Genomic DNA, 57671 nt, shown 5'->3' with positions numbered 1-57671 from the left:
GATGAACCCTTCCCAGGTTTTATTCGGGGAAATCCGTTCAAACAGTTTTGTTCTTCCTAAAGCCCTTCCAGAAAGATAAGCGCCGGTATCATTAGACCAGAGTATGATCAGAAATCCCATAGGAATATAGGGATTGAAATCTCCCTTTAAGAAGCCCAGTCCTATGAAAAACAGAAATGGAACTGTGCCATACCAAATTCCCAATACGGTATAGGCTATATCATGAAAGGGTTTTTCTCTTTTTAGGTATAAAGATGAAATAAACAACAGGGAGAAGAGTGGCAAAGCCAACATAAGGTATTTCAGATCCAACATGCCCAAGAAATAGGCAGAAGACAGCGCAGCAAGCAATGTTGCCGTCAATATCCCTAAGCCCATTAAGGGTTTTGTTTCCTCTGTTTTACAGATGGTGAAAAACTCCCTTGCTGAAAGGATACCCACAATGCTGAAGAATGTGGCAAAAACATATTGGTTAAAAATCGTGGCGCACACCAATGCAACCACAAAGAAAAATCCTGTAATAGCTCTTGTTTTCATTTATTCCTCTTCGTCTCCAAATGAACCCATCAATTCCATTGCTTTGTCTGCATTTTCATGCTCCACATACAGTTCCAGCACACCAAATAGATAGGATGAGTCCTTTTTGTTTAATACCACAGCAGGAATATTGTTTTCAAGAAGCATATTTTTTACAATTTCAGCCTCAAAGGCTTGGTTGTAAACTTTTATTTTAGTCCAGTTTGAGTTCATTTGATTTAGTTTTTTGGTTCGAAATCTTATAAAAGTAGAAAGCGATGGCAACACTTATAATGATGCTGCTGATATAAAAAGGGATGGTAGACGGATCTGCATTTTGCAGGTCTTCATAGGTCTTTCCATTTCTCGTATATACAAATGCGATGATGGTCACCGAGGCATTGTTCAGGAAGTGGGCAAATATCGGTACCCAAATATTCCTGGACCACACAAAGGCATAGCCAAAGATCAAGCCCAATAACATTCTTGGGAAAAAACCATAGAACTGCACGTGAATGGCTGAAAAGATGATCGCAGTAACCCAGATAGCCACATGTACGTTCTTAAAGAGCCTACCTAAGATGTTCTGCAAAGCGCCCCTAAAATAATATTCTTCCACAATGGCCGGAATGACCGCCATGACCAGCAAGTTCATCATCAACATGCCGATGCCGTCCACCATGACCAATCGCTCGGTCAACTCCTTCATTTGATCCTCTTGCGAACGCATCCATAATTCCGTCTTCTCTAAGAAATCCGGCAATTTCATATCCATGTTCCAACGGCTCACCAGCTCCATGGCAGGGTTGCAGACCAACAGAAACAAGAAGATAAGGACTAGATAGTTCTTAAGCTGGAAAGGTTCAGATGGGAAATAACGGTATTGGTTTTTCTCGCTAATCTGTAGGAATACGGAGGGCAATAAAAAGGTAGAAATGCTACTTGCCGCCAATATCGTGTAGAGAACATAAGTGTTTTCTGAAAAGATAGAGTTACCTCCGCCTTCCAGCATGCTTTTAATATCTCCTGTACTGATTAATATGCCAACAATGACTATGACCTGAACGACAAAGGCACAAGCAAATGTTAATCCCAAAAGGATCATCATTGACATCCAAGCTGAATTCTTTTTAGGCTCAAACATTTGGCTGTTCATATCAGATTAATTATCGCATTTATCATCCGTACAGCTCGGTGCGGAATCATCACTTTTAAAGAAAATAATGGGTGGATTTTTTTCTTTCCATTCTGAAAAGCTTTTTTCTAGAACTTCTGTGAAAACATCTACCGGCTGAGCGCCAGATACCGCATATTTGCGGTCAATAAGAAAAAATGGAACGCCACGAATACCGATCTGTTGTGCCTCTGCAAGGTCTTGTTTGACTTCATAAGCATATTGATCGCTGTTCAGCGCCTCTTTGGCTTGTTCCTTATCCAATCCGATTTCTTCCGCCAGGGACACTAATACCTCGTCCTTTTCGATATTCAGACCGCCGGAGAAATGTGCTTGGAATAGGCGTTCTTTCATTTCAGCACCTTTACCTTGGGTAGCCGCAAAATGAATCAGTTCATGTGCTTTGAAAGTATTGGCAGGAATATTTGTTGCAAAATCAATGTTGATTCCTGCGTTTTTTGCCATCTGTTCCACATTCCCGGTCATCTCTTTGACCTGCTCCATTGGCATGCCTTTAGAGCGGCTCAGGTAGGAATACGTGCTATCGCCATCTTGATAATGATAATTTGGGTCTAATTGATAACTCTTATATTCTACCTTAATCTCATTTTTAAAAATAAATGAATCAAGCGCTTTTTCGAAGTGATGCTTTCCGATATAACAGAAAGGACACATAATGTCTGACCAGATTTCTATTAACATGTTCAAAAATACTCTTTTAAATCAGTAAAAAGAACGAAAGCCACGAGTTACCCCCTGGCTTTCCTTCATTTTTTAATTTACCCGGATTGGATCTGCAGGCTTTTTAAGCTCTTTATACGGATAGGTTTTCATCTCCTCTAAAAGGATCTGAACAGTTCTTTCCAATTGCGGGTCTTTACCCTGTAAAAGTTCTTTCGGCATCTGCTCTACGAAAACATCAGGAGCAACACCTTCGTTTTCAATGATATAATTACCGTTAAGATCGAAGATTCCGAAGTTTGGCGAAGTAACCATTCCGCCGTCCAACAGCTGCGGATAGCCAGAAATACCGACCAAAATACCCATGGTGGTCCTTCCTACAAGCTTACCTAGCCCTTTGAACCTAAACATATATGGCATCATATCACCACCTGAACCGGCAAATTCGTTGATGATCATAGCTTTTGGACCAAAGATCCCGTTTCCAGGTGTAGTGAAGCTCTTACCATCGCGGATTCCCCAGCCTGAAATCAATTCTCTAGACAATAGATCGATGACATAATCGGCCACTGATCCTCCGCCGTTATTTCTTTCGTCCAGCAACAGGGCTTTTTTGTCCATTTGAGAGAAGTAATAGCGGTTGAAGGACACATAGCCTTCTCTGCCTGTATTTGGCATGTAGACATAGGCAATCTGTCCATTGCTTAATGAATCGACCTTTTTGCGGTTGTTTTCTACCCAGTACTGACGTCTCAGAGCGACCTCGTTTCCAAATGAAATAGGCTTAACAGTAATGTCTTTGGCTCCTGCTAAGCTAGGCTTATCATTTACCTTCAAACCAATCTGTTTGTCTACGGTGAAGTCAAATAGGCTATAGATATCCATATCTGCCGTTAATTCCTTTCCATTTACCGCCAGAATGTACATGCCTTCTTTCACACCCAAACCTGGTTCGGCAAGAGGGGCTTTGAAGGATGGGTTCCAATCCATTCTATTGTAGATTTTCTTGATCTTATAACGATTGTTGTCTATTACAAAATCTGCTCCCAATACACCTGAGCTTACAGATGGGGCGCTAGGCTCGTCTCCTGGATAGATATAGCTGTGTCCTACAACCAACTCCCCTAACATCTCGTTCAACAGATAGCTCAGGTCGGAACGGTGATTGACATAAGGAAGGAATTTTTCATACTTCGTCTTCACGGCAGCCCAATCTGCACCATGCATATTTTCTACATAGAAGAAGTCCTTTTGCATGGCCCATACTTCATTAAAGATCTGGTTCCACTCTTGTGAAGGTTCAACACGTAATTTGATATCGTCCAATTTCAGCTTACCTGCATCTCCAGCGGGCTTCTTTCCTGCCTCGACGATGTAATACCCGTCCTTGTTGCTGTAGATCATCTGCTTACCATCACTGCTGATCGAATAACCGTTTGCATTTTCTACAATGGTTTTCTCTTCCATTTTTTTCAGGTCATAAGCATATATGTTGCTTCCGCGTTTATAGATCAGCATATTTTCAACCGATCCATCAAATGCATAAGATCCTTTTGGAATGGTAAGGGCAATGATGCGATTATTGATCTGTTCAAAATCAACCTTGATCGGTTTGATAGTTTCCTTGGATTCTTCTTCTTTGGAATCATCTTTTTTGGAGCTATCCTTTTTATCTTTTTTGCTTTCCTTTTTGTCTTCTTTGTCCTTTTCTTCTTTTGAACCTTCCGTTTTCACGGTTTCCTCATCGCTTTCATTCTTGAAGATGGAAGGGGAATCGCTGGATAGGATAAAAGCATAAGGTGAATATTCGGTATCACGGTCATAAGCAGTCATGTGCAGACCTGAATTGGTTAACCCCACATTGGTACTCGCCGAGAACACCAGGTATTTACCATCTCTGGTAAAGATTGGCTGGGTAACCTCACTCATTCCGTCGGTAACCTGTTGTGTTTTCTTGGAATCCAGATTGTACATGTAAACCGCATTCTGACCATTGTTAAGGGTCTTGATATAGGCTATCCATTTCGAATCTGGTGACCAGCTGGATTGGAAATAATTATAATTACGTCCGGTATGGGACCCTAGGTAATCATCATCTACTTTGGTAACTTTCTTAGAGTCAATATCCACATAATAGAGATTTAAGTGGGAGTCTGTATAGAACAATTTCTTGCTGTCTGGCGACCAGGTCGGTTGGAAATAGAAATTACTGCTTCCTAAACTGATATAATTGGGTTCATCCATGCCCTTTTGATCACGTAGGACCAGTTCGTATTTTCCGTTCTTATCTGAAATATAAGAAACCCATTTCCCGTTTGGAGACCATGCTGGATACTTTTCATGTGAGCCTGGCGAATTTGAAATATTACGGGCATCACCTTTTTCCTTAGGCACCGAGAAGATCTCTCCTCTTGATTCAAAAAGTGCCCTTTGTCCGGTTGAGGATATTTCAAAGTTTCGGATATCTTTTTTCATATCGACATAATGTCCTCGCTTGGATAAGGCATCGGCATTGATGTTGATGGAAATCGGGTTGCTTGATTTATTGGTAGTATTCAATAAGTGCAGCTTGCCGGCCTGTTCGAAGATCAATTCATTGCCCCTTCCCTGCAATGTGCGAACATCGTAATCAGTAAAATTGGTTAATTTTTCTACCTGTTTTGATTTGACATCATAACTGAAAACATTGACAATCTTATCTCGGTCCGACAGGAAGAAAACCTTGTCGCCCAGCCAGATTGGCTTAACGTCATTGCATTTCTCGCCCGGTACGACCTGTACATCATGGCTCTGGGTATCGAAGATCCAAATCGACGGCATGCCCCCACCACGATAACGCTTAAATGCCACGCGATCCCTCTCGGTAGGATCCCCGTTCTTGATATAGGCCCAATACCTACCATCAGCAGATGGAGATCCCTGATTTGCCTCTGGCATCAGCAAGGGATAATCTACAGAACCATTGATTTTACTGCGGTATAATCTTGCTCCAAGTGAATAATTCAGTTCGCGTTGCGTCGTGAAGTAAACCTCATCGTTGGATAACCAACCCCTTAGGACGTCTGCAGATGGATGGCTCGTGACGCGCTGTGGGTCACCGCCCTGTATCGAAATTACATATACGTAGGTGTTTCCATCATAGTTTCCCGTAAAAGCTATTTTAGAGCCGTCTGGAGAAAAAACTGGGTTCTGTTCTACAGCAGGGTTGACGGTAAGTCTGCGTGCATTCTGACCGCTCTTATCGGCAATCCAGATGTCGCCCCCATAAACAAAACTGATATGGTTCTGGCTAATGCTTGGATTTCTCAACAATAAGGTCTCATTGCTATTTTGAGCAAAGCTGATTTGACTGACAGCTAATGCAAGAATGGAAAAAACATTTTTCAGCATAGTGATAAATTGGTGTGTTGGATAAAAATAGGAATTAATAGGGATAATTTGGAGCCCATGGTCTCTGGCCAATAAAATATTTCGAAGAACGTGGGATAAATTGTTTGACAATAAAAAACGCCAGCACAATGTGCTGGCGTTCGCTATATAGTTTTTTAAGGACTATGCTTCTTCAGACGCAATTTCTTCGTCAACTAAAATCCTACCGCAGTGTTCACAGATAATGATTTTCTTTCTTTGGCGAATTTCCGATTGCAATTGAGGTGGAATCTTGTTATGACAACCTGAACAGCTATCACGCTCGATAGATACCACTGCCAACCCGTTACGGAAGGACTTACGTAATTTCTTGATCACTTTAAGAAGACGATCGTCGATGTTTTTCTCTGATTTCTCTACTTCTGTAACCAATTTGTCTTCGTCTTTTTGAGTCTCCGACGTAATTGTTTCCAATTCTTGTTTTTTAGCATCCAATTCACCTTTGCTGAAATCTACATTCTTCGCTGTTGCTTCATAAGCCTCAGTTTTGTTTTTGATTTCGAACTCAGCTTCACGAATACGTTTCTCACAAACTTGAATCTCTAACCCTTGGATTTCAATCTCTTTAGAAATTGCATCGTATTCACGGTTATTTTTTACTTCGTTTAGTTGTGTCTCGTATTTTTTGATTGCTGTCTGCGCATCTTTGATCATGTTTTTGCGCTTCACAATAGAATCTTCTAATTCGTCTAGCTCATTACGAATTTTTTCGATACGTGTATCTAGACCTGCGATTTCATCTTCAAGGTCAGCTACCTCGATAGGTAGTTCTCCACGTACTTGGCGAATTTTGTCAATCTGTGTTTCGATTGATTGCCACGCCCATAAAGCTTTTAGTTTTTGTTCTACGGTTTGTTCCATTAACTGTAGTATTTTATTGGATTTGTGTCTATTTCCGTCAATAGGACAGCAAAGTTAGCAAATTTTTTCTGAATTATATCTAACAATAATTCTTGGGTAAATTGCTCACTCTCAAAATGTCCGATATCTGCAATGATTATTTCGCCTTCTGCATCAAAAAACTCATGGTATTTATAATCTGCAGTGATGAAGATATCTGCCCCCGAGCGCTTGGCATCTCCTAACAAAAAGCCCCCAGCACCACCACAAACCGCTACTCGGCTTATTTTCTTGCCCAAGGTCTTCGTGTGCCTGATGACGTTCAGCTTCATTCGGTCCTTTAGGAAAGCCAAGAATTCTGACTCCTCCATGGGCTCATCTAAATTTCCAATTACTCCTGATCCTACATAGGAAAAAGAGTTCTCAATGTTAAAGATTTGATGGGCAACCTCCTCATAGGGATGTGCGGCAAGCATGGAAACCAAGATCTTCCGCTCCGCTTGAGCCGGATAGATGACCTCAATCTTTGTTTCTTCGACACGCTCCTGGTCACCTACCTTACCAATAGCAGGATTTGCTCCATCTAATGGACGAAAAGTACCATAACCTGCTGTATTATAACTACATTGATCATAATCACCGATTGCTCCAGCGCCAGCATCAAACAATGCCTGTCTCACTTCTTCAACATTTGCCCTAGGTACATATACGACCAGTTTCTTTAACAGCCCTCCCTTTGGACGAAGGACAGCCTGGTTTTCTAATCCAAGTTTATCGGCCATCTTGCTGCTCACACCCCCAACGACATTATCTAGGTTGGTGTGGATCGCATATAGAGCAATATTGTTCTTGATTGCTTTGATTACCACTCTTTCCACGTAATTCCTTCCGGTGAACTTCTTCAGTCCGGAAAACACGATTGGATGATGAGAAATAATAAGATTGCAGCCTTTGGCAATTGCATCATCAACGACCTCTTCGGTGCAATCCAATGATATCAGGGCTTTGCTGACCTCCTGATTGGGGTCTCCGACGATCAATCCCGAGTTATCGTAGCTTTCTTGATAATTTAATGGAGCTAATTCCTCCAGATGTTCTATTACCTCTTTAATTCTCATTTCTGTTGTTTTTCTCTGCTTCCGCTTCCAACCACTTGTTGTGTTCCATCAACAATACACGGTATTGATTGATCTTAAACCAATAGGTGATGAAATAAACGAAACTAACGATCATCCCCAGTATCCTCCAAAAAAGAGGGAAAGGGAAATTATATATCAAAAATGACCAAGCATAAGTCATACCAGCCCCTAAGGAAGGGTTGTCCTCTACGGCTATCTTGCGGTCAAAAAATTCATTGTTTAGGGAATAGGAAAGCCTTCTGGCTACTTCAAAGTTCCAATAGATATTAAAAAACGGAACGACCAAAAACCAGGCTTGGTTTGGCAGGATACATTGGTTTTCTTTGGAAATCAATTTCAAGGTATTCCTCACCGTATTGGCAAAAAGTGCCCAAATAATAAGGATAACGACTACAAAAAAGATACTGATTCTTTCGATTTCGGCTGTCAATTCGGGAGAAAGTACGTCGTTCATCTATTTTTCATTATTTAATATCGTGACCAAATCTTCTAACTTGTGTATTTGCGGGTTATGGTCCGCTTCCATTTCTATTACCTTCCAATTGTATTTTCTTGCCCTCGTAGAAAAGAAGTAGAAAGAATCCTTCTCTGCCCCTCCTTGCGACGATTCGAAGGTCAGGATATAGGTTGATGGAATCTGCAGTCTCTTGGGGTTCTTGAGCTGGATGATCTCCTTTAAAGAAGCCAAAGGATGCGGAACATCCCTAGGGAATTCGGTCGTGTCCTTTACCCAAGATGGATATACATAGGTACCATCCTTACTGTTCAACAATGAACCCGCCGGATTATCCTTGAAATATGCAGCCACACTTTCGCCGTCCTCAGGAACAAAAGCATCCAGATATACCACTTTCTTGATCTTTTCAGGAATGCTGTCTGCCACCCCCGTTATCACCATTCCTCCATAACTATGGCCCATCAAAATCACCGAATCCAATCTTTCAAATAAAATAGTATTGATTACATCTTTGATGTGTGTGCTCAGATCCACTTTTGGGTTTGCAAGATGGTATCTTTCCCCTAATCCAGTCAGGTTCACCCGATAGACATTAGCTCCTAATTTTTCCAACCTCTCAGCCGTATTCTTGAACTGCCAGGATCCACCCCAAGCCCCATGCACCAAGACATAGGTCGCCTCTTGAGCCCTCAAATGGATAAAAGGGAAGCATAGAAATAGAAAGGAAATCAGGATAAGTTTTTTCATGAACTATAAAAATACAATTTTATGGAGCAAATAATAAAAATATACAAGGCTTCTTGTGTAAATCTACTGTCGTATTTTTCCAATCGGCAATACTTTGTGTGCGGATGTATTCATCCTTGCCCGTTACGTTGCAGGCTACACAGAGAAGGGTTTGTGGTTTAAGTGATTTCAGTAATTCCGAAAGCATCTGATTGTTTCTGAATGGAGTTTCGATAAAGATCTGGGTACTCCTTTCCTTATGGCTCACAAACTCCAGATCCTTGATTGCCTTTGATCTATCCCCTTTATCAATGGGGAGATAGCCTTTAAAGCTAAAATTCTGTCCGTTAAATCCCGACGCCATCAAACCCAAAAGGATCGAGCTCGGTCCTACCAAAGGAATGACCTTAATCCCTCTTTTATGGGCTTCAAAAACAACATCTGCCCCTGGATCGGCAACCCCCGGACAGCCCGCTTCTGACATAAGACCGATATCAGCTCCTTGTTCCACCGCCTTGAAAACAAGATTATAGTTAATCTTCTCTCGGCTATGTTTTCCATAATCATGGATGATCAATTCACTCTGAGGGATTTTCAAACCCGCTTCCTTTAAGAACTTTCTTGCCGTTTTTTCGTTCTCCACCACATATTCTTTGATATGATTGATGATGTCCAGATGCAACAGCGTATAGGATGCGCGGTCGGCGTGTTCAGCTAAGGGAACAGGTAGAAGATATAAATTGCCTTTTGCCATGCTACAAACCTAATCATTTGCTGATTAATTTATACAGATTTACAGACTCCATCGTTATTTATGTAATTACAATGGTGAAATTTTTTCTTACATTTTTTCAAAAAGCTATTTTGTTTGTTACTTTAATTCAAACACTTATGATTATTTTTTGTCTATTAATTGTAATTTAGGTAATGCATAATTAGGTTATTTTTGTGTAAATGATCAGAATATATATATTTGGTTGACTATGACAACACAAACAACTTCAGGAGTTAAGATTTCGGTTGAGTCGACGTATCAATCAGAATACTCAAATCCGGAAAACGAGCACTTCATGTTCGCCTACCGGATTACCATTGAGAATCTGAGTGAATACACCGTTCAATTGGTGCGTCGTCATTGGAATATTTATGATTCTATTGGCCTGAACAAGCAGGTTGATGGTGATGGAGTCGTTGGGGAACAGCCCATACTCGCACCGGGGGAAATGCACCAATATGTTTCAGGATGTAATTTAAAAAGTGACATGGGCTTTATGGAAGGATATTATGAGATGATCCGTGAAATGGACAATTCCATCTTCCATGTACATATCCCAAGATTCAATCTAATCGCTAACTACCGTCTCAACTAGACCGATATCTAGGTCAACTAACTGTATACTTTTCATATTAAAAGTTAAGTAGTAACAAATATTTAATAATTTTGTGCTTGGATAATTACGTCAAGATATCAGGTGAGTATTTTAAGCACAGAACAAGTTAGCCATTCTTATAATGATAAATGGCTTTTTACCGATCTTCATTTTGCCTTACAGAAGGGAGATCGAGTAGCATTGGTGGGAATCAACGGAACAGGAAAATCAACCTTATTGAAAATATTGGCAGAGCTTGTCATTCCTAATAAAGGTAAGGTTGTGAAAGAAAAGGGTTTGAGGGTAGGCTATCTCCCCCAAGATCCTGATTTCTCTGACCTCAAGACCATCAATGACTTTATATTCAGCGCCGACAACGAACAACAACAGTTAATCAAGGAATATGAGGAATTAATTGATAATGAGGATGTTACCTCTAAAAAATTCCTTGATGTCACTGAAAAACTGACTGCGCTCAATGCTTGGGAATATGAAAACAACATCAAGACCATCCTGAGCAGATTCCAGATAACAGATTTCGAACAACGAATAGACTCCTTGAGCGGTGGTCAGAAGAAACGTTTGGCCCTTGCCAAACTCCTGATCGATGAACCCGATATCTATATTCTGGATGAGCCGACCAACCACTTGGATATTGAAACCATTGAGTGGTTAGAAAAGTTGTTGACCACCGGTAGCAAGACCGTCCTCCTTGTTTCCCACGACCGTTACTTTTTAGATAATATCTGTACCGAGATCCGTGAGCTTGACAAAGGACAGGTCTATATCTATAAAGGAAACTATGCATACTTCTTAGAGAAGAAAGCCGAGCGGGAATCGAATGAGATCCTAGCAGCTGACAAGGCCCGAAACCTATGGCGAAAGGAATTGGACTGGATGCGAAGACAGCCCCAAGCCCGCGGTACAAAAGCAAAGGCCAGGATAGAATCTTTCTACGATCTTGAGGAAAAATCCAAGGGTCCTCGCAAGAAAGACCAGGTAGAACTGAGCATGCAGATTTCAAGACAGGGAAACAAGATCCTGGAAATTGAAGGTGCCGGTTTCTCCGTTCCGAACAAGAAGATCCTCTCCCCTTTCTCCTATACTTTCAAGAAGGCAGACCGAATTGGTTTGGCCGGAAAGAACGGTAGCGGCAAGACTACTTTCCTCAATTTGATTACCGGCAGTATCCAACCGACCGAAGGAAAACTTTCTGTCGGGGAAACGACCAAATATGGATATTACAAACAGGAAGGTCTATCCTTTAAATCGGACGAAAGAGTCCTGGACATTGTAAAGAATGTTGCGGACTATATAGAAATGAAAAACGGAGAAGTCATTACGGCTTCCCAACTATTGACAAAATTTCTCTTCCCTCCCGAGAAGCAATTTGGATTTGTCAGCAAATTGAGTGGTGGTGAAAAGAAGAGATTGCAGTTGATGCGTGTCCTGATGGCGAACCCAAACTTCTTGATTCTGGATGAGCCTTCCAATGACCTGGACATCGACACCCTGAATGTCCTGGAGGAATTCCTGGAAAATTACCCGGGTGTTTTGGTGTTGGTTTCACACGACCGTTACTTGATCGACAAGTTGACCGAACAGCTCTTCATCTTTCCTGGCAATGGTGACATCGTAATCTATAATGGTAACTATGCCGACTTTAAATTGGAACAGGAAGAGCTGAACAAGAAACCAGAAAAGAAAATTGAAAAGCCAAAGGCAGAAGAGAAGAAACAGAAGCTGAGCTTCAAGGAGCAAAAAGAATTCGAAGGGCTGGAAACAGAAATCGCCGACCTGGAAAACAAGGTCAACGACCTGACCGAAGACCTGTCGAAAACGACCGACCACGTAGAGCTCCAAAAGATAGCCGAGGAGATCGACCTGACAAAAACCACTCTCGACGAGAAGACCGAGAGATGGATGGAACTAGCAGAGTTTATATAGCGTTCCACGTGAAACTAAAATCAATAGAGGAAGAGTTTCACGTGAAACTAGAGAAAGATATATGTTTAATAAATATAATGTTATTGTAGTTGGAGCCGGCCATGCCGGATGTGAGGCGGCAGCAGCAGCTGCCAATTTAGGTTCATCGGTATTACTCATCACGATGAACATGGGTGTCATTGCCCAGATGAGCTGTAACCCCGCCATCGGCGGAGTGGCAAAAGGACAGATCGTCCGCGAGATCGATGCCATGGGTGGATACACCGGAATCATCGCCGATAAGTCTACCATCCAATTTCGCATGCTGAACAAATCAAAAGGTCCAGCGATGTGGAGCCCAAGAACCCAAAACGACAGAATGAGATTTGCTGAGGAATGGCGCCTGACACTGGAGTCCATTCCCAATCTGGATATGTGGCAAGATACCGTCAAAGAAGTCATCGTAGAAAACGGAAGAGCAAAAGGTGTAGTAACCTCAATGGGCATCCGCATCGATGCGGATGCAGTCGTCCTGACAAATGGCACCTTTCTAAATGGTGTCATCCATGTGGGCGAGAAGAAATTTGGCGGTGGTCGTACCGGTGAAAAAGCAGCAACGGGACTGACCGAACAATTGGTGTCCCTAGGTTTCGAATCAGGCAGAATGAAAACTGGAACTCCCCCACGTGTGGACGGAAGAAGTTTAAATTACTCCCTGATGGAAGAACAATGGGGAGATGATTCACGTGGAAGATTTTCCTATACCGATGTAGAAATTCCACAGGAACAAAGATGTTGTTGGATCACTTATACCAACTCAGCGGTACACGAAATCTTAAAAACAGGATTCGAAAAATCTCCGATGTTCACCGGAAGGATCAAAGGTCTCGGCCCACGATACTGCCCTTCCATCGAAGATAAAATCAACAGATTTGCAGAACGAGAAAGACACCAGATCTTCGTAGAACCTGAAGGATTCAAGACCGTAGAAATCTATGTCAACGGTTTTTCAACCTCCCTACCGGAAGATGTACAATTGAAAGCATTGCAATTGATCCCAGGATTTGAAAATGCAAAAATGTATAGACCGGGATACGCCATCGAGTATGACTACTTCCCTCCTATGCAGTTAGACTTGACCCTAGAAACACTGTCCGTAAAACACCTCTTCTTTGCTGGCCAAATCAATGGAACTACCGGCTACGAAGAAGCGGCTGCACAAGGATTCGTGGCAGGGATCAATGCACACCAAAGAATAAACGATCAGCACGAACTGATCCTAAAAAGATCGGAATCCTATATCGGAGTTTTGATCGATGACTTGGTAACAAAGGGAACAGATGAACCATATAGAATGTTCACCTCAAGAGCTGAACATAGACTCCTGCTCAGACAAGATAATGCCGATATCCGCTTGACACCAATGGCACATAAATTAGGATTGGTATCGGATGAGAGACTTGAAAAGGTCAATGCTAAAATCAAGAATTCCGATGACATTGTAGACTACCTAAAAAATAATTCTATCGGAACTTCAGAGATGAACCCTATCCTAGAAGAAAAAGGTTCAAGTCCGATTGCACAAAAATCTAGACTCTTCGGAATCTTGAGCAGACCACAGGTTGAAATCGAAGACCTCATCAAAGCCGATAAGGACTTTGCAAATTACATTGCAAACTTTGACGCCGACACCATCGAACAGGCGGAGATCAAAGTGAAATACGATAGTTACTTTGAAAAGGAAATGGAGATAGTAAGCAAGATGAAGAAAATGGAAGACAAAGAAATCAATCCTGATTTTGACTATAATTCATTAACTTCACTGTCTATTGAAGCCCGCCAAAAACTCTTGAAAGTAAAACCAAGAACTTTAGGTCAAGCTTCAAGAATTTCAGGTGTATCTCCGGCCGATATCAGTGTTTTAATGGTACATATGAGTTAATTAACTGAATATCAGTATATTACATTAATAAAATAACAAACGTAAATAAAGCGATTTAAGACATTATTTTAAATTTTATGAGTCAGGTATCCAAAAAAGATAAAAATCCGTTAAATCAACTAAAAACAGCTTTATTTAAAAATCTAATCTTTTTAGGTCTTGCTACGATCTTGGCATTGAGTTTTGTGCAATGTGCCAACATGCAAAAACCTACCGGAGGCCCAAAAGATTCTTTACCTCCAAAACTGTTGGGGGTAACCCCTCCTAACCTCTCGAAAAATTTCAAAGAGAAAGTGATCGAGATGACCTTCGATGAATTTATCAAAACGGTAAATCCGGGAAAAGAATTTAACATTTCCCCAGATGTCGAAACTCAGCCCATCTATAAGGTTAGGAAAAAAAGATTCATCATTGAACTTCCGGATTCCTTGGAAGCCAACACCACCTACACCATTAACTTTGGAAAAGGTCTGGTCGACTTCAATGAAGGTAATCCGTTCATCAATTACAATTACGTTTTTGCGACAGGGGATGAACTCGATTCCCTAAGTATCTCCGGACAGGTCAAGAATGGTTATACCAAAGACTTCAATCTGGAAAAAGACAAGGAAGTCATCGCTATCCTGATCCCAACCAGCCGAGACACCATTTTTGGAAAAAGAAAAGCTTCCTATTATACAACAGTCGACTCATCTGGAAATTTCAAGTTCAACAACCTGCGTGAAGATACCTATAGGGTATATGCACTGAAGGATATGAACAACGATAAGATCTATAACGGTAATGATGAATGGATAGGCTTTCAGCAGGACAGTATTTTCCTGAACCAGAACGTCTCGGGCATACAGCTAGAATATACAAAGGGTACTGCGCAGGTTTTCAGGAACTTAGAGAAAAAAGTAGATAATAATGGTTCGGTCCTATTGACCTTTAACAGGCCTCTGGAGGAGGGTAATATTAGGATATTATCACCTAATGAACTGGATGCCAATAAGATGGTAAGATTTAAACCTACCCAAGATACCGCTAATATCTATCTAGAAAATTTGGAATTTGATTCCCTGAAATTGGAAGTAAGCGAAAGAAATATTCCTTTGGACACTATTGACCTTAGAAAAGCTAGAAACATAAAAGTAGACAATAGCATTGTTCCAAAATTAAATATCAGCAATAAGGTAGACCGAGTAAAACACATAGAATTGAGTTCGGACTATCCCATTGCATCCATTGATAAAAATAAGGTACTGATCAAGGAAGATTCTGTTTCACGTAGAAATTTCCAATTACAACAAGATTCGGTAAATCGAGAAATGTACCACATCCGATTCAATTGGAGACCTAACAAGAACTACGAATTGGTGCTGGAGGAAGGTGCCATTTTAGGTCCATTCGACGAGACAAATAAGGAATTCAAATCGCAGTTTACCCTGAATGAAACCGAGAATTACGGGGACATCAATCTAACCTTCACAGGTCTGAAGGATAATACAGATTATTTGGTGGAACTGATCGATGAAAGCAAGGAAAAACTATTTGATAAACGCCCTCTCCCACCCGACCATGTCTTACGATATATTAAATATCCAGGCGGTAAATACAGCATAAGGCTGATTGAGGATAGCAATAAAAATGGTAAATGGGATGCTGGCGATGTCTATCAAAAAAGACAGGCAGAACCCATCTGGTATTTAGATCGAACATTTACGATACGGGCAAACTGGGAACAGAATGAAACCATAGATGTATCATTCAAATAAAACCCAAATTACTCCGTAAACCAAGACGAATAAAGCACGTAATTGTGCGGTAATTTTTTCAATAGATTAAGCTGCTCCTCCGTGAGCGGCTTAATTTTTTTAGCTGGAACTCCAGCATAAAGATAACCAGACTCACAAACCATATTCTCCAATACCACCGCACCTGCAGCAATAATGACGTTCGATTGAATGTGGGCCCTGTCCATCACGATTGCCCCCATACCTATCAACACATAATCATCTATGACACAACCATGTACAATAGCGTTATGACCGATATTAACATAGTTACCAACATCTGTCCCATTCTTTTCATAGGTCCCATGTATGGTTACATTATCCTGTATGTTAGAATAATCCCCGATCTTGATATAGTTCACATCGCCCCGTACCACAGCATTGAACCAAACCGAACAATGTGAACCGATCGTCACATCACCAACAATGGTACAATTAGGCGCTATAAAGCTGTTTTCTTCAATGATGGGGTATTTGTCCTTAACAGGTAATATCGTGGCCATAAAGCGTTTAAAACTTAAAATTAAAGAATGGTATCTTCCAGTACATCAGCATGCTTAGGATAATCCGTGGTATAGTGCAGTCCCCTGCTCTCTTTGCGCTGCATAGCTGATTTTACAACAAGATAAGCTATCTGAATAACGTTTCGCAGCTCACAAAGTTTAACGGAAAGCTTGGTATTCTTATAGAAAGCCTCTGTTTCCTCATGTAGCAATCCCAAACGTCTCATGGCCCTTTCCAGACGGAAATCCGAACGTACGATCCCTACATAATCACTCATTAACTTTTGTGTTTCACGTAGATTGTGCGTCACCAGGATATCTTCATTTAATAACTGGGTATTGGATTCATCCCAAGAGGGTACATGATCCTGAAAATCAATGCTATCAATATGTTTACTCGCATCCTGGAAAATTCTATGGGCATACACAGCAGCCTCAAGTAAAGAATTGGAAGCCAAACGGTTAGCGCCATGAAGTCCCGTTGAAGAACATTCTCCACAGGCATAAAGGTTATTGATAGAGGTTGCACCGTATTCATCAACCATGATTCCTCCACATAGATAATGTGCTGCAGGAGTAACTGGAATCAGGTCTTTGGTCATATCCAGACCAATGGAAAGACATTTCTCGTAAATATTTGGAAAATGCGATAAAATATCTGATTTAGAGCGATGTCTGATATCTAAATAGACATAATCAAGACCCGATTTTTTCATTTCTGAATCGATCGCACGGGCTACGATATCCCGTGGAGCCAAGGATCCTCTTTCATCATATTCCTCCATAAAAGACTCACCATTAACCCTTTTCAAAATTCCGCCGAAACCACGTACAGCTTCAGAGATCAGGAATGCAGGATATTCTTTAGGATTATATAAGGCAGTTGGATGGAATTGGATAAATTCCATATTCCTAACTTTTCCCTTAGCCCGATACACCATAGCAATTCCGTCACCTGTCGCAATAGTCGGATTAGTAGTGGTGGAATAGATATGCCCCGCACCGCCTGTGGCCATCAGGGTAATTTTGGAAAGTATCTTTTCAACATGTCCCGTTTCGGTGTTAAAGGCATAGATACCGAAACATTTGATATCTTCCGTACGTTTATCCACATGTACACCCAAATGATGTTGAGTAATCAGGTCAACGGCAAAATAATGCGTCAACATCTCTATATTAGGTTCAGCATGTACTTTTTCTAAAAGAGCACGTTCAATCTCATAGCCCGTAATGTCCTTATAATGAAGGATTCTATGTTCAGAATGTCCACCTTCCCTGGCCAGGTCATATTCTCCAGAATCCTCACGATCAAAGGTAGTACCGTAAGAAATAAGCTCCGCAATACGTTCCGGACCTTCTTTCACCACGTTTTCCACAACATGTGCATCACATAATCCATCTCCCGCTATTAAGGTATCTTCAATGTGTTTATCAAAGCTATCCCCTTCATCCGTGACTACAGCTACTCCACCCTGTGCATATTTCGTATTCGACTCATCCTCATTGGCTTTCGTCACGATAAGTACTTTTCCAAGCTTCGCAGCTTTAAGTGCAAAACTCAATCCGGCGATACCCGAACCTATTATCAAAAAATCAACTTTTCTATCCAGCATTGAATGTATATTGTAGATGCTACGGTTAATTACTACTGAACCAACAAATTAACAAAATATGTGCAAAACGTGTAAATAACTCGTGAATTAAAATGTAAAACTTCTTATGTTTCCACAATACTAGCAATTTTCACACATCTATTACCAAAATATTAAGACAATATCACCGAAATATTAACATCTTACACACAACTATCATTTCACAAAAAAATATGCAAAAAATAAAAGCTGAAAAAAGACAGTATTGAAAATCAGCACTTAACCCTTCCCAACCTGTGGATAAGTTGTGAATAACTATAGAACATCCACTAAAAAAAATAAAAATCACCTGAATTATCCCCATTTTCCACAGACTAATAAACAACAAGATTCTTCTTTAAAAAAAAGATTATTATTTATTGAAAAAAGGGAATGTGGATTTCGTTTCGTTTTCTTTCTTTACTTTTGTGATGTTAGAAAGTCAAACAGGCAGGAATCAACTTAGAAAAACCAAATGAATACAACATTTGAAACAGACTTAGTGGCTAAGGGATATATTGATGTGGCAATAGATCCTAACCTAGATTTGGTCAAAGAAATTGAAAGACTTAAAAAGGAAAAGAATGCGGTTATCTTAGCGCATTACTACCAAGAGTCTGAAATACAAGATATAGCAGATTATATTGGGGATAGTCTAGGTCTATCTCAACAAGCAGCTAAAACAGATGCGGATGTCATCGTTTTTGCCGGTGTACATTTCATGGCAGAAACGGCTAAAATCTTATCGCCTTCCAAAAAGGTCCTTTTACCAGATTTGAAAGCAGGATGTTCATTATCAGATAGTTGCCCTCCACATTTGTTTGCTAAATTCAAAGAGAAATATCCGGATCATTTAGTGATTACCTATGTGAACTGTACTGCTGAATTGAAGGCTCTTTCAGATATCGTATGTACCTCCAGCAATGCCGTACAGATCGTGGAAAGCCTTCCAGCCGATCAAAAGATCATTTTCGGTCCAGATCGCAACCTAGGGGATTACGTGAAGAAAAAAACAGGTCGTGACCTTGTCCTTTGGAATGGTGCCTGTATGGTCCACGAGATTTTCTCCCAAGAAAAAATCGATGCCCTGCGTGCTGAGTATCCAGATGCAAAATTCATCGCCCATCCAGAATGTGAAGACCATATCCTGGCGCAAGCCGATTATATAGGTTCTACTTCTGGGATGTTGAAATATACCATCGAGGATCCAACCGACACTTATATCGTAGCAACTGAATCTGGAATTTTGCACCAAATGCAAAAGGCCAGTCCTTCGAAAACATTTATCCCTGCTCCTCCAAACAATTTATGTGCTTGTAATGATTGCCCGCACATGAAATTGAATACCTTAGAGAAGCTATATAACTGCCTGTACTACGAACAACCAGAAATTACATTAGATGAAGATATCATTCAACGTGCGCAAAAACCTATTGAACGCATGCTTGAACTTTCCGCAAAACTAGGATTATAACATGAGCATATTTGAAAATAGCGATAGAACCAACCTAAACGAAATTGGTGAATTTGGTCTGATCAATCACCTGACCCAATCTGTAGTATTGACCCAACCCAGTTCTGTTAAAGGGATTGGTGACGATGCTGCCGTATTGGATTTTTCCAATAAGAAAACGTTGATTTCCACCGATCTATTATTGGAAAATGTACATTTTGACCTACGCTATGTTCCGCTTAAACACTTGGGATACAAAGCTATACAAGTTAATTTGAGTGATATTTATGCCATGAATGGAATCGCTAGCCAAGTGACCATTTCCATTGGATTATCTTCTAAGTTTCCCCTGGAAGCCGTTGAAGAAATATATGAGGGTGCACTGTTGGCTTGCCAGAACTACAATGTAGACCTGATTGGTGGTGATACCAGTACCTCAACCCAAGGCTTGGTGATCTCCGTGACCAGTATTGGCTATGCCGAAACGGATAACATAGCTTACCGTTCCGCTGCTAAAGAAGGTGACCTGATCTGTGTATCCGGTGATCTGGGTGGTGCTTATGTAGGTTTACAACTCCTAGAAAGAGAAAAACAGATTTTCTTGGAAAACCCTAATATACAGCCTGATCTGGAAGGAAAGGATTATATTATCGAGCGTCAATTGAGACCTGAGGCAAGAAAGGATATCGTTGAATTACTGGCTGCTTTAGCTGTTAAGCCTCATGCGATGATCGATGTTTCTGATGGTTTGGCTTCGGAGATATTACACATCTGTAAAGCTTCCAATGTAGGTTGTAAATTATATGAAGAAAAGATCCCTATCGATCCAATGACCTATGAAACTGCCCGTGAATTTGGTCTGGATCCTACGGTATGTGCTTTGAGTGGTGGAGAGGATTACGAATTACTGTTTACTGTACCGCAAAGTGACTATGATAAGCTGAAAAACAATATGGAAATCAGCATTATCGGTCATATTACTGAGGCTGCCGAAGGATGTACCATGGTTTCTAAATCGGGTAATGTACATGAAATCAAAGCCCAAGGTTGGAATGCCTTTGGAAATCAAGAATAAGCATAAAATTCTTTATTAAAATATTGTAGAAAGAGCCATTTTAAATGGCTCTTTCTTTTTATGATTATCCTGTTTTGACCTTACTCTCATTCGAGACACATTGCGAATTTTCGCAATGTGTCTCGAATGAGAGTAAAAGGAAGTCCCTAAAAACTGCTCTATTCGAACAGAAACACATTTATTAAAAATTTTATAGATTATGGAATTTTCAGGTACTGTACAGTGGCTTTATAGGAAAAGAAAAAGGAAAGCTTTGTTATGATAAACAAAGCTTTCCTTTTATAATTTGATGATTTAGACAATCGCTTACCGCTAAGTTTGGATCACGCCAACATTGTATTTTCCGATCTCTGTATTATGCGATGCAGCTTCTATACCCATGGAAATAATTTTTCTGGTATCGGCTGGATCGATCACTCCATCTACCCATAATCTGGAGGCTGCATAATAAGGGCTCAATTGCTCATTATAGGTCTTTTCGATATCCTGTAAAAGCTTGTTTTTGTCCGCTTCACTCAGGCTGATATTCTTTGATTTTAAGGCTGCTTCTTGGATCTGCAACAAAGTTTTACCTGCAGATGCACCGCTCATTACCGCTATTTTGGCGGTAGGCCATGCATAGATCAATCGAGGATCATAAGCTTTGCCACACATCGCGTAATTACCTGCTCCATAGCTATTTCCTACCATAAACGTGAATTTTGGCACTACGGAATTGGCCATGGCATTCACCATTTTAGCACCATCCTTGATAATTCCACCATGCTCTGCCCTGGAACCCACCATAAAACCGGTGATGTCCTGAAAGAATAGCAATGGTATTTTCTGTTGGTTACAGTTCATGATAAAACGGGCTGCCTTATCAGCTGAATCTGAATAGATCACTCCACCCATCTGCATTTCTGTTGAACCTCCAGGTTTCTTGGCCTTAACCACTTCCCGTTGATTGGCCACTATGCCTACTGCCCATCCATCTACCCGAGCCAAGGCACAGATCAAAGTCTTGCCATAATCTGCTTTATATTCTTCTAAAGAACCACTATCGACTATACATTTCAAGATTTCAACCATATTATAGGGTTTCAATCTATCTTCAGGCATATAATCATAGAGTTTTTCCATCGGATATTCTGGCTCCTTCGCTTCTATCCTTGAATATTGATAGGTAGGTTCAGAACCGAATTTATCCACTATATTTTTGATGGCATCCAAGCAACTCTCATCATTCGGATATTTATTGTCGGTAACACCTGAAATTTCACAATGCGTATCTGCTCCGCCTAAGGACTCATTATCAATGACTTCTCCAATGGATGATTTCACCAAGTAAGATCCTGCTAAAAATACAGATCCGGTACCTTCGACAATCAGTGCATAATCAGACATGATGGGCAAATAGGCACCACCAGCCACACAAGAACCCATAATGGCAGAAATCTGGGGGATACCCATGGAAGAAAGTTTGGCATTATTTCTAAAGATCCTTCCAAAATGCTCTTTATCAGGGAATATTTCAGCTTGCATAGGTAGAAAGACACCGGCAGAATCGACCAAATAGATAATGGGAATATGGTTTTCCATGGCTATTTCCTGGGCTCTGAGATTTTTCTTACAGGTCATCGGAAACCAGGCTCCGGCCTTGACCGTAGCATCATTTGATACAATCACACATAACCTATTCTTAACATAGCCCAAGACCACGACTACCCCAGCATTCGGGCAACCACCATGTTCTTCGTACTGCCCATCGGCAGCAAAGACACCAATCTCGGTGAAATCCCTATCTTCATCTAATAGGTATAGGACCCGTTCCCAAGCCGATAATTTTCCTTTTTCGTGTTGTTTTTGGATTTTGTCCAAGCCTCCACCTAACAGTAGTTTTTCTCTTTTCCTTTGGAGTTCTTCTAATTGGCCTCGCATAGCTTTATTGAAATAATGTAATTTATTAGGTTCTGAAATATTAAATTATTATAAATATCATAAAATATTATTTGTTTTTTATAATATTTGTAAGAAACATTTGTAACCCAAATATAAACTTAATTAAAATAATATTATGTATAACCTCGGTTCTAAAGAAGAATTGACACTAGTTAGAGAGAGTGCCCGTAATTTTGCAAATGCCTATATAAAACCTCATGTGATGAAGTGGGATGAGGCTCAAATTTTCCCTGTTGAACTATTCAAAAATTTAGGTGATCATGGTTTCATGGGCATCTTGGTTCCTGAAGAATATGGTGGATCTGGACTGAACTACCAAGAATATATTACCATTTTAGATGAGATTTCAAAAGTATGTGGTTCTATTGGTCTATCGGTGGCTGCCCATAATTCATTGTGTACCAATCATATCCTAAGTTTTGCCAATGAAGAGCAGAAAAGAAAATACCTTCCGAAACTGGCTAAGGCAGAATGGATTGGCGCATGGGGATTGACAGAGCCGGGCTCTGGTTCTGATGCTGGGGGCATGAATACCACAGCGGTACAAGACGGAGATTATTTCATCTTAAACGGAGATAAAACCTTTATTACCCATGCCATTTCTGGTGATGTAGCTGTAGTTATGGCTAGGACGGGTGAAAAGGGCGATAAAAAAGGAATTTCTGCTTTTATCGTAGAAAAAGGAATGGAAGGTTTTTCCGCTGGAGCGAAGATGGATAAATTGGGAATGCGTGCCTCTGAAACAGGTTCTTTATTTTTCGATAATTGCCGCATCCATAAGGATCAATTGATCGGTGAAATAGGTGATGGTTTTGTGCAGGCCCTGAAATTATTGGATGGAGGTAGGATATCAATTGCCGCCCTATCCTTGGGAATAGCGAGAGGTGCCTATGAATGTGCATTGAAATATGCCAATGAAAGGGAACAATTCCAGACTAAAATTTTTGATTTTCAAGCGGTTGGTTTTAATTTAGCGGATATGGCTACGAAAATTACTGCTTCTGAACTATTGATCAGACAAGCGGGTGATTTGAAAGATCATGGTCAAAAAGTGACCAAAGAAGGCGCCATGGCTAAATTATATGCTTCGGAAACGGCTGTTGAGGTATCAAACGATGCTGTACAGATTCTTGGTGGTTATGGATTTACCAAGGATTTTCCTGCTGAAAAGTACTTTAGGGACGCTAAATTATGTACTATTGGTGAAGGAACAAGCTCTATCCAACGCATGGTCATTGCAAGGGAGATAAAAAAAGATGTACAATAAAGAACAGGTAACCCTAGTGGATTGCCCTCGAGATGCCATTCAAGGTATCCTTTATCAGATTCCAACTGAAAAGAAAATTGCTTATATCAATCAGTTGATAAAAAGCCAGGTCTTTGATTGCATAGACTTTGGGAGCTTTGTTTCGCCAAAGGCGGTTCCGCAATTGAGTGATACGCAAGCTGTATTGGAAGGCCTAGAAAAGGATGATCAGGTAAAGCTATTGGCCATCATCGCGAATAAAAGAGGTGCTGAAATAGGTTCCGAAATGGAGAAAATTGACTATTTAGGTTATCCTTTCTCCATTTCGGAAACCTTTCAGAAAAAGAACACCAACGCCAGTATTGCGCAGGCCTATGAAGCTGTCAAGGAAATCTTGGGTATCATGGGCAGAAATGAAAAACAGGAGTTGGTCGTCTATATATCCATGGCATTTGGTAATCCTTATGGTGACCATTGGGACATGGATCTGGTTTCGGAATGGATATATAACCTGAATGCCATTGGTGTAAGGAACTTCTCTATTGCTGATACCACTTCTGAGGCTACTCCAGATAGCATCAAGGACCTGTTCCATAAAATTACAAAGGAATTTACGGATATTCCTTTCAGTGCGCATTTCCATTCGCCGATCGAGAGTGCCCTATTGAAAGTAGACGCGGCTTATTCGGCGGGATGCAGACGCTTTGAAGGAGCTGTTTTAGGTTATGGAGGCTGTCCATTTGCCAAAGATGAGCTGGTTGGAAATATTCCTTCGGAATTGTTAGTGGATCGGTTCAATAAAGCTAACTTTGATACAATGTCTGGACTGATGCAGGGATTTCAAAATTTGATCAAACATGAATTATAAATTCATTCAAACCGAAATAAAGGAACATGTTTTTACCTTGACCTTGGATAGGGAAGCTAAGCGCAATGCTTTTACCCCTACCACAGTCAATGAGGTGGCCCATGCCCTAGAGGAAGCGGAAGCCAATGATCAGGTCCATGTATTGGTTCTAAGGGCAAATGGCCCTGTATTTTGTGCCGGAATGGACCTCAAGACCTATCAAAATCCGGAATTGGATAGTCCTAATCCTGCTATCGTTAATATGGAACGTTCCTTGGGCGAGATCTTTGATCAGTTCAGTAAGCCATCAATAGCTATCGTTGAAGGCGATGTCATCGCCGGAGGTTTTCTCTATATCTTGGGCTGTACCTATGTATTTGCGAAAAAAGAACTGAATTTTAGGTTGCCGGAAATTGCTCTGGGCATCTTTCCTTTCCAGGTGATGGCTGGCTTGAAGAGGATCAAGTCTGAAAAGCAGATTTTGCAATTATGTTTTGACCCAAGCCCTTTCCAGACCGATAAGGCTATAGAACTGGGATTGGTCGACGGCTATTTGGAACCGGATAAAATTGATGATTTGATTGCTTCCTTTGCTGATAAGAGCATTTATGCCATGCAGGCAGGGATGAAGGCCTTAAAGGCTATCCGTGACATGGAGTCTGATAAGCAGTATGCCTTTCTCCTGGAGTCTCTGCAGAACCTAAAGGATAGGGATGAAGTGAAGAAATTTATGGCAGAAAGGCTCAATAAGAACTAAGAGACCTTCTTTTCTATCCAGAAATTATTGAATCCAAGGCCTACTTCTATATCCAGTAGTTTTTGTTGCAACATCTCCAAGATGGCCAAGAAATTATAGACAAACTGTACCTTGTTTTCAGAATTCTTTGCCAATGCTGAAAAATCCATTGATTTATTGATCTCAATTAATTCAGCGATCGCTTTTTTCTGTTGTTCTATGCTATAGGGGTATTTCACTACGGTATGCGTGACATCCTGTACGCGATGGGAAAAATTGAACATCACCCTTTCGTAGACCAACATCAGTTTATATAGGTCAAAGCTGGAAAGTTCCTCATCTATGGTCTGAGCCTTGGCTTCACGTGCTATCTTCAGGTCGATTTCGGTATTTCCCCTTTCATAAAATTTGGACCTACGGTCCTCCAGATCTTTCAGCTCTTCGCAGATTTCCTTGAATTGCTTGTACAGGACAAGCTTTTGGACTAATTCCTTTTTCAGGTCGATCTCGTTTTCATTCTCATCCAGTTCAGGACGTGGAAGCAGCATTTTAGCCTTGATGCGCATCAAGGTCGAGGCAACAAAGATAAATTCAGAGGCTAATTCTATGTTCAGGGACTGCATATGTTGGATATAGGCCAAGAAATCATCTGTGATCTTGGAGATAGGAATATCATGGATATTCAATTCATCCCTTTCAATAAAGAATAGCAAAAGGTCAAAGGGTCCTTCGAACTGTGCCAGTTTAATCTCGTAGTTTGTCGCGTCCATAGAATATGCTCAAAAATAAGGATTTGCTTGTATAAAAAGATGGAATTCATTCGAATAAAGCAAAACAATGCAGCAGATTAAATTGTATATATATTCCATAGTTAAAAGAATAAATTGTTACTTTGTATCTTATTTCGAAATTTTTTCATTTATGCAGGTAGAAGCAGGACCGCTATTACAAAAAATTCAATTTCCATCTGATCTTCGAAATTTGAAGGAATCGGAACTTGAAGAGGTTTGTAAAGAGCTGAGACAGTTTATCATCGATATCGTTTCTGTAAACGGCGGACATTTTGCAGCTAGTTTAGGTGTAGTGGAACTTACCGTAGCGTTGCATTATGCATTGAATACTCCTTATGACCAGGTCATTTTTGATGTCGGTCATCAGGCTTATGGACACAAGATACTGACGGGTAGAAGGGAAGAATTCCATACGAACCGTATTTTAGGCGGGCTTTCTGGATTTCCTAAACGTGGTGAAAGTGAATACGATGCTTTTGGTGTAGGACACTCCTCCACTTCCATTTCTGCTGCTTTGGGAATGGCAGTTGCCTCTGCATATAAGGGTGAAACCGATAGGCAGCATGTTGCTGTAATCGGTGATGGTGCCTTGACCGGCGGCATGGCCTTTGAAGCATTGAACCATGCTGGGATCGAAAAGTCAAATCTATTGGTTATTCTGAACGACAACTGTATGTCCATTGACCCGAACGTAGGGGCGATGAAAGAATACCTGACCAGTATTACCACTTCAAAAAGTTACAATCGATTTAGGGATGATTTGGTGTCCGTATTGGAGAAGATTTCCAAGAAGGGTCCAAATGCTTATGGCTGGGCTAAAAAGCTCGAGCAGAGCATTAAAGGTACCTTGTTGAAGAACTCTAACCTATTTGAATCCCTAAACTTTAGATATTTTGGTCCTGTTGATGGACATGACGTCAATAAATTGGTGAAAACCATCGAGGATCTGAAGCATATCAATGGTCCTAAGTTGTTGCATGTGGTTACCGTAAAGGGTAAAGGCTATGCATTGGCAGAAAAGGACCAAACAAAATGGCATGCTCCCGGTCTTTTTGACAAGATCACCGGAGAAATCAAGAAATCTATTTCTGAGAAACCCCAACCACCGAAATACCAAGATGTATTTGGTCATTCATTGGTGGAATTGGCGGAAACAAACGATAAGATCATGGGGATTACTCCGGCTATGCCGAGTGGATCTTCTATGAACATCATGATGAAGGCAATGCCGGATAGGGCATTTGATGTGGGCATTGCGGAACAGCATGCTGTTACATTCAGTGCAGGCCTTGCCGCTCAAGGTTTGGTTCCTTTCTGTAATATCTATTCATCTTTTATGCAAAGGGCTTACGATCAGGTTATCCACGATGTAGCCTTGCAGAAGCTGAATGTGGTCTTCTGTTTGGATAGAGCCGGTTTGGTGGGTGCTGACGGCCCTACGCACCATGGTGCTTACGATATTGCGTTCATGCGCTGTGTTCCTAATATGGTCTTGGCTTCGCCAATGAACGAAGAGGAACTGCGGAACCTGATGTACACGGCTCAATTGCCGGATCAAGGCCCCTTTACCATCCGCTACCCTCGTGGCAATGGCGTGATGCCGGATTGGAAGCTTCCGTTTAAGGAAATTCCGATCGGTAAAGGCAGAAAGATCTGTGATGGTGAAGAAATAGCTATATTATCTTTCGGCCATATTGGTAATGAAGCCAGTAAGGCAATCTTGAAACTACGTGAAGATGGTATCCATCCCGCACACTATGATATGCGGTTTGCAAAACCTCTTGATGAAGCTTTGTTACACGAAGTATTTAAAAAGTATAGCAAAGTGATTACCGTAGAGGACGGTTGTTTGCCGGGCGGGATTGGATCTGCAACCCTAGAGTTTATGGCAGACCATCATTACGAAGCTCAGGTGGTACGTTTGGGAATCCCAGATGGTATTGTGGAGCACGGTGAGCAAGCAGAGTTATGGCATATATGTGGGTATGATGCTGCTGGAATTGAGGCTCAGGTTAGGAAATTAACAAAAGGCATAAAAACCGAAACTTTGGTAGGATAATTGCTCTATTAGAGCAGGTATTTCAAAGACAATCAAGCGTCTATAAGAGGAAGCCCACAGGCTTCCTTTTTTATTAAAAGTTTTCCACATTAATTTTTTCTTGCTTAATTTTTGCTTTAAAAACTCCTATAAATAGGGTATCAAAATATATGTGTTAATAAAATAATTTTGCACTAATATTTTGGACAAAATATGCTAAAAATTACAATTAAAATGTTGTTTTTTAGTTACTTACCTTTTTTTTGTCAATTTAATTTTTTAGCTCATTTTTTTTTGTCATATTCGTTGTAGGCAAAAGTTATGAACAGAAATTTTGTCAATTATTGGTTTTCAAGTTATTAACAAATTCAGAATGGAAAAAACGTGTACAAGTGTTTGGGAAAGTTGTCTTGCAGTAATAAAAGATAATATACCAACGCAAAGTTTTAAAACATGGTTCGAGCCCGTTAAAGCTGTACGTCTAGAAGGAAACGTTTTAACTATTCAAGTACCAAGTCTGTTCTTCTATGAGTGGCTGGAAGAACATTATGTAGGTATTCTCAGAAAAACAGTTAAAAAATTCTTGGGTGAACAAGGCCGACTGGAATACAACATCGTTGTAGAGAAGTCATCTGCTAACCCGCCTTACACCACCAACATTCCGTCGAATGGAAATGGTGCCGAGGGAAAGAAGCAATCAATTCCTGTTCCTGTTGCATTGAACAAGAACATCAAAAATCCTTTTGTAATTCCGGGGTTAAAGAAATTACAAGTTGATCCTCAATTAAATCAAAATTATACGTTCGACAATTTTATCGAAGGCGAATGTAACCGTTTGGCTCGTTCGGCTGGATATGCTGTCGCAAATAAACCAGGAGGAACTTCTTTCAACCCTTTGATGGTCTATGGAGATGTGGGTTTAGGTAAAACTCACCTCGCTCAAGCAATCGGTAATGAAATCAAAAGAAACTTACCAGATAAACTGGTAATCTACGTGTCATGTGAAAAGTTCTGTCAGCAGTTCGTTGACTCTTTGAAGAATAACACCATCAATGATTTCGTGAATTTTTACCAAGCAATGGATGTCATCATCATGGATGATGTGCATAATTTTGCTGGAAAAGAGAAAACACAGGATATATTCTTCCACATTTTTAATCACTTGCACCAAACAGGCAAACAGATCATCTTAACATCTGATAAAGCACCTAAGGATCTTTCTGGTCTCGAAGAAAGATTGTTAAGCCGCTTTAAATGGGGATTATCAGCCGATATTCAGGTTCCTGATCTAGAAACCAGGATGGCCATCCTTAAGAAAAAGATGTACTCAGATGGTATTGAGCTGCCAGAAAGTGTAGTGGAATATGTGGCGAATCAGATTGACAACAGTGTCCGAGAATTAGAAGGAGCAATGGTTTCTTTATTGGCGCAATCTACTCTGAACAAAAGAGAGATTGATCTGAACTTAGCAAAGTCGATGTTAAAGAACTTTGTGAAGAACACCCATAAGGAAATCTCAATGGAGTACATCCAAAAACTAGTATGTGAATACTTTGAGGTACCAGTTGAAATGGTTAAATCCAAAGTCCGTAAACGCGAAATCGTACAAGCAAGACAGATTTCAATGTATTTGGCAAAGAACCATACCAAATCTTCGCTGAAATCTATCGGTAATTTCTTTGGCGGTCGTGACCACTCTACCGTAATCTATGCTTGCCAAACAGTTGAAGACCTTATCGAAACCGATAAGAAATTCAAGACTTATGTGCAAGACATCCAAAAGAAATTAAAAGCTTCTTAAAAAACACATTGTAAAGAAAGAAATTGAAAAGCTTGGGAGAACATCCCAAGCTTTTTTATTTTGATACTATCCGAATAGTCTAAATACTTTCTACCAATTACTTTCATCTACTTAAAAAGCAGAAAAGGGACTGCAGCTACTGCAGTCCCTTTTCTATTTATGAAACATGAATATTAGTTAGATTATTGTACTTGTTTCGGCTCTGGCATAGTAGCTTTTTTCGCTGCACGAGCTTCTACAATCTTAGCGTACAATGGTTTTTGTTCATCAGTCAACAAATCAGATACTTTTTTGTCTAGATCTGAATTCAAAGCCTCAATTTGAGTAGCTTTTGCATCAGCTGCTGCTGTAGTGTCTGCCTTTAAAGCCAATTTAGCTTTTTTGTGCTCTAGTACTACATTATAGATTTGTGCCTGTTGATCTTCTGTCAAGTTCAACTGTTGTGTCCATTCGGTTACAGTTGCTTTTGCTTTCTCTTCTGGATTTACTTCCTGAGCAAATGTTAGAGTTAGTGAAAATAATACTGCGGATACTGCTAAAAATAACTTTTTCATGATTTTAATTTTTTTGTTTAATACTTTATTATTTACTCCGTTTCTGTACAATAAATAACAGTCGAATAGTATCTTTTATTGTATGATTGTATCATGTTTGTTACTTTTTAACATTTCTTAACAAGATAATAATACAAACTCAGGGTGATTAAATTTAAAGAATATTGGCCCTACGTATGTTTGGAGCATGATTCTAGTTAAATTCTAATTATTTCAGTTGAATTGAAAAAATATTACAATATGTGACAAAAAAGAAAAAGCTACTTGACATCAAGTAGCTTTTATTTATCGATAATTGATAAGTTCCTTAAGATTTATTTTCTATCGAACTTTCTAATTCTTGAAAAAACTCAATTTCCTTTTCGATAACAATATCAATCGGTATATAAAACGTTGGGATATCTTTCAGTTTATTCAGGTCCAGTCGCTGCGCATCCTTTTCGGTCGTCAAAAGGATAGCGTCCTTGCTTTCATTTAATTTTTCGAACCGTCCTGCAATTACCTTATAATCGAAATCATCAAATTGATGATGGTCTGCGAACTTTAAATGCTCAATCTTGATTCCTTGACTATTTAGGTGCTGTACAAGCGGTTTGGGGTTTGCAATGCCTGTGATAAGCAAGATAGTCTTTCTTGAAATAGGATGGTCTGATTCAGTATTGTTTAAAGGAATCCATTCCTTATAGCCTATACGGCTATAAAAGATGCCTGCACCGCTGTTATGTTTCCTGATCTTTTCCTGGATCTTTAATTTGTTTTCAAATGGAATATAATCAGGGCACTTGCTAATGAGGATAAGATCTGCCCTTTTGGTCTGATCAAAGGTATCTCGATATTGGCCCGTTGGCAATAATATAATAGGCTCTAGGATGGAATGGTATTCAAAGACTAAAATAGAAGAGGTTGGCTTCACCTTACGGTGCTGATATGCATCATCAAGCAGGACCAGGTCATGGTCTTTATTTAGGATTTCAATGCCTTCTGCCCTATTTTCATCCACAGATATGCTGATATCTGGAAAGTTCTTTTTGAATTGCAAAGGTTCATCGCCAACATTTTCAACAAGGTCATCCACTTGGACCAACCGAAAGCCTTTGGTTTTCCTGCCATAGCCCCGGCTTAGGGTCGCAAGCTGATATTTGTCCTTGAAATGGGCAATAAGTTTTTGGGTTAATGGGCTTTTTCCTGCTCCACCTACCGCCAAATTACCGATCACAATAGTTTTGATGTCAAAGGTCCTAGACGAGAGGATATTTAGGTCATACAACTTGTTTCTTACCCAAATTATTAAGGTATAGAGGATGGTAAAGGGAAGCAACAACCACCTTAAAAGCTGCATATCTATTTCTTAATTAACTTGATTCCAACATCGTTTATTCCCCTCAAAGGATTGTCACGCATGTTCTGTTGGATTGAAAATACATATTTTCCCGTATCCGGAAAAGTAAAATTCTCCTGCAACAGTTTGGTCTGCTCGTACAAGTTACCGGCAGAAGGGCCAATCCAGCGTCCATCAGCTTCCGCTAACTTGAAATTATAGTGGGCACTGCTATCTTGGATTCCTAAACCTTTTTGTTTGATTCCAAATGAAAAATTGGAATATGGATAGTAGGCGGTATGCCTTAGGTTGATAAACAGATCGTACTTATCTTGTTTATTCTGTACATCTACCTCAAATTGAGGTTTAAAACCGTTATCCCAGAGTTGACCAGGGATAACGGAATTTCTTTCATAGAATGCCCCTTCCTGACAGGAGGTCAGTAAAAGAGCAACAATAGCTATGAATACAGTTCTATACATAGGATTAGTACTTAACCCTCAGAATTATTGTCTTTGTTTTTGTTATTGAAACGTCTATTCTTGTTCTGAGGCCTTCTCCTATTGGTTTTCTGACCTTCTCCAGCTTCCGAATTTCCATTGTTTTCCTTTGGCTTAGGCTGTTTGTTGCCATTGTTTTGTGGCTTATTTTCAGCTTTTGGCTTTTGGTTGCCTTGTTCAGGACTTTGTTTCTGTCCATTCTCAGGCTTACCTGGAGTACGTTTTGGTTTGCGTTTCTTTTTCTTTTTATTGCGTTCGTCAAGGCGGGTCAAACTATCTTGTCCAACGACATTTTCATAGTCTGGAATCGCCACATTGATGATTTCCTCTTTTTCAGGGACGATCAATTCTTGCGGTTTCTTGCCTTGTGCGTTCAATTCAGCAAATTCTTTTACCTGCTGCACAGATAGTGGAATCCACGATTCTGCATGTGGATATGAAAACCACATGGTCTTCTTGAAGATATCTGTTTTCTGCAAGTAAGCCATACCAGAATGCGTTTCGATACGATCGATATTGTTTGGAATATCCTTTAAGGCATCCATATAGCTGTCCAATTCATAGTTCAGACAACATTTCAATTTACCGCATTGTCCCGCTAGTTTCAAGGTATTTAGGGAAAGGTTCTGATACCTCGCCGCAGAGGTAGAAACAGTTTTGAAGTCCGTAAGCCATGTTGAACAACAGAGCTCCCGTCCACAAGAACCAATTCCTCCCAAACGACTGGCTTCCTGGCGCATTCCGATCTGTCTCATCTCGATACGAATGCGGAAAGCTTCCGCCATTCTCTTGATCAGCTCCCGGAAGTCCACACGGCCTTCTGCTGTATAGTAGAAGGTAGCCTTTGTCTTATCACCTTGATAATCTACGTCTGAAATCTTCATGGACAAGCCCAGCTCCAGCGCCAAATTACGGGCGCGGTGCATGGTTTCCCATTCAAGATCCTTTGCAAGATTATACTTGGCAACATCATTTTCTGTTGCCTTTCGGTATACTTTTTTTACAACGTCGTCAGGTTTAACGTTGTTCTTTTTCAATTGTAGTCTTACCAATTCACCGGTCAAAGAAACGTGGCCGATGTCGTATCCCCCAGTATTAGGTTCCACAACCACCATTTCTCCCATTTCAAGGTATAAATTGTCCGTATTTACAAAAAACTCCTTTCTTGAGCCTTTAAAACGAACTTCTACAATATCAAAAGGTTTATAGTTAGATGGCAAGTCCATATCGACTAACCAATCGTAAACATCCAATTTATTACATCCGCTGGTCATGCACGTACCGTTGTTATTGCAACCTGCTGGTACTGTGCCTAGTGATTTACTTCCGCAACCACCCCCGGATGAGCAACTGCCACATCCCATATGTCTAAAATTATATATATTGAGTTCCCGCTGGGAACGTATTGTATTTAAATAATAAAACTAACTGCAAAGATAAATCTAAAAATAATATTTTAGGATTTGCGTTTCTTTCCACAGAATAATGCGTTTTTTCCAGTAATTCTATAGCAACCTGCAACTTTTCCAAGCTGCTGATCTCGCTAAATTTTTTCACGAACTCCAATTCCGCATTCTTAAGAAAGACTAATTGATCTAGCCCTTGGTTTAAAAGCACGATCTGTCTGAGCACATTTATGCTGTACAATAAGAACAGTTTTTGGTTCTCCCGACCCAATTTGCTGATTTCTTCATCACAGATCTGAATAATGTTCAAACCTGCATCCGTCACGATACACCTCAACCAACGGATCAAAAGGTCAAAGTTTTCGTTAGAAGACTCTTCCAGCTGGTCCAGTGCAGATTGCATGTTTCCATCAGCGATAAAGGCAACCTCATTGGCACGAACAGGATCCATATTTTTCTGCTCGATCAGGAACTGCATCAATTCCTCATGGGAAAGCTTATTGACCTTCATCAATTGCGTCCTGGAGATGATCGTGTTCAAGATCTTGTCCTGATTTTCGGCAACCAACAAGAACAAAGTCTTCGCAGGAGGCTCTTCGATCAATTTCAACAGAGCATTGCCCTGTGTATCGAGATATTCCGGCAGCCACATGATCAAAACCTTATATTCAGCTTCAAAAGCTTTCAGGCTTAATTTCTTGATGATATCATGCGCTTCGGCGATATTGATGTTTGCCTGTTTGTTTTCCGCTTCCAATTGGTTTCTCCAATGGCTCAAGCTCAGATATGGATTTTCCAGAAAGGCCTTACGCCAATCTTCCATATAGGTACTTGCCGTTTCATCCGCTTTTTTTGCAAAGAAAGGATAAGAAAAGTGTAAGTCAGGGTGAATCAATTTCTCGTACTTTAGGCATGAAGGGCATATCCCACAGCTATCGTCGGCTTGCGGCTGTTCACAATTGATAAACTGGGCATAGGCAAGGGCCAAAGCTAAGCTACCAGATCCTTCTGGACCTAGAAACAGTTGAGCGTGACTTACTCGATTTTCTCTTACCGTTGAAATAAGATGTTGTTTGAGCGCCTGATGGCCTACGATATTTTTAAATTGCATACCTAATCTTACAAATGTACAAATTTTAATGCAGTGCTTTTTAATGTTTATGCAGCTGAACTCGAATTTGAATTGCAAAAAATTAGATTCTTTTCTGTATTATTGCAATAAAATCTATTAGCTAAAAGAAATGAGATTTATTGTATCTACATCTATATTACTTAAACAATTACAAGCTATTAGTGGCGCCTCCAGCTCCAGCACGGTGCTACCAATCCTAGAAAACTTCTTGTTTGAAATCAAGGACAACCTCCTGACCATCTCCGCTACGGATTTGCAGACCAGTATGGTGACCACCCTTCAGATTGAAGCTAAGGAAGAAGGACGCGTTGCTATGCCATCAAAAATCTTGATCGAGACGTTGAAAACTCTTCCGGATCAGCCTGTGGCATTCTCTGTAGATACCAAAACTTTAGCTATCGAGATTTCTGCCGGAGACGGTAAATACAAGCTTAGTGGTGAAAATGCGGACGACTTCCCAAAAATCCCTGTCGTAGAGAATATTTCTACCGTAAATATCTCTGCACCGATCTTGTTGGAAGCCATCAATAAAACCATTTTTGCAGTAAGCAATGACGAACTTCGCCCTGCCATGTCAGGCGTATTCGTGCAATTGGCGGAGCAATCGACTACTTTTGTGGCTACTGATGCTCATAAATTGGTCCGTTATCGCCGCACAGATGTTGGAGCTGATAAACCAACATCGATCATCTTGCCTAAAAAAGCACTTACTTTATTAAAATCATCTCTTCCTTCGGATGATGTGAATGTTTCAATAGAGTACAACAATACCAACGCATTCTTCCAATTCGGAACCATCAACTTGATCTGTAGATTGATCGATGAGCGTTATCCAGATTACGAAGCCGTAATCCCTCGTTTGAACCCTAATAAACTGACTGTAGACCGTTCTTTATTCCTGAACACCCTACGCCGTGTGGTAATCTTTGCAAACAAAACTACACACCAAGTAAGGTTAAAGATCTCAGGAAGCGAACTGCACATCTCTGCTGAGGATTTGGACTTCTCCAATGAGGCACACGAGAGATTGAGCTGTCAGTTTGAAGGTGAAGACATGGAGATCGGATTCAACGCGAAGTTCTTGGTAGAAATGCTTAATAACCTAAACTGTGAAGAGGTCGTACTGGAAATGAGTACACCAAACCGTGCAGGTTTATTAGTACCGGCAATCAAGGAAGAACACGAAGATATCTTGATGTTGGTGATGCCAGTGATGTTGAACAATATTTAATAGCTCAAAACTTTGGATTTAATTTATTCCCTAATTGACTTTATCCTCCATATTGATGATCATTTGGTGGAAATCGTCAATAACTATCAGACTTGGACCTATTTGATCCTCTTCCTGATCATTTTTGCCGAAACTGGTCTTGTCGTTACTCCATTCTTACCTGGAGACTCCCTTCTATTTGCAACTGGCGCAATCATCGCCAAGCCAGAAACTGATCTGAACGTCTTTTTGATGTGGGGATTGTTGATGGTGGCAGGTATTTTAGGAGACATGGTGAACTACCATATCGGTAAGTACATTGGACCAAAAGCCTTTTCAGGGAAATATAAGTTCCTAAAGAAAGAATATTTAGAAAAGACAGAGAAGTTCTACGATAAATACGGTGGCAAAACCATTATCTACGCGCGTTTTGTTCCGATCGTCAGGACCTTTGCCCCATTTGTAGCTGGTGTAGGATCAATGTCCTACGGAAAGTTTGCTTCATACAATGTTATCGGAGCCATTTTATGGGTAACCTCCTTTTTGTTTATTGGATACTTCTTCGGAGGCCTTCCAATTATCAAGGACAACTTTACCTTAGTGGTCTTCGCCATCATTATCTTGTCCATACTGCCTCCAATCATTGAGGTGATCAAAGAAAAATACGGAAAGAAAAAGGAAGCTGAGTAAGCTTCCTTTTTCTTTTAAGTAGCCCTATTGCAGACTCAGGATCATATTCAAGGAAAAGAATTAGCTTGGTGCAATTCTTGCAGTGGAAAATCGAATTTGAAAACATGGAATTAATTTCAACCCTGATCGACTTTATTCTCCATATCGACAAGCATTTGATCGATATTACCCAAGAATATCAGACTTGGACCTACCTGATCCTTTTCCTGATCATCTTTGCAGAGACTGGACTGGTGGTTACCCCATTCCTTCCCGGTGACTCGGTCCTGTTCGCCATGGGAGCCCTGATCGCAAAACCTGAAACAAACCTTAGTCTTTGGGTCATGCTGGTCCTGTTGATTGCCGCAGCGATTATCGGTGATTTTGTCAACTATGAAATAGGGAAACACTTTGGACAGCGGGTCTTTACAAAAGACTCCAAGATCTTCAAGCTCTCCTATCTTGAGAAAACCCAAAGCTTTTACAATAAATATGGCCTCAAAACCATTATCTATGCGCGTTTTGTGCCCATTGTCAGGACCTTTGCCCCGTTTGTTGCCGGCGTAGTCAAGATGCCTTATTCCAAATTCGGTCTATACAATATCGTTGGAGGTGTCCTTTGGGTAACGATGTTTCTTTTGGGCGGTTATTTCTTCGGGCAGATCCCATTTGTCAAGAACAATTTCTCGATCGTGGTGCTTGCCATCATCGGCATCTCCCTATTGCCCCCTATCATTGAGGTCATAAAAGAAAAAACAGCCAAGAAATCAGCTTAAATTAATAAAGCTGTTTAAACGTTGAGTTTTTTCTGAAGTCTGTATCCTTAAACACAGCTATGAGATATATTTTATTTGCTTTTATCATTTGGGCACAGCCAATCCTTGCCCAGAACATCAAGATCGACAAACGCGAAGCCAAGAAAGCTTACCAATACCTCAATGATTTTCGGATGAACCCCAAGAAATATGGTCGCGAAATTCGGGTGAACAATCTTAGAAATGTAAAACAGACCCGTTTGGTCTGGAATGATAAACTGGCAAAAGTAGCTGAGGAGCGAGCCAAAGATATGGCGAGGAGGAATTACTTCGACCATACCGACCCAAGCGGTTACGGACCAAATTACCATATCAACAAGGCAGGATATTACTTAAATCCCGATTGGCTGAAGAAAAAAAGCACCAATAATTTTGAGTCCATCGGAGCCAACCACGAAACCGCCATTGATGGCATCAAATCCTTTATCATTGGCCGTGGATCGCCCGGATTTATGCACAGGAAGCATGTTTTGGGCATGGATGAATGGAACGGATCTTTAAAGGATATAGGCATAGGTTTTGCCCGCGTAAAGCGTGGTGCCGCCTATAAAACCTATTTATGCGTGATAATCGCCAAACATGATTGGTAATAGACTCGTTCTTTTCTGTAAGTTTTTTACCTTTGCATATGATAAAATCGATGACAGGTTACGGTATGGGGACCGCTGAAAACGGAACCGTTAAATATACCGTAGAGATCAAATCCTTAAATTCTAAGTTCTTGGAACTTAACCTTCGCCTACCAAAAGCTGTTTCAGACAAGGAATTGGTGCTTCGTGGTGAATGCAGCAAACTGATTGAACGCGGTAAGGTAAATATCAACATAAGCACCGAATATGTTGACCAAACTGCCAAAGCAGCAAGTATCAACGCAGATCTATTAAAAGAATACTATAGACAATTGCAGGACATTGCCTTCCAATTGGGCGATACCAAAGCCAATCTTTTTGAACAAGCCCTGAACATGCCTGAAGTTATCAGCCATGATGATGAGGTGGACGAAGAAGAAGGCAAGGTCTTGATGGATTCCTTTTACGCTGCAGTAAAACAGTTCAACAGCTTTAGAGCTGATGAGGGCGCTGTCCTTAAAAAGGATCTTGAATACCGTGTTTCCTTGATTTTATCATACCTAACCGAAGTAGAAGCTGTTGAAGGAAGCCGTATTCCCTTGATCCGTGAAAGGATCAACCAATATATGGAAGAAGCTGTGGGCAAAGAGAATGTAGACATGAACCGTTTTGAACAAGAACTGGTTTTTTACATCGAGAAACTAGATATCACGGAAGAGAAAGTTCGCCTTCGCTCCCACTGCAATTATTTTGTAGAAGCCCTGAACAGCCAAGATTCCAATGGTAAGAAACTAGGATTTATTTCCCAGGAAATGGGCCGTGAAATCAATACCTTGGGTTCAAAGGCCAACAATGCCCAGATCCAACAGATTGTCGTGAAAATGAAGGACGAGTTGGAAAAAGTCAAAGAACAACTATTAAACGTACTATAGCATGAGCGGAAAACTGATTATTTTTTCTGCTCCATCGGGGGCAGGGAAAACGACTATCGTTAGAAGATTATTGGAAAAGCATAGCGATAAGATTGCATTTTCTATCTCTGCAAGCACCCGTCAACCCCGCGGTGCTGAAGTAAATGGTGTCGATTACTACTTTATTTCCAAAGAAGACTTCTTGCACAAGGTAGCTAAACACGAATTCATAGAATTTGAAGAGGTTTACTCAGGAACATTCTACGGAACCCTGCGATCTGAGGTAGAGCGTATCTGGAACGAAGGCAAGCACGTGATCTTTGATATCGATGTGGTTGGAGGACTTCGCTTGAAATCTAAGTTCCCAGACCAAGCCTTGGCTATTTTCGTAAATCCTCCTTCCTTAGAAGTCTTGAAAGAAAGATTGACCGGGAGAGGTACAGATTCCCAGGAAAAATTGAACGAACGATTTGCAAAGGCGGAACATGAGCTGAGCTTTGCCGATAAATTTGATGTGATCCTGCATAACAATGATCTGGAAACAGCCTGTGCAGAAGCAGAAAAACTGGTATTAGACTTTATCAATTCATAATATGGCAAAAAGTAAAGTTGGATTATTCTTTGGTTCCTTTAATCCTGTCCATATCGGACATTTGATTATTGCCAATTATATGGCCAACTATACTTCTTTGGACGAGGTATGGTTCATTGTATCCCCTCAGAATCCCTTTAAGGAGAAAAAGAGCCTTGGTAACATGTATGATCGCCTGGAAATGGTCAATTTGGCCATTGAAGGTTCGGATAAACTACGTGCCAGCGACATCGAGTTTTCATTGCCTCAACCCTCCTATACCATAGATACCCTCACCCACTTGACGGAAAAATATCCGACCAAGGAATTTATCCTGATCATGGGGGAAGACAATCTCCAGGGACTTTTGAAATGGAAGAATGCGGATATCCTGCTTCGCGACTATAAAATCGTGGTCTATCCTAGACCCGGCTATGATGGCGGCGAATTGAAGGACCATCCATCCATCAGCATGACCGATACGCCTGTTATGGAACTATCGTCCACCTTCCTGAGAAACGCCATCAAGGAGGGGAAATCCATTAAGTTTTACACCCCGGATGCAGTCATCGATTTTATCGACAAAAAGGGGCTATATTCATCCTAACCGCAGAATACCTTTCACTTTATTAAAAAAATAAATTTTTGAAAACCATTTTTTCAACTTCCTGTTTATCGTATATATCACATTAATCAAAGGAGGAAAATCAAAATGGATAAATTAGATTTAAAAGGTAAATGGAACGAGTTGAAAGGCAAGATCAAACAACAATATGCCGAGTGGACAGATGATGATTTGGCCTATGAAGAAGGAAAAGACGATGAGTTACTGGGCAAATTGCAACAGAAGCTTGGTAAATCCAGAGAAGAAGTAATTGACTGGTTGAATAAACTAGGTTAATGTAATAAATAGGAAGAAGAAGGTCGACATCATGTCGACCTTCTTCTATTATAGAGTATGGCTAAAATCTAGGCCTTGGATTTCAGCTTGATAGCAGCCTGTTTATAGCAGAATTACCTTGACCTTATTCGAGGCATATTCGAGAGACCTCTTCAAAATTCAATTTTGCCTCGAATAAGGGTAAAACAAGGTCAAAAGATAAATATATAGCCTCAGCATGTAGATGGGTAGAAAGAATAATGTGGCATGGTATCCATTCCTTACGGAAGGCTTAATGGAAACCTATTGAATCTTTAACATCTTCATGATTTTGGGAGGCTGATAATGAACCCATATTTTACTAACTTAGCACTATGACAAAAAAGAGACCCACGATATTGGTCGTAAATGACGATGGAATTACGGCGCCAGGAATAAAAGTTCTTTTAGAGGTTATGCAGGAAATTGGGGATGTCGTGGTGGTAGCACCGGACAGTCCACAGTCTGGAATGGGCCATGCCATTACGATTGGCAAGCCTTTACGCCTGGATAAGATAGACCTGTATCCTGGGGTTGAGATGTATAAATGTTCGGGTACTCCTGTTGATTGCGTCAAATTGGCCGTCAACAAGATCTTTAAAGGAAAGAAACCAGACTTATGTGTGTCAGGTATCAACCATGGTTTGAACTACTCCATCAACGTGCTGTATTCAGGGACCATGTCTGCAGCTGTGGAAGGGGCTATCGAGGGTATCCCATCGATTGGATATTCATTGGATGACTTCGCGCACAATGCCGATTTTTCCCATACCCGTTCCTGGGTGAAGACCATTGCAGAGCAGGTATTGAAAAACGGTCTGCCTAAAAACTCCCTATTGAACGTGAACTTTCCAAATAAGAACGTAGATATCAAGGGCATCAAAATCTGCAGGCAAGCGAATGCCAAGTGGTTTGAGGAGTTTGATGAACGTTTGGACCCCTATAAGAGAGAGTATTTTTGGATGACCGGTAAATTTGACCTGCAGGATCGCGGGGAAGATACCGACGCCTATGCGATCATAAATGGTTATGTTTCCATCGTACCGACGCAGTTTGATATGACGGCTCACCATGTTATTCCGGAGTTGAATTCTTGGTCATTTGACAGTTAATACATGAAAAACAGTCTTCTTGTGGGTGTGCTAATGGGATTAGTTTGCCCATTGATAGCCTTTTTGGCGATGAAATTCACCAATATCCAAACTCAGGTCTTTCCCGATAAACCGACCGGTCTATATGTGATTGCTGCGGCAATCAATTTAGTAGGTTGTTGGATCAGTTATAAAAAGGAAAAGGACCTGTTGGGGAACGGTTTGGTATTGGCGACCTTTTTAGGAATGATACTATTGGTGCTGACCAAGAACATCAGCATCACATAAAATTGAAAGAAAACATGGAACTTACATTGGGTTTTTCACCCTGTCCTAACGATACCTTTATATTTGATGCCTTGATCCATAACAAGATCGATTGCGAAGGCCTACAGTTTCACGTGGAATACCATGATGTTGAAACCTTGAATGCCAAGGCCTTCCGGGGCGACCTGGACATCACTAAACTGAGCTACCATGCCTTTGCCTATGCGGTAGAGGATTATGAGCTTTTGGATGCTGGGTCTGCACTTGGGTTTGGTGTAGGACCTTTGTTGATCTGCAAGGATGAGTCCCTGGCAAAAGAATTGGCTAGTTATGCCGGTCAGGATCTACCCGAACGATTCAAAGAGCTGAAGGTGGGAATCCCCGGGAAATTTACGACAGCGAACTTCTTGTTGAGCTTGGCCTTTCCGGGCCTGTTGAACAAGCAGGTCATGCTGTTTTCAGAAATTGAGCAGTCCTTACTGGACGGTAGCATCGATATTGGGCTGATCATCCATGAAAACAGGTTTACCTATATGGACAAGGGTCTGCACAAAATCGTGGACCTGGGCGACTATTGGGAGAGAACGACGGGTTCGGCCATCCCTTTGGGTGGGATCGTGATCAAGAGGTCTCTTCCGGAAGAGGTCAAACAGAAAGTAAACAGATTGATTTCAGAAAGTGTCAGGTTTGGCTTTGACCATCCGAAATCAGGCCTGGAGTACATCCGTTCGCATGCCCAGGAAATGGAAGAATCGGTGATGTACAAGCATATTGAACTCTATGTAAATCAGTATTCCGAAAACCTAGGTGATGAGGGGAAAAAGGCCATCCGACAGATGTTTGAAAAGGCACTGGAACTCAACTTAGTGCCCAGTACGGGGAAAAACATATTTTTAGTAAAATAATTGATAAAAAAGAATCAGGAAAGCATTAGTTATCAACCTTAATAATTAAATTTGCCCGATTAATGTCAAAATGTCTGCTTATTTGATTTGGAGTCATTATTGTACATGCGAATAGAGAAATAGAAAATTATGTTAAAGTTTTTAAGCAAGTTATTTGGTAGTAAGTCCGAAAGAGATGTTAAGGGAGTACAGCCATTAGTAAATAAAATCAAGGAAGAATACGAGAAATTATCCGCTTTGACGCATGATGAGCTACGTGGGAAGACCTTGGATTTTAAACAAAGAATCGGCAACTATTTGCAAGACATCGACAATGAAATCAACAGTCTGAAGCAAGAGGCTGAGGCTACGGAGGACATGGAGCTAAAAACTTCAACCTACGACAAGATTGACAAATTGACAAAAGATCGCGATAAGAAGCTTGAGGAAGTATTATTGGAAATATTACCTGAAGCTTTTGCTGTTGTTAAGGAAACAGCTCGTCGCTTTACAGAAAATAAAGAGATTGAGGTTACAGCATCTGAATTCGATAGAGAAATCGCTGCCCGTAAACCGAACGTTAGCATTCAAGGAGATAAAGCCATTTGGAAGAACACTTGGATCGCTGCGGGTTCTGAAGTTACTTGGAACATGGTTCACTACGACGTACAGTTGATCGGTGGTATCGTGTTGCACCAAGGAAAGATCGCTGAGATGTCTACGGGTGAGGGTAAAACCTTGGTAGGAACATTGCCTACTTACTTGAACGCTTTGGCGGGTCAAGGTATCCACATCGTAACGGTGAACGACTATTTGGCACGTCGTGACTCGGAATGGAACGGTCCTATCTTCGAATTCCACGGAATGAGCGTTGACTGTATCGACAAATACCAACCGAACTCACCACAACGTCGTCAGGCTTATATGAGCGATATCGTTTATGGTACAAACAACGAGTTTGGTTTTGACTATTTGCGTGACAATATGACGAACACCAAAGAATCTATGGTTCAGCGCAAATTGCACTTTGCCATGATCGATGAGGTGGATTCGGTATTGATCGATGATGCGCGTACGCCATTGATTATCTCTGGACCTATTCCAATGGGTGACCAACATGAGTTCTATCAATTGAAACCAAGGATCGAACGGTTGGTAAATGCTCAAAAAGCCTATATCAACACGGTTTTGAACCAAGCAAAGAAAGCAATTGCAGATAATGACACCGATCCTGAAAAAGGTGGATTGGCATTATTCCGTGCTTACCGTGGTTTGCCTAAGAACAAAGCATTAATTAAATATCTATCTGAAGGAAATCACCGTCAGATCCTACAAAAAGTAGAAAACTACTATATGCAAGAGCAAAACCGTCATATGCCTAAGGCAGATGCGGAACTGTTCTTCGTTATCGATGAGAAAAACAATCAGGTAGAACTTACTGAAAAAGGTATTGAGTTGATCACTGCTACAGGTGAGGATCCAAACTTCTTTATCCTTCCAGACGTAGGTACTGAGATTGCTGAAATCGAAAAAGCAGATCTTCCTATCGAAGAGAAAGCTCAACAGAAAGAAGAGTTGATGCGCGATTACTCAATCAAAGCAGAGCGTATCCACTCCATCAACCAATTGTTAAAAGCTTATACCCTATTTGAAATCGACGATCAATATATCGTTGATGAGGGTAAGGTTAAGATTGTAGATGAGCAAACCGGTCGTATCATGGACGGACGCCGTTATTCTGACGGATTACACCAAGCGATCGAAGCCAAAGAGAACGTAAAGGTCGAGGATGCTACCCAAACGTATGCAACCATTACCTTACAGAACTACTTCCGTATGTACCACAAGCTATCGGGAATGACCGGTACGGCATCAACAGAGGCTGGAGAGCTTTGGGAAATCTACAAATTGGATGTGGTTGAAATTCCAACGAACAAAGTAATTCAACGTGATGACCGTCAAGATTTGATCTATCGTACGGCACGTGAGAAATATAATGCGGTAGCACAAGAGATCCAAACCTTGACAGAACAAGGCCGACCAGTATTGGTGGGTACGACCTCTGTAGAGATTTCGGAGTTGTTGAGCCGTATGTTGAAGTTACGTGGTGTAAAACACAACGTGTTGAACGCGAAGCTTCACCAAAAAGAGGCAGACATCGTTGCAGAAGCAGGACGTCCAGGCCAAGTAACCATTGCCACCAACATGGCAGGTCGTGGTACGGATATTAAGCTTACCCAAGAGGTAATCAATGCAGGTGGTTTAGCGATCATCGGTACAGAGCGCCATGAGTCTCGTCGTGTTGACCGTCAGTTAAGAGGTCGTGCAGGACGTCAAGGGGACCCAGGTTCATCTCAATTCTTTGTATCCCTAGAAGATCCATTGATGCGTTTATTCGCTTCAGAGCGTATCTCTAACCTTATGGTTAAAATGGGTGTTGAAGATGGCGAGGTAATGCAACACGGTATGTTGACCAAATCTATCGAGCGTGCACAACGTAAAGTAGAGGAAAACAACTTCGGTACACGTAAGCATCTATTGGAATACGATGACGTGATGAACTCGCAACGTACGGTAATCTATACCAAACGTAAGAACGCGTTGTTCGGTGAGCGTTTAGATGTAGATTTGAACAATACCATCTATGATGTTGTTGAGGATGTCGTATTGGAGGCAAAAGAGGACAATTCCTATGATGAATTCCAAATCGAGGTGATCCGTGTATTTGCAATCAATCCTGAAATTACACAAGAAGAATTTGCAAGTGAGTCAGCGCCTAATTTAGTTGACAAATTATTTGATCAAGTTATCAATTACTACCACCGCAAGGCTGTAAACATCGCTGAACAGACTTTACCGGTATTGACAAACGTGCTTGCTGAGCGTGGTGGTATGATAGAAAATATCATTGTTCCTTTTACAGATGGAATTCGTGGCATTCAAGTTGCTACAAATTTGCAAAAAGCTGTAGAAAGTAAAGGTAAAGACGTATTTAAATCATTTGAGAAAGGCATCGTTCTAGCTTTGATTGATGAAGCATGGAAAGAGCACCTTCGTGAGATGGATGATTTGAAACAATCTGTACAGAACGCGCGATACGAGCAAAAAGACCCTATCATTATCTATAAAATGGAGGCTTACAACTTGTTTAAGACAATGTTGGCCGGCATGAACAAAGATATTGTTAGCTTCTTGTTCAAAGGCGAGATTCCTGGACAGCAGCAAGAACCTCAAAACATTCAAGCAGCACGCCCAGAAGCGCCAAAGGTAAAAGTTAAAGAAACAAAAGAAGAGTTAAGTTCTCCAACTGGAGTATCTGAAGAGGACCTGAACACGCAGGAAGCTCAAGTTACCCAACCTATCCGTAAGGATCAGGCCATTGGAAGAAATGATGAATGTCCTTGTGGTTCTGGGTTGAAGTATAAAAACTGTCACGGAAAACAAGGTTAATTAAAAAATGAAATACAAAGGATTTATAGTTAGCTTCTTGATGCTGTTCGCCATCGTATCAGTATCAAAGGCACAAGAGAACAAAGTAATTGTTGAAAAGGATTCTTTAATCGGACTTTTACAAGAATTCCGTTCATTCTATGCTTTAAATCCTACCGCCAGTAAGACGGTAAGTCTGGAGCCTAAAACCATTGACAAATCACGCGCAACACGTGTGAAGGTCCGTGGTTTTAGGGTACAGATCTTTTCTGGTTCCAGCCGCAGGGATGCTGAAAATGTACAGCGTAGTTTCCAAAGCCAGAATTCAGATATCAATGCTTACCTAGATTATGTAGAACCAAACTACAGGGTCAAAGTAGGCGACTTTACTAGCCGTTCTGCAGCAACGGCCTATATGCGAGAGCTTCGCGGCCGATACAATAATGTATTTGTCTTTGTCGAGGACGTCTGGACATGGCAATAGTGGAGGATCAACATGCCAATATCAAAACAAAGAATTCAAGAATTAGCCCAATCTTACTTTCAAGACACGGTAAACAACAGAAGGTTCCTACATCAGAATCCTGAATTGTCCTTTGAAGAATACAACACCTCGGCATTTATCAAACAAGTGCTGACAGACCTGGAGATTCCTTTTGAATCCATGGCCAATACTGGCGTTGTAGCCTTGATCAAAGGAGATTTACCTTCGGACAAAGTCCTTGCCCTACGAGCAGATATAGACGCACTTCCGATCACTGAGGTGGAAGGCAGATCGTATGGCTCCAAGAATGTCGGGGTAATGCATGCCTGTGGGCATGATGTGCATACCTCGTCTTTGCTGGGGGTGGCTAAGATATTGAATGAATTGAAGCCTGAATTTGGCGGAACCCTGAAGCTTATCTTCCAACCTGGAGAAGAAAGACTGCCGGGAGGTGCTTCCTTAATGATCAAGGAAGGGGTATTGCAAAATCCCGAACCTCAAGGGATCGTTGGACAGCATGTAATGCCTTTTATCGAAGTTGGGAAAGTTGGTTTCCGCTCCGGTAAATATATGGCATCCTGCGATGAGTTGTTTATGACGGTTCGTGGTAAAGGAGGGCATGGAGCTCAACCCCATCAGAATATTGACCCCATCGCCATTACGGCGCAGATCATATCGGCCATGCAACAGATTGTGAGCCGTGTTGCAGATCCAAGGACCCCTTCGGTTTTATCTTGGGGGAAGATCATTGGAAATGGCGCTACAAACGTTATCCCTGAAGAGGTTTATCTGGAAGGTACTTTCAGGACCTTTGATGAAAAATGGAGAGCGGAAGCCCATGAGAAAATGCACAAGATGGCAGTTGGCATTGCAGAAGGTATGGGTGCTACCTGTGATTTTGAAATCAGAAAAGGATATCCATTCCTGATCAATGAACCTCAGATTACGGAATCTTCTCGTTCGTATGCCCAAGAGTATCTTGGCCATGAGAATGTTGTTGAGCTTGATCTATGGCCGGCAGCAGAGGATTTTGCCTATTATTCTCAAGAAACAAATGCATGTTTCTATAGGTTGGGCACAGGAAATCAAGCCAAAGGAATACAATCTGCAGTACATACTTCAACCTTTGACATCGACGAAACTGCACTTCAAACCAGTATTGGTCTGATGTCCTATATTGCAGTCCGTTATTTAGGCAATTAATTATGTCTTCTCATCATATTGTTCGAGAGAATCAAGAGCCAGCTTTGTTCATCGCAAATCCTGACTGTTTGGTTGATGAATATTTAAACCAACTTCTGGAGTGGAGTCCAACCATCATTACGTTGGCCGAACATTACGAATCCCTAAAGGCACGAGAAATAAAGATCGATGTGGTCCTAGATAACCAAGGTGTGGAAGCTCATGTCCTTGAAGAGCATATTTCCCTTATCCCCTATTCTGACTGCTATATCGTTCCCTTATTTTCCTTTTTAAAAGAGAAAAACAATTTTGCCGTTAATATTTTGACAGATATCGTCGAGATAGCGCATTACATGCCTTATTTAGGCGATTTCAACATCAATTTGATCAACAACAAAGGGAAAGCACTTTTTGTAAAGAAATACGAGAAATGGCTTCCTAAAGGCTTTAATTTGTTTATTGAAAATAATGAAGGAAAATTGGGCGAAACACAGAACTTAAAATCATTGGGGGATCATGTTTATGCTGTCATAAATGATGGTTTTGTTTCCATTGCGCAGCAAGAATCCTATTTTATAATATCTGAAGAGCTATGACAGAGATCATCCCAGCTAAGCAGGAAGATGCTGTGTTAATCCATGAATTAGCACATGCCATCTGGTATCCGACCTATCAAAGCATCCTTTCCAAGGAACAGATTGCCTTTATGTTGGATAAGATGTATTCGGTGGAGGCATTGAGCACTGCTATCCAAGACAATAAAGCTTTTCATCTCCTATATGAGGATGGAAAACCGGTAGGTTTTATTGGGGTTGACCCTAAAGTAGACCTCTTAAGGATCGAGAAGATCTATCTGTTACCTAGTACGCAGGGCAAAGGCTACGGAAAGCTGCTGATCGATTTTGCAGCGCAGGAAGCAAAGAAACTAGGGCTTCCGACCTTGGAACTAAATGTTAACCGATCGAACAATGCCTATCAATTTTATCTGAAACAAGGATTTGAGGTAATTCAGGAAATTGATATCCCCTATTATGGATTTGTTCTTGATGATTACATTATGCGCAAGAAATTGGATTAACAACATTTAATCCCATCTAAGATATAACAGGAAAAGACGGTCAATTGACCGTCTTTTCCTGTTATATGGGATAAGCCCTTAATCTCTTAGTTTTTCAACCCTACTCGGTGTTTGGGTTCCATTGATAATTCCTATAGCCCCAGTTGCGATGGCCTCAATACTTGATTTAATATTGTTGATGTCCAATGTACTTACCTCGTCTTTTACCGTATGGTAATATTGGTCCTTATCGATCTGCGATGTAGAAAAGGTATGTGCCGGTACGCCTAATGCGGCCAATACGGCATTATCGCTGCGGTAGAATAGGTTTTGGGTGGTATATGGGTCTGGATGGAAGGTAAATGCAGAGCCCTTCAGGTTTTCCTGCATCAGTTTGCCAAGGTCAGACGCGCTGTATCCTGTAATATAGAGACTATTTGGGCCGAATTTGGAATCCTTACCGATCATTTCGATATTGATCATGGCCACGACCTTCTCCGGATCTATATTGTTGGAGAAATATTTGGAACCAAACATGCCAATTTCCTCTGCAGTGAAAGCGACAAAGATGATGGTTCTTTCATTGTTGTTTAACTTCTTGTAATACCTCGCCAATTCGATCATCGCGGTTGTACCAGAGGCATCATCATCAGCGCCATTTGCAATGGAATCACCTTCCACAGCAGGCAAGATACCGATATGGTCATAATGGGAAGAAATCACCACATATTCCTCAGGTTTAGATTTACCAGGAAGGACAGCCGCCACATTGAACATATTGAACTCTTCTGTTTTGCGGGTCTGTTTGATTTCATGGTTTCCAGGTAATTCATCAGCCACGATAAAAACCTTGGGGCTTCCGGCAGCTTTTTCCTGACCTTTGATTACAATGCTCTCGCGATTGTAGATTCTTTTGAAACGGGCCAAAAATGGAGCATGTTTCTTGTCTACCAAAACGACAACCTTATTTGGGTTCTGCTGAACGATTTCCCTGAATTTTTGGGAAAAATCATCATCAGCAGAAATCTTAATGGTTTCAATGAAAGGGGTGTTTTTTGTTATAGGTTCGTCTAAATTACCTACGATCAAGAACTCATCATCATTTAATTTTTTATCAGCTAAGGTGACACTTTGTTCAGTCACGCTGCCCCGATTAACCAGAAAGGATTGGCGGAAGTTATCACCTACATACGGTTTAAGGCCAATTTCTTTGAATTCAGCGGCGATAAAATCAGCTGCTTTGCCAATATCGTCTAGATTTAGGGCCGATCGGCCTCTCATATCATCAGAAGCAAGGGTATTCAAGATTCTGGAAATATTTTCCGTGCTTGTAATCTGCTTTTGCTGAGCGGAGCTCATTTGGAATAAAAAGCCAGAAAATACGAGTGCTAAGAATAGTTTTTTCATGAATAAAATGTTTGTGATGAAATTAACAAAAATTCTATATTATTGGCAGGGCCTTTGAGTCTAAATTTTATATATTTGATAAAAAGCTTACTATGAAAGAAATTAGCGTTCAAGAATTAAAGGACATGATGGATCACAATGTTGAGTTTCAGTTGATCGACGTTCGTGAGCCTTTTGAATATGAGGTATCGAACCTGAATGGAGTGAACATTCCATTGTCAGGCGTTGTGATTGAGTCTGAAAAGATTTCAAAAGATATTCCAGTGGTGATCCACTGCCGTTCAGGGAAGCGTAGTGCTCAGGCTGTTATGCTTTTAGAACAAGAAGGATACACGAATTTATCCAACCTACAAGGCGGAATTTTAGCTTGGAAAGAAGCTTTTGATCCGGAGATGGATGTTTATTAAGAAACAGTAAATCAATAAAAAGCTCAAGGATTCCTTGAGCTTTTTATTTTTAGGGCAATTTATTGCTTAAATAATAATTTTACTCCCCTATCTTTAGAATATATTTAAAAATAATGTTTTTATTTTCTTGCCTATTATTAAAATATTAAAAGAGCTAACTTTATAGTATTATTCCAAGAATAAACAAAAACATATTTTTATGTCAAATCAATCAAACACAACTTTCAGCTTCTTTCAAGGAGTGGGTCGGAATTTTGATAAAGCGGCCAAGTTCACCAAGTTTTCTCCTGGCATCCTCGAACAGATCAAAGCATGTAATTCCATATTACGAGTAAGATTTCCGGTTAAAATCGGAGATAACATTGAGGTTATAGAAGCTTACCGTGTACAACATTCACATCATAAGCTGCCATGTAAAGGGGGTATCCGTTTCAGTATGGAGGTGGATCAAGACGAAGTGATGGCCCTTGCATCATTAATGACCTATAAATGTGCCATCGTAAACGTTCCGTTTGGTGGTGCTAAAGGCGGTGTGAAAATCGATGCAAAGAAGTATTCAGAGTATGAATTAGAAAAAATTACCCGTCGATATACGACGGAATTGGTGAAAAAGAACTTTATTGGACCAGGAACGGATGTTCCGGCGCCGGATTATGGTACCGGAGCGCGCGAGATGAGCTGGATCGTAGATACCTATACCACATTAAACCCGAATGAAATCAATGCTCAGGCCTGTGTAACGGGGAAACCGGTTTCTCAAGGCGGTGTAAGAGGCCGTACTGAAGCGACAGGTTTAGGCGTGTTTTTCGGGGTTAAGGAAGCGTGTAAGATTGAAGAAGATATGACCAAGTTGGGATTGACAACTGGTGTTGAAGGCAAGAAAGTAATCGTTCAAGGTTTAGGAAATGTGGGTTACCATGCTGCTAAATATTTTCAGGAAGGTGGTTCTATCCTTGTTGGCTTGATCGAATATGAGGGCGCCATCTATAATGAAAATGGACTGGACCTGGAAGAGGTAGTTGCCCATAGAAAGGCTACAGGCTCTATCCTAAATTTCCCTGGTGCTATCAATATCGAAGAATCTATAAAAGGTTTAGAGCAGCCATGTGATATCTTGATCCCTGCAGCATTAGAGTCTGTAATCAATGGGGACAATGCAGAAAGGATTCAAGCACAGATCATAGGTGAAGCGGCAAATGGTCCATTGACACCGGAAGCAGATGAGGTGTTCAACAGGAAAGGTAAATTGGTGATCCCTGATATCTATTTAAATGCTGGCGGGGTTACCGTATCCTATTTTGAATGGTTGAAAAACCTAAGCCACGTACGCTATGGTCGTCTTGAAAAGAGATTCAGCGAAAACATGTATGCTGAAATCTTGAATATCATTGAGTCCATGACCAATCAAAAGGTTTCTAAATTGGAGCGCAAGATTATTTTAAGAGGACCTGATGAGGTTGATTTAGTGTATTCAGGACTTGAGGACACCATGATCGGTTCTTATCATGAAATCCACCAGATCTGGAAAAGCATGGATGGCGTTGAGGATCTAAGGACAGCGGCATTTATCTGTGCGATCAACAAAGTTGGAGAATCCTATAAGGAATTGGGAATATTCCCATAAACGAGGACGGGATTTTATCCTTAACTTTGCTTCATGAATAAATTATTCCACCAGACTAAACAGGCATTCCTATTTAGTCTGGCTTTTTATATCCTTTCTATCTTATTATTTATCCTGAAGGTGGGCTATGCTCCTATCCTATTGAGCATCTCGATGGTACTTTCTTTAATATGGGTGGTATTGGTGCTGTTGGAGATCATGCGTTCGACCAGAATCAGCAATGGAGAGCGATTGATTTTGGCTTTATTCGTCATCTTGGGGAATATTATGGCAGGAATAGTGTATTTTTATTTCATTCGGGAACGAGTAACGGGTTTTAAAGTAATAAAGAAGAAATGACGAAGAAGTTTATATTGAATTTACTGCTCAATTTAGGGATCGTGTTTTTGGTTTTGAGCGCATGGGCAGGTTATAATAGCGGACAGGTACTGTACTTGGGGATTTCCATCGCCTTATTGGTGTTGTTGATCTATCTGAAGGTGGTTCTGTTAAAACAGGTGAGCCGAGATGTAAAGACCAAGCAAGAGGAAAAGGCGAAGCTGGCGCAGCAAGAAATGAGACAACAAAAGAAAAGGGCTAAAAAATAGCCCTTTTTCATTTTATTTTTATCCGCCTTATTTTACAAAAGGAGGTTTTCTTACGATCGCTTTGATAGGTTGGTTACGGATAGAGATAAAGATCTCTGTACCTTCTTTAGCAAATGCAGGCTCTACATAACCTAAACCGATTGATTTTTTCAAGGATGGAGATTGCGTTCCGGAAGTAACACGTCCGATCTTGTTTCCATCAGCATCTACGATTTCATAATCATGACGAGGAATACCTCTATCAATCATTTCGAATCCTACCAGTTTTTGAGAAACACCTTTTTCTTTTTCAGCTTTTAGGTTTTCAGCGTTTACAAAGTCCTTCGTGAATTTAGTAACCCACCCTAAGCCAGCTGCTAATGGTGATGTATTATCGTCGATATCATTTCCGTAAAGACAGAAACCCATTTCTAGGCGTAGGGTATCCCTAGCGCCAAGACCGATTGGCTTAATGCCATATTCTTGACCAGCTTCCATGATTGCATTCCAAACTTGCTCTGCATGTTCGTTGGCAACATAGATTTCGAAACCACCGGCACCAGTATAACCTGTAGCAGAAACCAATACGTTTTCAACACCAGCAAATACTCCTTTTTGGAAAGAATAGTATTCCATTGGAGCCAAGTCGATATCCGTTAATTTTTGAAGTGCATCGGCAGCTTTAGGACCTTGTACAGCGAAAAGAGAAGTTTCGTCAGAAATGTTTTTCATTTCTACGCCTTCAGTATTGAATTTGCTGATCCATTCCCAGTCTTTATCAATATTTGATGCATTTACAACCAAGAGATAAGTTTTGTCATCAATTTTATAAGTTAAGAAGTCATCTACAATACCGCCATTTTCGTTTGGAAGATAGCCGTACTGAACTTTACCGTCATATAATTTTGAGGCATCGTTAGAAGAAACTTTCTGGATAAGGTCTAATGCTTTTTCGCCCTTTAAGATAAACTCCCCCATGTGGCTAACATCGAACATCCCTACAGCGGTACGCACTGTTTCGTGTTCGTCGTTGATACCAGTATATTGAACTGGCATATTGAATCCGGCGAAAGGAACCATTTTCGCACCTAAAGCGACATGAACGTCAGTTAACGCAGTTTTTTTCATGTTAAATCAATGAGTTTTTTGTTGTTACAAAAATAGGAAAATTAACGTGGAATTAGTATTTAGTATAAAGTATTTAGTATTTAGACCCTAGGCAGGTGAAACACTCTATAATGATGTATCAACGGGTAGTATTTAGTAATAAGTATTTAGTATTAAGTATTTAGACCCTAGGAAGGTGAAACATTCTATAATGATGTATCAACGGGTAGTATTTAGTATAAAGTATATAGTATTTAGACCAAAGGAAGGTGAATGATTTATCAACAATATTAAAGTCTAAATACTAAATACTAACTACTAAAATACTATATATTCAATATCCCCAACGCTCTTTCAAACTCAGGTTGGATTTGGGCTTGGATAAGGATGTTTTCTTGGGTTTTGGGGTGGCTGAATGCGAGTGATTTGGCGTGCAGGAGCATAGTGTCGTGCTGGAAGGTATCTTTCCAGAGTTTGTTCTGTTTGTTGCAGCCATGTGGTCTGTCGCCGATAATGGGATGGAAAATATGGGCGAAATGTCGGCGCAATTGGTGCATCCTGCCGGTTTCGGGCTTTGCAAGGACCAAGGAATACCTAGAAGTTGGAAATTTTCCGAAGGGAAGGTCAATTTCGGTGATCGCGAGGGTTTGGTAGTGGGTCAATGCCTCTTGGATTGTGCCGTTTTCTTTTTTTAAGGGATAATCAATGGTCCCTTCGGGATCGGTATGGCCACGAAGAACGGCCAAATATTCTTTTTTGATTAAGTTTTGGGAAAATGCGGTTTGTATGGCACTATCCATTTCCTTGTTCAGGGAGAATAAAAGCACACCCGCGGTCTTTCGGTCCAAACGATGGGCAGGATAGACCTTCTTCCCTATTTGATCCCTTAGGAGTTGTAGGGCAAACTCGGAAGTATCTGCAGCAATGGAGGATTTATGGACCAATAATCCATGGGGTTTGTTGATGGCAACAAAATCCTCATCTTCAAATAAGATCTCAAGCATGCCTATCGCTTTAAAGCGTCGATTAACATTCCGGCTTTTTCATCGATCTTGGAACTGATCCATACCTGTCCGAAAGCTCCTCCTCCTATGGTAATCTTTTCACTGTTCCAATTGATCTTGGCAAGTGAAAAAAGGTAATAGTTTTCGGTGTAGGTGTAATTGTTCACAAATTCATTGACCACTTGATCTCCTACGAGCATCATGCCTAGATCTACAGCGTCCTTATGCTTGTAATCCAATTGTTTTTTGAGGATTTCTTTGGCCTTGAGCGACAGTTTTTCATTGATTTTCTCCTTGGAAGGATTTGTGAAAACCGCGACCAACATAATGACAACCCCCAATAAGGCAAAGATTCTTGTTTTACTCATAGGTACAAAAATAGATTATTTTGAAGAGATTGGATTAAAATATCAAGCCAAACAGCCAAATTGTAAGGGCATACATGGCATAAATAAACAAAATGATGGTTATGAATATAACGATACCCAGGGTGATCAGGATGTTTTTGGCACTTCCTTGATGTTTATTGTCGTAATAGTGTTCCCGTAGTAGTTTGACATTTTTCTCATTGGCTTTGTTGAAGAAGTCAAAGACATTTCCAATGATGGGTATGGAACCTAAAAGTGCGTCATAAGTAACATTGAGCAGCATTTTTACGGCAACCTTACTGCTTGCTCCATTTCTGTACATCACGGATACAAGAACCAGTGAAATAATGAAGGTGGCAATCTGCCCTCCAAAAGGAATGAAGTTTAAGATGGGGTCCAGACCGAAGCGAAAGTTTCCAATGCGGAAACGACTATCCATCAGGACAGATAGTCGTTTTACCCATTGAAAGTCTTTATCAATCTTCTGTAAATTATAGGAAGGATGTTTCTCCATTGTTATTTCAGCGCGAATACGGCGTCGATATTACAGGTAAGTTTGATCGGTTTTACCTCTAGATCCAAGCCTTGTTCATTAGAATCCATTTCATTGCTCACCCCTTTGGCAGCCATGGCATACATACGTGGCTGAGGAACTAGATCATTCCAGTTCAAGCTGCTGTTATCATTGATCATGATTACCTTACCAACGTTTTCAGCATCTGCAGCAGCAAGGATTTCTGCATTTGTTCTCGCATCACGTACTGCTAGGGTTTTCAACTCCTTTTCGATTTCTTTCTTTTGCGAATGATCGTATCCAGAGATGTTGGTGCTCTGCAGTCCTCTTGCATCCACTTCTTCCAACATTGGATTTAAGTTCTTCAGATCAGTAACCTTGATCCTGTATTGTCTAGCCTGTAACAGTTCGTTGTTTTTCTTTTTGTTTTCGACATTGTAGCTATAGATATTTTGAACGGTAAAGTCCTCTTTTTTGACGCCGTTTTTCATAGCTGCATCAAAAAGTTGTTTTTCCAGTTGCTCAATAGCAACCTTTTTCTTGGTATTTCCATCTTGGTAATACTCTTTCAAAGAAATAGAAAGATAGATGATATCTGGTGTTACTTCTTTTTCTGCATAACCACGGGTTGCTACTCTCCTAGTGTTTTCCATATTATTAGTTTGGGCGCTCAATGAGGTCATCGTTCCTACCAGCGCAATTAGTGTAATTAATTTTTTCATAATATTTTTAAATAAATTGTTCATGGCAAAAACCTTTCCAAATTGTTGGCGAAAAGAAATTGCCAAATAATTTGAAAAATGTTTAGTAGATTTAACGATTAAATTTAATTGGTATTCAAAAAATAATGATACCTTTAAAAAAAAACAATAGTAATTATTATGCAAGAAGGAGTAGTAAAATTCTTTAATGAAGCCAAAGGTTTCGGTTTCATCATTCCAAATTCTGGCGAGAGTGAAATTTTCGTTCACGTTTCTGGATTAGTAGACAAGGTTCGTGAAAACGACCATGTTTCTTACGAAGTACAACAAGGTCGTAAGGGACTAAACGCGGTAAATGTAAAGCTTATCTAAAAATTAGATTCAATATATATTTATTGTGGAAGCCCGTCGAGTACCAACTCAACGGGTTTTTTCATGCCTTTAATTTCCAAAAATTTCTTCTAGGATATAGAGGGAATTAATCTCTCCAAAGTTCTCTGTATGAAGTCGATAATAGTCGATGATTTTTTGCAGGAGATAGGTCCGATCCTGTCGGTTTAGCCTAATTTTGTTACAATTCGTAAAGCTGCTTTGTAAAATTTCTCTGAAATAAGTGCTGTAGGGCTCCTGCAGGACATGAAAGTGTGCAGGTAAGCTATTTGAAAAGCGGCCTTCCATCAAATCGAAATATGGCAGATCCTGTATGATGGGTTTGAAGCCAAGGTAGTGGCTCAGTTTGGCGAGGAAGACCAGGTGATAATTTGCCAATCCCTCTTTGCTTTCATCCAGCCAAATGATGGCATTTTCCAAAAATTGGAAAAGCTGTGGTTCGGGGTGTTGATGTCTTAAGACCTTATAAAGGACTTCATTCAAGAACATCGCAATGGAACTCTTGACGATATCTAGTGGGATGCTCTTGAGTGCAGGGATCTGTTGGGCTTCCTTTATTCGCTGCAGGTTGTTGTTTT

General features: G+C 40.6%; 58 protein-coding genes (2 of these 58 running past the window's edge). 32 read left to right on the top strand and 26 right to left on the bottom strand.

What is annotated here, in order from left to right:
• From ACWICE_RS03970 to ACWICE_RS03925, 10 genes are all read right to left on the bottom strand, one after another.
• Positions 1 to 537: the 5' portion of a phosphatidate cytidylyltransferase gene (locus ACWICE_RS03970; RefSeq protein WP_454297699.1), read on the bottom strand. 261 nt of this gene lie to the left of the window's left edge; only the first 537 of its 798 coding nucleotides appear in the window; the start codon lies at positions 535 to 537; the stop codon falls past the left edge of the window.
• Positions 538 to 750 carry a putative signal transducing protein gene (locus ACWICE_RS03965; protein WP_454297698.1) on the bottom strand — a complete coding sequence of 71 codons (213 nt, stop codon included), beginning with the start codon at positions 748 to 750 and terminating at the stop codon, positions 538 to 540.
• Positions 731 to 1672, bottom strand: a complete 942-nt coding sequence (locus tag ACWICE_RS03960; RefSeq protein WP_454297697.1) for a CPBP family intramembrane glutamic endopeptidase — start codon at positions 1670 to 1672, stop codon at positions 731 to 733. Before ACWICE_RS03960 ends, ACWICE_RS03965 begins: the two co-directional genes overlap by 20 nt.
• Before the next feature lie 6 nt (positions 1673 to 1678).
• Positions 1679 to 2392, bottom strand: a complete 714-nt coding sequence (locus ACWICE_RS03955) for a DsbA family oxidoreductase (RefSeq protein WP_454297696.1) — start codon at positions 2390 to 2392, stop codon at positions 1679 to 1681.
• Positions 2393 to 2464: 72 nt separating this feature from the next.
• Positions 2465 to 5761: a S41 family peptidase gene (locus tag ACWICE_RS03950; protein WP_454297695.1), complete on the bottom strand. Its 3297-nt coding sequence runs from the start codon at positions 5759 to 5761 to the stop codon at positions 2465 to 2467.
• 162 nt (positions 5762 to 5923) lie between these two features.
• Positions 5924 to 6661 (bottom strand): zinc ribbon domain-containing protein, encoded by a 738-nt coding sequence (locus tag ACWICE_RS03945; RefSeq protein ID WP_093099925.1) that lies wholly within the window; start codon positions 6659 to 6661, stop codon positions 5924 to 5926.
• Entirely contained in the window at positions 6661 to 7758 is a 1098-nt protein-coding gene (locus ACWICE_RS03940; protein ID WP_185212741.1) for a Nif3-like dinuclear metal center hexameric protein, read from the bottom strand. Before ACWICE_RS03940 ends, ACWICE_RS03945 begins: the two co-directional genes overlap by 1 nt.
• Complete coding sequence (locus tag ACWICE_RS03935) at positions 7748 to 8233, bottom strand: hypothetical protein (protein ID WP_185212742.1); 486 nt, start codon at positions 8231 to 8233, stop codon at positions 7748 to 7750. The genes ACWICE_RS03940 and ACWICE_RS03935 overlap by 11 nt, the downstream gene beginning before the upstream one ends.
• Positions 8234 to 8983, bottom strand: coding sequence for an alpha/beta hydrolase (locus tag ACWICE_RS03930; RefSeq protein ID WP_454297694.1), 750 nt, complete (start codon positions 8981 to 8983; stop codon positions 8234 to 8236).
• A gap of 19 nt (positions 8984 to 9002) precedes the next feature.
• Positions 9003 to 9716, bottom strand: coding sequence for an SAM-dependent methyltransferase (locus ACWICE_RS03925; RefSeq protein WP_454297693.1), 714 nt, complete (start codon positions 9714 to 9716; stop codon positions 9003 to 9005).
• 229 nt (positions 9717 to 9945) lie between these two features.
• On the opposite strand from ACWICE_RS03925, the gene apaG reads away from it, so the two are divergent.
• The 4 genes from apaG (at position 9946) to ACWICE_RS03905 (ending at position 15957) form a co-directional block, all read left to right on the top strand.
• A complete protein-coding gene (gene apaG / locus ACWICE_RS03920; RefSeq protein WP_185212745.1) occupies positions 9946 to 10332 on the top strand; it encodes a Co2+/Mg2+ efflux protein ApaG in 387 nt (128 codons plus the stop codon).
• 102 nt (positions 10333 to 10434) lie between these two features.
• Positions 10435 to 12279, top strand: a complete 1845-nt coding sequence (locus tag ACWICE_RS03915; RefSeq protein WP_454297692.1) for an ABC-F family ATP-binding cassette domain-containing protein — start codon at positions 10435 to 10437, stop codon at positions 12277 to 12279.
• 61 nt (positions 12280 to 12340) lie between these two features.
• Complete coding sequence (mnmG, locus tag ACWICE_RS03910; RefSeq protein ID WP_185218600.1) at positions 12341 to 14200, top strand: tRNA uridine-5-carboxymethylaminomethyl(34) synthesis enzyme MnmG; 1860 nt, start codon at positions 12341 to 12343, stop codon at positions 14198 to 14200.
• 77 nt (positions 14201 to 14277) lie between these two features.
• Positions 14278 to 15957, top strand: a complete 1680-nt coding sequence (locus ACWICE_RS03905) for an Ig-like domain-containing protein (RefSeq protein WP_454297691.1) — start codon at positions 14278 to 14280, stop codon at positions 15955 to 15957.
• Positions 15958 to 15965: 8 nt separating this feature from the next.
• Here the strand turns inward: ACWICE_RS03905 and ACWICE_RS03900 are convergent, their stop codons facing one another.
• Positions 15966 to 16478, bottom strand: coding sequence for a gamma carbonic anhydrase family protein (locus tag ACWICE_RS03900; RefSeq protein ID WP_185212749.1), 513 nt, complete (start codon positions 16476 to 16478; stop codon positions 15966 to 15968).
• Positions 16479 to 16498: 20 nt separating this feature from the next.
• Complete coding sequence (nadB, locus tag ACWICE_RS03895) at positions 16499 to 18091, bottom strand: L-aspartate oxidase (RefSeq protein WP_185212750.1); 1593 nt, start codon at positions 18089 to 18091, stop codon at positions 16499 to 16501.
• A gap of 493 nt (positions 18092 to 18584) precedes the next feature.
• Between nadB and nadA the strand changes: the two genes are divergently transcribed.
• A complete protein-coding gene (gene nadA, locus ACWICE_RS03890; RefSeq protein WP_185212751.1) occupies positions 18585 to 19583 on the top strand; it encodes a quinolinate synthase NadA in 999 nt (332 codons plus the stop codon).
• A 7-nt stretch (positions 19584 to 19590) separates the two neighbouring features.
• Positions 19591 to 20637, top strand: coding sequence for a thiamine-phosphate kinase (gene thiL, locus ACWICE_RS03885; RefSeq protein ID WP_185218619.1), 1047 nt, complete (start codon positions 19591 to 19593; stop codon positions 20635 to 20637).
• A gap of 312 nt (positions 20638 to 20949) precedes the next feature.
• Here the strand turns inward: thiL and ACWICE_RS03880 are convergent, their stop codons facing one another.
• On the bottom strand, positions 20950 to 22557 hold the full coding sequence (locus ACWICE_RS03880; RefSeq protein ID WP_185212752.1) for an acyl-CoA carboxylase subunit beta: 1608 nt from the start codon (positions 22555 to 22557) through the stop codon (positions 20950 to 20952).
• Positions 22558 to 22693: 136 nt separating this feature from the next.
• Here ACWICE_RS03880 and ACWICE_RS03875 point away from each other — a divergent pair, with 136 nt between their 5' ends.
• The 3 genes from ACWICE_RS03875 to ACWICE_RS03865 are packed head-to-tail and all read left to right on the top strand — an operon-like array spanning position 22694 to position 25428.
• Complete coding sequence (locus tag ACWICE_RS03875; protein ID WP_185212753.1) at positions 22694 to 23845, top strand: acyl-CoA dehydrogenase family protein; 1152 nt, start codon at positions 22694 to 22696, stop codon at positions 23843 to 23845.
• Positions 23835 to 24692: a beta/alpha barrel domain-containing protein gene (locus tag ACWICE_RS03870; RefSeq protein ID WP_185212754.1), complete on the top strand. Its 858-nt coding sequence runs from the start codon at positions 23835 to 23837 to the stop codon at positions 24690 to 24692. The genes ACWICE_RS03875 and ACWICE_RS03870 overlap by 11 nt, the downstream gene beginning before the upstream one ends.
• A complete protein-coding gene (locus ACWICE_RS03865) occupies positions 24682 to 25428 on the top strand; it encodes an enoyl-CoA hydratase/isomerase family protein (protein WP_454297690.1) in 747 nt (248 codons plus the stop codon). The genes ACWICE_RS03870 and ACWICE_RS03865 overlap by 11 nt, the downstream gene beginning before the upstream one ends.
• On the opposite strand, the gene ACWICE_RS03860 is transcribed toward ACWICE_RS03865, so the two are convergent.
• Entirely contained in the window at positions 25425 to 26177 is a 753-nt protein-coding gene (locus tag ACWICE_RS03860) for a segregation and condensation protein A (protein WP_185218592.1), read from the bottom strand. The two genes, ACWICE_RS03865 and ACWICE_RS03860, sit on opposite strands and share 4 nt — an antisense overlap.
• A 151-nt stretch (positions 26178 to 26328) precedes the next feature.
• Here ACWICE_RS03860 and dxs point away from each other — a divergent pair, with 151 nt between their 5' ends.
• Positions 26329 to 28257 carry a 1-deoxy-D-xylulose-5-phosphate synthase gene (gene dxs / locus ACWICE_RS03855; RefSeq protein ID WP_454297689.1) on the top strand — a complete coding sequence of 643 codons (1929 nt, stop codon included), beginning with the start codon at positions 26329 to 26331 and terminating at the stop codon, positions 28255 to 28257.
• Positions 28258 to 28609: 352 nt separating this feature from the next.
• Entirely contained in the window at positions 28610 to 30037 is a 1428-nt protein-coding gene (dnaA, locus tag ACWICE_RS03850; RefSeq protein ID WP_093099955.1) for a chromosomal replication initiator protein DnaA, read from the top strand.
• 182 nt (positions 30038 to 30219) lie between these two features.
• On the opposite strand, the gene ACWICE_RS03845 is transcribed toward dnaA, so the two are convergent.
• The 5 genes from ACWICE_RS03845 to ACWICE_RS03825 form a co-directional block, all read right to left on the bottom strand.
• On the bottom strand, positions 30220 to 30591 hold the full coding sequence (locus tag ACWICE_RS03845) for a hypothetical protein (protein ID WP_093099957.1): 372 nt from the start codon (positions 30589 to 30591) through the stop codon (positions 30220 to 30222).
• 307 nt (positions 30592 to 30898) lie between these two features.
• Complete coding sequence (gene lpxK / locus ACWICE_RS03840) at positions 30899 to 31930, bottom strand: tetraacyldisaccharide 4'-kinase (protein WP_454297688.1); 1032 nt, start codon at positions 31928 to 31930, stop codon at positions 30899 to 30901.
• A gap of 2 nt (positions 31931 to 31932) precedes the next feature.
• Positions 31933 to 32391 carry a gliding motility lipoprotein GldH gene (locus tag ACWICE_RS03835; protein ID WP_454297687.1) on the bottom strand — a complete coding sequence of 153 codons (459 nt, stop codon included), beginning with the start codon at positions 32389 to 32391 and terminating at the stop codon, positions 31933 to 31935.
• A gap of 11 nt (positions 32392 to 32402) precedes the next feature.
• Positions 32403 to 33773, bottom strand: coding sequence for a PSP1 domain-containing protein (locus ACWICE_RS03830; protein ID WP_185212760.1), 1371 nt, complete (start codon positions 33771 to 33773; stop codon positions 32403 to 32405).
• A 10-nt stretch (positions 33774 to 33783) separates the two neighbouring features.
• Positions 33784 to 34926 carry a DNA polymerase III subunit gene (locus tag ACWICE_RS03825; RefSeq protein ID WP_185212761.1) on the bottom strand — a complete coding sequence of 381 codons (1143 nt, stop codon included), beginning with the start codon at positions 34924 to 34926 and terminating at the stop codon, positions 33784 to 33786.
• 130 nt (positions 34927 to 35056) lie between these two features.
• Here ACWICE_RS03825 and dnaN point away from each other — a divergent pair, with 130 nt between their 5' ends.
• The 16 genes from dnaN to ACWICE_RS03745 all read left to right on the top strand — a co-directional run bounded on the left by dnaN (position 35057) and on the right by ACWICE_RS03745 (position 49026).
• Positions 35057 to 36178: a DNA polymerase III subunit beta gene (dnaN, locus tag ACWICE_RS03820; RefSeq protein WP_185212762.1), complete on the top strand. Its 1122-nt coding sequence runs from the start codon at positions 35057 to 35059 to the stop codon at positions 36176 to 36178.
• A gap of 12 nt (positions 36179 to 36190) precedes the next feature.
• A complete protein-coding gene (locus ACWICE_RS03815) occupies positions 36191 to 36847 on the top strand; it encodes a DedA family protein (RefSeq protein WP_185212763.1) in 657 nt (218 codons plus the stop codon).
• Between the two features lie 104 nt (positions 36848 to 36951).
• Complete coding sequence (locus tag ACWICE_RS03810) at positions 36952 to 37602, top strand: DedA family protein (RefSeq protein ID WP_185212764.1); 651 nt, start codon at positions 36952 to 36954, stop codon at positions 37600 to 37602.
• A gap of 59 nt (positions 37603 to 37661) precedes the next feature.
• A complete protein-coding gene (locus tag ACWICE_RS03805) occupies positions 37662 to 38231 on the top strand; it encodes a CAP domain-containing protein (protein ID WP_313261391.1) in 570 nt (189 codons plus the stop codon).
• A gap of 38 nt (positions 38232 to 38269) precedes the next feature.
• Complete coding sequence (locus ACWICE_RS03800; protein WP_185212766.1) at positions 38270 to 39142, top strand: YicC/YloC family endoribonuclease; 873 nt, start codon at positions 38270 to 38272, stop codon at positions 39140 to 39142.
• 1 nt (position 39143) lies between these two features.
• Positions 39144 to 39713, top strand: a complete 570-nt coding sequence (gmk, locus tag ACWICE_RS03795) for a guanylate kinase (protein WP_254526747.1) — start codon at positions 39144 to 39146, stop codon at positions 39711 to 39713.
• A gap of 1 nt (position 39714) precedes the next feature.
• Positions 39715 to 40299, top strand: a complete 585-nt coding sequence (nadD, locus tag ACWICE_RS03790) for a nicotinate (nicotinamide) nucleotide adenylyltransferase (RefSeq protein ID WP_185212768.1) — start codon at positions 39715 to 39717, stop codon at positions 40297 to 40299.
• A gap of 105 nt (positions 40300 to 40404) precedes the next feature.
• Positions 40405 to 40593 (top strand): CsbD family protein, encoded by a 189-nt coding sequence (locus tag ACWICE_RS03785; protein WP_093099980.1) that lies wholly within the window; start codon positions 40405 to 40407, stop codon positions 40591 to 40593.
• 353 nt (positions 40594 to 40946) lie between these two features.
• Positions 40947 to 41723, top strand: a complete 777-nt coding sequence (gene surE, locus ACWICE_RS03780) for a 5'/3'-nucleotidase SurE (protein WP_185212769.1) — start codon at positions 40947 to 40949, stop codon at positions 41721 to 41723.
• Between the two features lie 3 nt (positions 41724 to 41726).
• Positions 41727 to 41990: a hypothetical protein gene (locus tag ACWICE_RS03775; RefSeq protein WP_185212770.1), complete on the top strand. Its 264-nt coding sequence runs from the start codon at positions 41727 to 41729 to the stop codon at positions 41988 to 41990.
• A 14-nt stretch (positions 41991 to 42004) separates the two neighbouring features.
• On the top strand, positions 42005 to 42874 hold the full coding sequence (locus ACWICE_RS03770) for a menaquinone biosynthesis family protein (protein ID WP_454297686.1): 870 nt from the start codon (positions 42005 to 42007) through the stop codon (positions 42872 to 42874).
• Positions 42875 to 43003: 129 nt separating this feature from the next.
• Positions 43004 to 46303 (top strand): preprotein translocase subunit SecA, encoded by a 3300-nt coding sequence (secA, locus tag ACWICE_RS03765; RefSeq protein WP_185212772.1) that lies wholly within the window; start codon positions 43004 to 43006, stop codon positions 46301 to 46303.
• Between the two features lie 7 nt (positions 46304 to 46310).
• A complete protein-coding gene (locus ACWICE_RS03760) occupies positions 46311 to 46766 on the top strand; it encodes an SPOR domain-containing protein (RefSeq protein WP_185212773.1) in 456 nt (151 codons plus the stop codon).
• A 12-nt stretch (positions 46767 to 46778) separates the two neighbouring features.
• A complete protein-coding gene (locus tag ACWICE_RS03755) occupies positions 46779 to 47969 on the top strand; it encodes a M20 metallopeptidase family protein (RefSeq protein WP_454297685.1) in 1191 nt (396 codons plus the stop codon).
• 2 nt (positions 47970 to 47971) lie between these two features.
• Positions 47972 to 48544, top strand: a complete 573-nt coding sequence (locus ACWICE_RS03750; protein ID WP_454297684.1) for a hypothetical protein — start codon at positions 47972 to 47974, stop codon at positions 48542 to 48544.
• Positions 48541 to 49026: a GNAT family N-acetyltransferase gene (locus ACWICE_RS03745; protein WP_454297683.1), complete on the top strand. Its 486-nt coding sequence runs from the start codon at positions 48541 to 48543 to the stop codon at positions 49024 to 49026. The genes ACWICE_RS03750 and ACWICE_RS03745 overlap by 4 nt, the downstream gene beginning before the upstream one ends.
• Before the next feature lie 78 nt (positions 49027 to 49104).
• On the opposite strand, the gene ACWICE_RS03740 is transcribed toward ACWICE_RS03745, so the two are convergent.
• Positions 49105 to 50412, bottom strand: coding sequence for a M28 family metallopeptidase (locus ACWICE_RS03740; protein WP_454297682.1), 1308 nt, complete (start codon positions 50410 to 50412; stop codon positions 49105 to 49107).
• 92 nt (positions 50413 to 50504) lie between these two features.
• Between ACWICE_RS03740 and ACWICE_RS03735 the strand changes: the two genes are divergently transcribed.
• The 4 genes from ACWICE_RS03735 (at position 50505) to ACWICE_RS03720 (ending at position 53030) form a co-directional block, all read left to right on the top strand.
• Positions 50505 to 50819 carry a rhodanese-like domain-containing protein gene (locus ACWICE_RS03735; RefSeq protein WP_093099998.1) on the top strand — a complete coding sequence of 105 codons (315 nt, stop codon included), beginning with the start codon at positions 50505 to 50507 and terminating at the stop codon, positions 50817 to 50819.
• Positions 50820 to 51018: 199 nt separating this feature from the next.
• Positions 51019 to 52443: a Glu/Leu/Phe/Val family dehydrogenase gene (locus ACWICE_RS03730; protein WP_313190957.1), complete on the top strand. Its 1425-nt coding sequence runs from the start codon at positions 51019 to 51021 to the stop codon at positions 52441 to 52443.
• A gap of 33 nt (positions 52444 to 52476) precedes the next feature.
• The gene (locus ACWICE_RS03725) at positions 52477 to 52782 is read left to right on the top strand and encodes a hypothetical protein (RefSeq protein ID WP_185212779.1); all 306 of its coding nucleotides are present in this window, start codon (positions 52477 to 52479) and stop codon (positions 52780 to 52782) included.
• Positions 52779 to 53030, top strand: a complete 252-nt coding sequence (locus ACWICE_RS03720) for a DUF6358 family protein (RefSeq protein ID WP_185212780.1) — start codon at positions 52779 to 52781, stop codon at positions 53028 to 53030. The genes ACWICE_RS03725 and ACWICE_RS03720 overlap by 4 nt, the downstream gene beginning before the upstream one ends.
• Before the next feature lie 27 nt (positions 53031 to 53057).
• Here ACWICE_RS03720 and gcvT read toward each other — a convergent pair whose 3' ends face one another.
• The 5 genes from gcvT to ACWICE_RS03695 form a co-directional block, all read right to left on the bottom strand.
• Complete coding sequence (gene gcvT, locus ACWICE_RS03715; protein WP_454297681.1) at positions 53058 to 54137, bottom strand: glycine cleavage system aminomethyltransferase GcvT; 1080 nt, start codon at positions 54135 to 54137, stop codon at positions 53058 to 53060.
• A 305-nt stretch (positions 54138 to 54442) separates the two neighbouring features.
• Positions 54443 to 55120, bottom strand: a complete 678-nt coding sequence (locus tag ACWICE_RS03710; RefSeq protein ID WP_454297680.1) for a pseudouridine synthase — start codon at positions 55118 to 55120, stop codon at positions 54443 to 54445.
• 2 nt (positions 55121 to 55122) lie between these two features.
• Complete coding sequence (locus ACWICE_RS03705) at positions 55123 to 55488, bottom strand: DUF4359 domain-containing protein (protein WP_185218581.1); 366 nt, start codon at positions 55486 to 55488, stop codon at positions 55123 to 55125.
• Positions 55489 to 55522: 34 nt separating this feature from the next.
• A complete protein-coding gene (locus ACWICE_RS03700) occupies positions 55523 to 56002 on the bottom strand; it encodes a DUF4112 domain-containing protein (protein WP_185212784.1) in 480 nt (159 codons plus the stop codon).
• Between the two features lie 2 nt (positions 56003 to 56004).
• Complete coding sequence (locus ACWICE_RS03695; protein WP_454297679.1) at positions 56005 to 56724, bottom strand: SIMPL domain-containing protein; 720 nt, start codon at positions 56722 to 56724, stop codon at positions 56005 to 56007.
• 159 nt (positions 56725 to 56883) lie between these two features.
• Here ACWICE_RS03695 and ACWICE_RS03690 point away from each other — a divergent pair, with 159 nt between their 5' ends.
• Positions 56884 to 57075, top strand: coding sequence for a cold-shock protein (locus tag ACWICE_RS03690; RefSeq protein ID WP_093100014.1), 192 nt, complete (start codon positions 56884 to 56886; stop codon positions 57073 to 57075).
• 69 nt (positions 57076 to 57144) lie between these two features.
• On the opposite strand, the gene recO is transcribed toward ACWICE_RS03690, so the two are convergent.
• A protein-coding gene (gene recO / locus ACWICE_RS03685) for a DNA repair protein RecO (RefSeq protein ID WP_185212786.1) crosses the window boundary here: on the bottom strand, positions 57145 to 57671 show its 3' portion. It continues 193 nt past the right edge of the window; the window shows 527 of its 720 coding nt (coding positions 194-720); its start codon lies beyond the right edge, outside the window; its stop codon occupies positions 57145 to 57147.

It is taken from the genome of Sphingobacterium sp. NPDC055346 (assembly GCF_053645235.1).
Note: the sequence above shows the minus strand (reverse complement) of the source record. Positions and strands in the feature narration are given on the sequence as shown.

Excerpts from the sequence above, each read along its gene's own strand:
- ACWICE_RS03935 (WP_185212742.1), bottom strand. The coding sequence starts at position 8,233 with ATGAACGACGTACTTTCTCCCGAATTGACAGCCGAAATCGAAAGAATC.
- ACWICE_RS03845 (WP_093099957.1), bottom strand. The coding sequence starts at position 30,591 with ATGAAAAAGTTATTTTTAGCAGTATCCGCAGTATTATTTTCACTAACT.
- ACWICE_RS03770 (WP_454297686.1), top strand. The coding sequence starts at position 42,005 with ATGGAACTTACATTGGGTTTTTCACCCTGTCCTAACGATACCTTTATA.
- ACWICE_RS03870 (WP_185212754.1), top strand. The coding sequence starts at position 23,835 with ATGTACAATAAAGAACAGGTAACCCTAGTGGATTGCCCTCGAGATGCC.
- ACWICE_RS03860 (WP_185218592.1), bottom strand. The coding sequence starts at position 26,177 with ATGGACGCGACAAACTACGAGATTAAACTGGCACAGTTCGAAGGACCC.
- dnaN (WP_185212762.1), top strand. The coding sequence starts at position 35,057 with ATGAGATTTATTGTATCTACATCTATATTACTTAAACAATTACAAGCT.
- gmk (WP_254526747.1), top strand. The coding sequence starts at position 39,144 with ATGAGCGGAAAACTGATTATTTTTTCTGCTCCATCGGGGGCAGGGAAA.
- gcvT (WP_454297681.1), bottom strand. The coding sequence starts at position 54,137 with ATGAAAAAAACTGCGTTAACTGACGTTCATGTCGCTTTAGGTGCGAAA.
- ACWICE_RS03825 (WP_185212761.1), bottom strand. The coding sequence starts at position 34,926 with ATGCAATTTAAAAATATCGTAGGCCATCAGGCGCTCAAACAACATCTT.
- ACWICE_RS03695 (WP_454297679.1), bottom strand. The coding sequence starts at position 56,724 with ATGAAAAAATTAATTACACTAATTGCGCTGGTAGGAACGATGACCTCA.
- ACWICE_RS03900 (WP_185212749.1), bottom strand. The coding sequence starts at position 16,478 with ATGGCCACGATATTACCTGTTAAGGACAAATACCCCATCATTGAAGAA.
- surE (WP_185212769.1), top strand. The coding sequence starts at position 40,947 with ATGACAAAAAAGAGACCCACGATATTGGTCGTAAATGACGATGGAATT.
- nadB (WP_185212750.1), bottom strand. The coding sequence starts at position 18,091 with ATGCTGGATAGAAAAGTTGATTTTTTGATAATAGGTTCGGGTATCGCC.
- ACWICE_RS03710 (WP_454297680.1), bottom strand. The coding sequence starts at position 55,120 with ATGCTTGAGATCTTATTTGAAGATGAGGATTTTGTTGCCATCAACAAA.
- ACWICE_RS03945 (WP_093099925.1), bottom strand. The coding sequence starts at position 6,661 with ATGGAACAAACCGTAGAACAAAAACTAAAAGCTTTATGGGCGTGGCAA.
- ACWICE_RS03730 (WP_313190957.1), top strand. The coding sequence starts at position 51,019 with ATGTCAAATCAATCAAACACAACTTTCAGCTTCTTTCAAGGAGTGGGT.
- ACWICE_RS03750 (WP_454297684.1), top strand. The coding sequence starts at position 47,972 with ATGTCTTCTCATCATATTGTTCGAGAGAATCAAGAGCCAGCTTTGTTC.
- ACWICE_RS03735 (WP_093099998.1), top strand. The coding sequence starts at position 50,505 with ATGAAAGAAATTAGCGTTCAAGAATTAAAGGACATGATGGATCACAAT.
- ACWICE_RS03785 (WP_093099980.1), top strand. The coding sequence starts at position 40,405 with ATGGATAAATTAGATTTAAAAGGTAAATGGAACGAGTTGAAAGGCAAG.
- ACWICE_RS03865 (WP_454297690.1), top strand. The coding sequence starts at position 24,682 with ATGAATTATAAATTCATTCAAACCGAAATAAAGGAACATGTTTTTACC.
- ACWICE_RS03740 (WP_454297682.1), bottom strand. The coding sequence starts at position 50,412 with ATGAAAAAACTATTCTTAGCACTCGTATTTTCTGGCTTTTTATTCCAA.
- ACWICE_RS03800 (WP_185212766.1), top strand. The coding sequence starts at position 38,270 with ATGATAAAATCGATGACAGGTTACGGTATGGGGACCGCTGAAAACGGA.
- ACWICE_RS03965 (WP_454297698.1), bottom strand. The coding sequence starts at position 750 with ATGAACTCAAACTGGACTAAAATAAAAGTTTACAACCAAGCCTTTGAG.
- ACWICE_RS03905 (WP_454297691.1), top strand. The coding sequence starts at position 14,278 with ATGAGTCAGGTATCCAAAAAAGATAAAAATCCGTTAAATCAACTAAAA.
- ACWICE_RS03875 (WP_185212753.1), top strand. The coding sequence starts at position 22,694 with ATGTATAACCTCGGTTCTAAAGAAGAATTGACACTAGTTAGAGAGAGT.
- ACWICE_RS03690 (WP_093100014.1), top strand. The coding sequence starts at position 56,884 with ATGCAAGAAGGAGTAGTAAAATTCTTTAATGAAGCCAAAGGTTTCGGT.
- ACWICE_RS03950 (WP_454297695.1), bottom strand. The coding sequence starts at position 5,761 with ATGCTGAAAAATGTTTTTTCCATTCTTGCATTAGCTGTCAGTCAAATC.
- ACWICE_RS03880 (WP_185212752.1), bottom strand. The coding sequence starts at position 22,557 with ATGCGAGGCCAATTAGAAGAACTCCAAAGGAAAAGAGAAAAACTACTG.
- dxs (WP_454297689.1), top strand. The coding sequence starts at position 26,329 with ATGCAGGTAGAAGCAGGACCGCTATTACAAAAAATTCAATTTCCATCT.
- ACWICE_RS03830 (WP_185212760.1), bottom strand. The coding sequence starts at position 33,773 with ATGGGATGTGGCAGTTGCTCATCCGGGGGTGGTTGCGGAAGTAAATCA.
- ACWICE_RS03955 (WP_454297696.1), bottom strand. The coding sequence starts at position 2,392 with ATGTTAATAGAAATCTGGTCAGACATTATGTGTCCTTTCTGTTATATC.
- apaG (WP_185212745.1), top strand. The coding sequence starts at position 9,946 with ATGACAACACAAACAACTTCAGGAGTTAAGATTTCGGTTGAGTCGACG.
- ACWICE_RS03960 (WP_454297697.1), bottom strand. The coding sequence starts at position 1,672 with ATGAACAGCCAAATGTTTGAGCCTAAAAAGAATTCAGCTTGGATGTCA.
- dnaA (WP_093099955.1), top strand. The coding sequence starts at position 28,610 with ATGGAAAAAACGTGTACAAGTGTTTGGGAAAGTTGTCTTGCAGTAATA.
- ACWICE_RS03700 (WP_185212784.1), bottom strand. The coding sequence starts at position 56,002 with ATGGAGAAACATCCTTCCTATAATTTACAGAAGATTGATAAAGACTTT.
- ACWICE_RS03775 (WP_185212770.1), top strand. The coding sequence starts at position 41,727 with ATGAAAAACAGTCTTCTTGTGGGTGTGCTAATGGGATTAGTTTGCCCA.
- ACWICE_RS03940 (WP_185212741.1), bottom strand. The coding sequence starts at position 7,758 with ATGAGAATTAAAGAGGTAATAGAACATCTGGAGGAATTAGCTCCATTA.
- ACWICE_RS03705 (WP_185218581.1), bottom strand. The coding sequence starts at position 55,488 with ATGAGTAAAACAAGAATCTTTGCCTTATTGGGGGTTGTCATTATGTTG.
- mnmG (WP_185218600.1), top strand. The coding sequence starts at position 12,341 with ATGTTTAATAAATATAATGTTATTGTAGTTGGAGCCGGCCATGCCGGA.
- nadD (WP_185212768.1), top strand. The coding sequence starts at position 39,715 with ATGGCAAAAAGTAAAGTTGGATTATTCTTTGGTTCCTTTAATCCTGTC.
- ACWICE_RS03930 (WP_454297694.1), bottom strand. The coding sequence starts at position 8,983 with ATGAAAAAACTTATCCTGATTTCCTTTCTATTTCTATGCTTCCCTTTT.
- secA (WP_185212772.1), top strand. The coding sequence starts at position 43,004 with ATGTTAAAGTTTTTAAGCAAGTTATTTGGTAGTAAGTCCGAAAGAGAT.
- ACWICE_RS03725 (WP_185212779.1), top strand. The coding sequence starts at position 52,477 with ATGAATAAATTATTCCACCAGACTAAACAGGCATTCCTATTTAGTCTG.
- ACWICE_RS03755 (WP_454297685.1), top strand. The coding sequence starts at position 46,779 with ATGCCAATATCAAAACAAAGAATTCAAGAATTAGCCCAATCTTACTTT.
- ACWICE_RS03745 (WP_454297683.1), top strand. The coding sequence starts at position 48,541 with ATGACAGAGATCATCCCAGCTAAGCAGGAAGATGCTGTGTTAATCCAT.
- ACWICE_RS03810 (WP_185212764.1), top strand. The coding sequence starts at position 36,952 with ATGGAATTAATTTCAACCCTGATCGACTTTATTCTCCATATCGACAAG.
- nadA (WP_185212751.1), top strand. The coding sequence starts at position 18,585 with ATGAATACAACATTTGAAACAGACTTAGTGGCTAAGGGATATATTGAT.
- ACWICE_RS03760 (WP_185212773.1), top strand. The coding sequence starts at position 46,311 with ATGAAATACAAAGGATTTATAGTTAGCTTCTTGATGCTGTTCGCCATC.
- ACWICE_RS03720 (WP_185212780.1), top strand. The coding sequence starts at position 52,779 with ATGACGAAGAAGTTTATATTGAATTTACTGCTCAATTTAGGGATCGTG.
- ACWICE_RS03925 (WP_454297693.1), bottom strand. The coding sequence starts at position 9,716 with ATGGCAAAAGGCAATTTATATCTTCTACCTGTTCCCTTAGCTGAACAC.
- ACWICE_RS03805 (WP_313261391.1), top strand. The coding sequence starts at position 37,662 with ATGAGATATATTTTATTTGCTTTTATCATTTGGGCACAGCCAATCCTT.
- lpxK (WP_454297688.1), bottom strand. The coding sequence starts at position 31,930 with ATGCAGCTTTTAAGGTGGTTGTTGCTTCCCTTTACCATCCTCTATACC.
- ACWICE_RS03835 (WP_454297687.1), bottom strand. The coding sequence starts at position 32,391 with ATGTATAGAACTGTATTCATAGCTATTGTTGCTCTTTTACTGACCTCC.